At 63.5% G+C, this 54,714-nt stretch carries 44 protein-coding genes, 3 tRNA genes and 2 pseudogenes; 28 read left to right on the forward strand and 21 right to left on the reverse strand.

What is annotated here, in order from left to right; translation table 11 throughout:
• On the forward strand, positions 1 to 613 hold a 613-nt coding region (locus tag ACYPXD_RS33755), incomplete at its 5' end, for a hypothetical protein (protein ID WP_459722849.1).
• A gap of 738 nt (positions 614 to 1,351) precedes the next feature.
• On the opposite strand, the gene ACYPXD_RS33760 is transcribed toward ACYPXD_RS33755, so the two are convergent.
• The 4 genes from ACYPXD_RS33760 to ACYPXD_RS33775 form a co-directional block, all read right to left on the reverse strand.
• Positions 1,352 to 1,426: transfer RNA gene (locus ACYPXD_RS33760), tRNA-Val, on the reverse strand.
• A gap of 48 nt (positions 1,427 to 1,474) precedes the next feature.
• Positions 1,475 to 2,236: a DNA polymerase III subunit epsilon gene (gene dnaQ / locus ACYPXD_RS33765; protein WP_459722852.1), complete on the reverse strand. Its 762-nt coding sequence runs from the start codon at positions 2,234 to 2,236 to the stop codon at positions 1,475 to 1,477.
• Positions 2,237 to 2,268: 32 nt separating this feature from the next.
• Positions 2,269 to 2,715, reverse strand: a complete 447-nt coding sequence (rnhA, locus tag ACYPXD_RS33770; RefSeq protein ID WP_459722855.1) for a ribonuclease HI — start codon at positions 2,713 to 2,715, stop codon at positions 2,269 to 2,271.
• Positions 2,705 to 3,523, reverse strand: coding sequence for a class I SAM-dependent methyltransferase (locus tag ACYPXD_RS33775; RefSeq protein ID WP_459722857.1), 819 nt, complete (start codon positions 3,521 to 3,523; stop codon positions 2,705 to 2,707). Before ACYPXD_RS33775 ends, rnhA begins: the two co-directional genes overlap by 11 nt.
• Before the next feature lie 18 nt (positions 3,524 to 3,541).
• Between ACYPXD_RS33775 and gloB the strand changes: the two genes are divergently transcribed.
• The 7 genes from gloB (at position 3,542) to ACYPXD_RS33810 (ending at position 13,904) form a co-directional block, all read left to right on the forward strand.
• Positions 3,542 to 4,345, forward strand: coding sequence for a hydroxyacylglutathione hydrolase (gene gloB, locus ACYPXD_RS33780; RefSeq protein ID WP_459722860.1), 804 nt, complete (start codon positions 3,542 to 3,544; stop codon positions 4,343 to 4,345).
• 292 nt (positions 4,346 to 4,637) lie between these two features.
• Entirely contained in the window at positions 4,638 to 6,335 is a 1,698-nt protein-coding gene (locus ACYPXD_RS33785; RefSeq protein ID WP_459722863.1) for a transglycosylase SLT domain-containing protein, read from the forward strand.
• A 219-nt stretch (positions 6,336 to 6,554) separates the two neighbouring features.
• Entirely contained in the window at positions 6,555 to 7,796 is a 1,242-nt protein-coding gene (locus ACYPXD_RS33790; protein WP_459722866.1) for an MFS transporter, read from the forward strand.
• Positions 7,797 to 8,182: 386 nt separating this feature from the next.
• Positions 8,183 to 9,349: a glutamine-hydrolyzing carbamoyl-phosphate synthase small subunit gene (gene carA, locus ACYPXD_RS33795; protein ID WP_459722872.1), complete on the forward strand. Its 1,167-nt coding sequence runs from the start codon at positions 8,183 to 8,185 to the stop codon at positions 9,347 to 9,349.
• Between the two features lie 119 nt (positions 9,350 to 9,468).
• A complete protein-coding gene (carB, locus tag ACYPXD_RS33800; RefSeq protein WP_459722877.1) occupies positions 9,469 to 12,723 on the forward strand; it encodes a carbamoyl-phosphate synthase large subunit in 3,255 nt (1,084 codons plus the stop codon).
• A gap of 165 nt (positions 12,724 to 12,888) precedes the next feature.
• Positions 12,889 to 13,365: a transcription elongation factor GreA gene (gene greA, locus ACYPXD_RS33805; protein ID WP_459722881.1), complete on the forward strand. Its 477-nt coding sequence runs from the start codon at positions 12,889 to 12,891 to the stop codon at positions 13,363 to 13,365.
• 23 nt (positions 13,366 to 13,388) lie between these two features.
• Positions 13,389 to 13,904 (forward strand): DUF4149 domain-containing protein, encoded by a 516-nt coding sequence (locus ACYPXD_RS33810; protein WP_459722885.1) that lies wholly within the window; start codon positions 13,389 to 13,391, stop codon positions 13,902 to 13,904.
• 278 nt (positions 13,905 to 14,182) lie between these two features.
• On the opposite strand, the gene ACYPXD_RS33815 is transcribed toward ACYPXD_RS33810, so the two are convergent.
• Positions 14,183 to 14,719, reverse strand: a complete 537-nt coding sequence (locus ACYPXD_RS33815; protein ID WP_459722889.1) for a YhbY family RNA-binding protein — start codon at positions 14,717 to 14,719, stop codon at positions 14,183 to 14,185.
• Between the two features lie 258 nt (positions 14,720 to 14,977).
• On the opposite strand from ACYPXD_RS33815, the gene ACYPXD_RS33820 reads away from it, so the two are divergent.
• From ACYPXD_RS33820 to phoR, 11 genes are all read left to right on the forward strand, one after another.
• Positions 14,978 to 15,640 carry an RlmE family RNA methyltransferase gene (locus ACYPXD_RS33820; protein ID WP_459722892.1) on the forward strand — a complete coding sequence of 221 codons (663 nt, stop codon included), beginning with the start codon at positions 14,978 to 14,980 and terminating at the stop codon, positions 15,638 to 15,640.
• Between the two features lie 183 nt (positions 15,641 to 15,823).
• Positions 15,824 to 17,713: an ATP-dependent zinc metalloprotease FtsH gene (ftsH, locus tag ACYPXD_RS33825; RefSeq protein WP_459722896.1), complete on the forward strand. Its 1,890-nt coding sequence runs from the start codon at positions 15,824 to 15,826 to the stop codon at positions 17,711 to 17,713.
• Between the two features lie 273 nt (positions 17,714 to 17,986).
• Entirely contained in the window at positions 17,987 to 18,787 is an 801-nt protein-coding gene (folP, locus tag ACYPXD_RS33830) for a dihydropteroate synthase (protein WP_459723100.1), read from the forward strand.
• 25 nt (positions 18,788 to 18,812) lie between these two features.
• Positions 18,813 to 20,171 (forward strand): phosphoglucosamine mutase, encoded by a 1,359-nt coding sequence (glmM, locus tag ACYPXD_RS33835; protein ID WP_459722900.1) that lies wholly within the window; start codon positions 18,813 to 18,815, stop codon positions 20,169 to 20,171.
• A 378-nt stretch (positions 20,172 to 20,549) separates the two neighbouring features.
• Positions 20,550 to 21,587 carry a phosphate ABC transporter substrate-binding protein PstS gene (gene pstS, locus ACYPXD_RS33840; RefSeq protein WP_459722903.1) on the forward strand — a complete coding sequence of 346 codons (1,038 nt, stop codon included), beginning with the start codon at positions 20,550 to 20,552 and terminating at the stop codon, positions 21,585 to 21,587.
• 286 nt (positions 21,588 to 21,873) lie between these two features.
• A complete protein-coding gene (gene pstC / locus ACYPXD_RS33845) occupies positions 21,874 to 22,863 on the forward strand; it encodes a phosphate ABC transporter permease PstC (RefSeq protein WP_459722907.1) in 990 nt (329 codons plus the stop codon).
• Positions 22,860 to 23,753: a phosphate ABC transporter permease PstA gene (pstA, locus tag ACYPXD_RS33850; RefSeq protein WP_459722910.1), complete on the forward strand. Its 894-nt coding sequence runs from the start codon at positions 22,860 to 22,862 to the stop codon at positions 23,751 to 23,753. Before pstC ends, pstA begins: the two co-directional genes overlap by 4 nt.
• Before the next feature lie 15 nt (positions 23,754 to 23,768).
• A complete protein-coding gene (gene pstB, locus ACYPXD_RS33855; RefSeq protein WP_459722914.1) occupies positions 23,769 to 24,617 on the forward strand; it encodes a phosphate ABC transporter ATP-binding protein PstB in 849 nt (282 codons plus the stop codon).
• 31 nt (positions 24,618 to 24,648) lie between these two features.
• Positions 24,649 to 25,353 carry a phosphate signaling complex protein PhoU gene (gene phoU / locus ACYPXD_RS33860; protein WP_459722919.1) on the forward strand — a complete coding sequence of 235 codons (705 nt, stop codon included), beginning with the start codon at positions 24,649 to 24,651 and terminating at the stop codon, positions 25,351 to 25,353.
• Positions 25,354 to 25,446: 93 nt separating this feature from the next.
• Positions 25,447 to 26,148 carry a phosphate regulon transcriptional regulator PhoB gene (gene phoB / locus ACYPXD_RS33865; protein WP_075157696.1) on the forward strand — a complete coding sequence of 234 codons (702 nt, stop codon included), beginning with the start codon at positions 25,447 to 25,449 and terminating at the stop codon, positions 26,146 to 26,148.
• 93 nt (positions 26,149 to 26,241) lie between these two features.
• Complete coding sequence (phoR, locus tag ACYPXD_RS33870) at positions 26,242 to 27,555, forward strand: phosphate regulon sensor histidine kinase PhoR (RefSeq protein WP_459722922.1); 1,314 nt, start codon at positions 26,242 to 26,244, stop codon at positions 27,553 to 27,555.
• Positions 27,556 to 27,598: 43 nt separating this feature from the next.
• On the opposite strand, the gene ppk1 is transcribed toward phoR, so the two are convergent.
• Positions 27,599 to 29,662: a polyphosphate kinase 1 gene (gene ppk1 / locus ACYPXD_RS33875; protein WP_459722926.1), complete on the reverse strand. Its 2,064-nt coding sequence runs from the start codon at positions 29,660 to 29,662 to the stop codon at positions 27,599 to 27,601.
• Positions 29,663 to 29,892: 230 nt separating this feature from the next.
• Between ppk1 and ppx the strand changes: the two genes are divergently transcribed.
• On the forward strand, positions 29,893 to 31,443 hold the full coding sequence (gene ppx / locus ACYPXD_RS33880; RefSeq protein WP_459722929.1) for an exopolyphosphatase: 1,551 nt from the start codon (positions 29,893 to 29,895) through the stop codon (positions 31,441 to 31,443).
• A gap of 306 nt (positions 31,444 to 31,749) precedes the next feature.
• Here the strand turns inward: ppx and ACYPXD_RS33885 are convergent, their stop codons facing one another.
• The 5 genes from ACYPXD_RS33885 to ACYPXD_RS33905 all read right to left on the reverse strand — a co-directional run bounded on the left by ACYPXD_RS33885 (position 31,750) and on the right by ACYPXD_RS33905 (position 34,310).
• Positions 31,750 to 32,568 (reverse strand): GNAT family N-acetyltransferase, encoded by an 819-nt coding sequence (locus ACYPXD_RS33885; RefSeq protein ID WP_459722932.1) that lies wholly within the window; start codon positions 32,566 to 32,568, stop codon positions 31,750 to 31,752.
• A 171-nt stretch (positions 32,569 to 32,739) separates the two neighbouring features.
• Positions 32,740 to 33,198 (reverse strand): SixA phosphatase family protein, encoded by a 459-nt coding sequence (locus ACYPXD_RS33890; protein ID WP_459722936.1) that lies wholly within the window; start codon positions 33,196 to 33,198, stop codon positions 32,740 to 32,742.
• Between the two features lie 234 nt (positions 33,199 to 33,432).
• Positions 33,433 to 33,509 (reverse strand) — tRNA-Pro (locus tag ACYPXD_RS33895).
• Positions 33,510 to 33,650: 141 nt separating this feature from the next.
• Positions 33,651 to 33,809 carry a DUF3309 family protein gene (locus tag ACYPXD_RS33900; protein WP_075157690.1) on the reverse strand — a complete coding sequence of 53 codons (159 nt, stop codon included), beginning with the start codon at positions 33,807 to 33,809 and terminating at the stop codon, positions 33,651 to 33,653.
• A 327-nt stretch (positions 33,810 to 34,136) separates the two neighbouring features.
• Positions 34,137 to 34,310: a hypothetical protein gene (locus tag ACYPXD_RS33905; RefSeq protein WP_459722939.1), complete on the reverse strand. Its 174-nt coding sequence runs from the start codon at positions 34,308 to 34,310 to the stop codon at positions 34,137 to 34,139.
• Between the two features lie 202 nt (positions 34,311 to 34,512).
• Between ACYPXD_RS33905 and ACYPXD_RS33910 the strand changes: the two genes are divergently transcribed.
• Positions 34,513 to 34,683 (forward strand): hypothetical protein, encoded by a 171-nt coding sequence (locus ACYPXD_RS33910; protein WP_459722942.1) that lies wholly within the window; start codon positions 34,513 to 34,515, stop codon positions 34,681 to 34,683.
• 72 nt (positions 34,684 to 34,755) lie between these two features.
• On the opposite strand, the gene ACYPXD_RS33915 is transcribed toward ACYPXD_RS33910, so the two are convergent.
• From ACYPXD_RS33915 to ACYPXD_RS33935, 5 genes are all read right to left on the reverse strand, one after another.
• Positions 34,756 to 36,123 carry an MATE family efflux transporter gene (locus tag ACYPXD_RS33915; protein WP_459722945.1) on the reverse strand — a complete coding sequence of 456 codons (1,368 nt, stop codon included), beginning with the start codon at positions 36,121 to 36,123 and terminating at the stop codon, positions 34,756 to 34,758.
• A gap of 26 nt (positions 36,124 to 36,149) precedes the next feature.
• Positions 36,150 to 36,470, reverse strand: coding sequence for a DUF2288 domain-containing protein (locus ACYPXD_RS33920; protein ID WP_459722948.1), 321 nt, complete (start codon positions 36,468 to 36,470; stop codon positions 36,150 to 36,152).
• Positions 36,471 to 37,155: 685 nt separating this feature from the next.
• The gene (locus ACYPXD_RS33925) at positions 37,156 to 37,479 is read right to left on the reverse strand and encodes a hypothetical protein (protein ID WP_459722951.1); all 324 of its coding nucleotides are present in this window, start codon (positions 37,477 to 37,479) and stop codon (positions 37,156 to 37,158) included.
• Positions 37,480 to 37,690: 211 nt separating this feature from the next.
• The gene (locus ACYPXD_RS33930; RefSeq protein WP_459722955.1) at positions 37,691 to 38,419 is read right to left on the reverse strand and encodes a peptidoglycan DD-metalloendopeptidase family protein; all 729 of its coding nucleotides are present in this window, start codon (positions 38,417 to 38,419) and stop codon (positions 37,691 to 37,693) included.
• A gap of 254 nt (positions 38,420 to 38,673) precedes the next feature.
• A complete protein-coding gene (locus tag ACYPXD_RS33935; RefSeq protein ID WP_459722958.1) occupies positions 38,674 to 39,582 on the reverse strand; it encodes an aldose epimerase family protein in 909 nt (302 codons plus the stop codon).
• Positions 39,583 to 40,298: 716 nt separating this feature from the next.
• Here ACYPXD_RS33935 and ACYPXD_RS33940 point away from each other — a divergent pair.
• Both ACYPXD_RS33940 and ACYPXD_RS33945 read left to right on the forward strand, forming a co-directional pair.
• Positions 40,299 to 41,132, forward strand: a complete 834-nt coding sequence (locus ACYPXD_RS33940; protein ID WP_459722962.1) for an undecaprenyl-diphosphate phosphatase — start codon at positions 40,299 to 40,301, stop codon at positions 41,130 to 41,132.
• A gap of 197 nt (positions 41,133 to 41,329) precedes the next feature.
• Positions 41,330 to 41,406 (forward strand) — tRNA-Arg (locus ACYPXD_RS33945).
• 20 nt (positions 41,407 to 41,426) lie between these two features.
• Here ACYPXD_RS33945 and ACYPXD_RS33950 read toward each other — a convergent pair.
• Both ACYPXD_RS33950 and ACYPXD_RS33955 read right to left on the reverse strand, forming a co-directional pair.
• Complete coding sequence (locus tag ACYPXD_RS33950; protein WP_459722965.1) at positions 41,427 to 42,194, reverse strand: hydroxypyruvate isomerase family protein; 768 nt, start codon at positions 42,192 to 42,194, stop codon at positions 41,427 to 41,429.
• 93 nt (positions 42,195 to 42,287) lie between these two features.
• A pseudogene (locus ACYPXD_RS33955) lies at positions 42,288 to 42,713 on the reverse strand (alpha/beta fold hydrolase); the annotation flags it as partial.
• Positions 42,714 to 42,903: 190 nt separating this feature from the next.
• Between ACYPXD_RS33955 and ACYPXD_RS33960 the strand changes: the two are divergent.
• Both ACYPXD_RS33960 and ACYPXD_RS33965 read left to right on the forward strand, forming a co-directional pair.
• The gene (locus tag ACYPXD_RS33960; RefSeq protein WP_459722970.1) at positions 42,904 to 43,323 is read left to right on the forward strand and encodes a hypothetical protein; all 420 of its coding nucleotides are present in this window, start codon (positions 42,904 to 42,906) and stop codon (positions 43,321 to 43,323) included.
• Positions 43,320 to 43,769 (forward strand): NUDIX hydrolase, encoded by a 450-nt coding sequence (locus ACYPXD_RS33965; RefSeq protein ID WP_459722976.1) that lies wholly within the window; start codon positions 43,320 to 43,322, stop codon positions 43,767 to 43,769. The genes ACYPXD_RS33960 and ACYPXD_RS33965 overlap by 4 nt, the downstream gene beginning before the upstream one ends.
• Before the next feature lie 112 nt (positions 43,770 to 43,881).
• Here the strand turns inward: ACYPXD_RS33965 and ACYPXD_RS33970 are convergent, their stop codons facing one another.
• Both ACYPXD_RS33970 and ACYPXD_RS33975 read right to left on the reverse strand, forming a co-directional pair.
• Positions 43,882 to 44,898: a transporter substrate-binding domain-containing protein gene (locus ACYPXD_RS33970; protein ID WP_459722981.1), complete on the reverse strand. Its 1,017-nt coding sequence runs from the start codon at positions 44,896 to 44,898 to the stop codon at positions 43,882 to 43,884.
• 99 nt (positions 44,899 to 44,997) lie between these two features.
• Complete coding sequence (locus ACYPXD_RS33975; RefSeq protein ID WP_459722986.1) at positions 44,998 to 46,731, reverse strand: glutamine--tRNA ligase/YqeY domain fusion protein; 1,734 nt, start codon at positions 46,729 to 46,731, stop codon at positions 44,998 to 45,000.
• A 713-nt stretch (positions 46,732 to 47,444) separates the two neighbouring features.
• On the opposite strand from ACYPXD_RS33975, the gene ACYPXD_RS33980 reads away from it, so the two are divergent.
• Together ACYPXD_RS33980 and ACYPXD_RS33985 are read left to right on the forward strand one after the other, a co-directional pair.
• Entirely contained in the window at positions 47,445 to 49,751 is a 2,307-nt protein-coding gene (locus ACYPXD_RS33980; protein WP_459722988.1) for a gamma-glutamyltransferase family protein, read from the forward strand.
• Between the two features lie 65 nt (positions 49,752 to 49,816).
• Positions 49,817 to 50,381: pseudogene (locus ACYPXD_RS33985) on the forward strand (RBBP9/YdeN family alpha/beta hydrolase).
• 46 nt (positions 50,382 to 50,427) lie between these two features.
• On the opposite strand, the gene ACYPXD_RS33990 reads toward ACYPXD_RS33985, so the two are convergent.
• Positions 50,428 to 51,648, reverse strand: a complete 1,221-nt coding sequence (locus tag ACYPXD_RS33990; protein WP_459722991.1) for a CaiB/BaiF CoA transferase family protein — start codon at positions 51,646 to 51,648, stop codon at positions 50,428 to 50,430.
• 388 nt (positions 51,649 to 52,036) lie between these two features.
• Here ACYPXD_RS33990 and alaS point away from each other — a divergent pair, with 388 nt between their 5' ends.
• Positions 52,037 to 54,661 carry an alanine--tRNA ligase gene (gene alaS, locus ACYPXD_RS33995; RefSeq protein WP_459722995.1) on the forward strand — a complete coding sequence of 875 codons (2,625 nt, stop codon included), beginning with the start codon at positions 52,037 to 52,039 and terminating at the stop codon, positions 54,659 to 54,661.
• Positions 54,662 to 54,714 lie beyond the last annotated feature (53 nt).

Genomic DNA, 54,714 nt, shown 5'->3' on the forward strand with positions numbered 1-54,714 from the left:
AGCGCAAAGCCGCTCGGACCTCGTCGCCTATGTGTTGCGGATGGGTGGCGGCGCGGCCGTTGCGCCGGCGCTGAACGCGGCGCGCGGCGCACAGCCTGGCTTCTGGAAGAACCTCGGCTTGATGGGGTATGCCGCGCATCTGCGCCACAACGACCGGGTGCGCAGCAAGTATTTCTTTATGCGTCCGTTGCTGACGGCGGCGGTTGTGATCGCGACGATCATCGTCGTGTTCGTCGTCTTGCTCGGTTTCGCGGATCATGCTTTGCACGATCCTTCGATTGCCGCGACGGCGGGCTGCGTGCTGATGTATTTCATGAGCGAGGCGCGCCTCGTGACCGCGTACTGGTTCGGGGCGACGCACGAGTCGAGAGATGCCAATGCGCTTGCGCGGCTGCTCGAGACGCGCGAGCGCCGTGAGCAGCTCGAGCGTATTGAAGGCATCGAAGGCGCGGAGGGTCTCGAGGGTCGTGAAGCGGTGGCGCGCGAAGTCGAAGCGTTTGTCGACGAGCGCGATGTCGAAGAAAAGCTGATCGAGCGTTCCGCGCGTGGCGAGTTGCCGCGTGCGGAGCGGACGGCGGCTGAGCTTTTTGAATGGAGGACGCCGCGGGTTTGAGTGGGTCGGAGTGCGCGCAAAACGACGCACCAGCGATACGCGTGCGTGGGACAAAAGCGGCGCAGCGCGGTACAAAAGCAAAAGGCCCTCGGCAATTGCCTGAGGGCCTTTTCACGCGGTTTCCCGCGAATTCAAAAGTTCGACTGGGAAAGGGCCTTATAAAAATCACAATAGTCCTGACGCGAGACTCACGCTCAGGACGATGAGTCACGCGCCCATTAAGGCATCGATGGGTCGCTGAAGCGCTCGGTAAATGCATTGCGCCCTGAATGAAGAGAAGGAACCCGGCGCGGGCGCGTGAGTATGCGTATGCGGCGGATTCAAGTCGCAAGCGTCGGGACGCACGCATCAAATCTGATGTACACATACGCGAATTGACGCTTTCGTTGCGATCCGATGGAACATAAAAGTGCCAACGCGCTCGCGCTTCGCCGCGCTGCCGACGTGCACGCGGGGAGACTTCGTTGGCGTGGGGTTTCAGGCGATCGCCGAAGGTGTTGCGCTCACCTTCAATGCGGTCGACGAAGGTGCCTCGATCGATTTTCGGATTCGACTTCGCGGGCCCATGCCTCAGCGTCCGCCCTGGTGTCGAACGTGCGGGACTGCGCTAATTTGCGCCAAAAGGGCAAGGCCGATGAGGTACGCTCGGTCGCCAGAAAACGAAAGGGAAAAAGAAAAAGGCCCTCGGCTTTCGCCTGAGGGCCTTTGTTCTTCGGGCTTCCAACGTACCCATGATTCTGGTGGGTAGTACTGGGATCGAACCAGTGACCCCTGCCGTGTGAAGGCAGTGCTCTACCGCTGAGCTAACCACCCGAAGAGCTGAGCATTATGTCAGAGCTTCACGACCCCGTAAAGGGTTTTTTAAGCGCTCTGCGCGTCCGCATTCGCCGCGACAGCCGCGTCCACGGGCGGTGCCGGTTCGATGCGCCATACGCTCACGCCCTTGAGCGCCTTGTCGAGATCGTTCAGTAGCGCTTCGTGCGCGGCGAGTTCGTCGTCGGTGGCCGCGAGCACGGGCAACTCGAGCGCCTCGAGCACGACACCGGGCGTGTGCGCAGCACCTGCCGCCGCCGTATCGCCGAGCATGTCGATGACGAGGCTCTCCTGGCCGCGCGTCATCGCGAGATAGACCTCGGCGAGCAACTCCGAGTCGAGCAGTGCGCCGTGCAGCGTGCGGTGCGCGTTGCTGATGCCGAAGCGATCGCATAGCGCGTCGAGCGAATTGCGCTTGCCGGGGAACATCGACTTCGCTTGCACGAGCGTATCGATGATGCCGTTGCCGCAATGCTCGCAGAAGCCCGGCAGCCCGAGCAGCGAAAACTCCGCGTCGAGAAACGCGATATCGAACGGCGCGTTGTGAATGATGAGCTCGGCGCCCTTGACGAAGTCGATGATCGCATCGGCCACTTCCGCGAACTTCGGCTTGTCGCTCAAAAACTCGGTCGTGAGCCCGTGCACCGCGAGCGCGCCCGGATCGCTATCGCGCCCGGGATTGACGTAGAAGTGCAGATTGTTGCCGGTGAGCCGCCGGTTCAGCAGCTCGACGCAGCCGATTTCGATGATGCGGTCGCCGCTCTTCGCATTGAGGCCGGTCGTTTCGGTATCGAGGATGATCTGACGCATGTCGGGGCAGGTGTTCTTCAGGCAGTTGTTCTTTACAGGTCGGCAAGCGCGGCGACGCCGCGATTCGCAAGCGCGTCGGCGCGCTCGTTTTCCGGATGCCCCGCGTGGCCCTTCACCCAGCGCCATTCGAGCTGATGCTGCGCGACGAGCGCATCGAGCCGTTGCCAGAGATCCGCGTTTTTCACCGGCGTTCTGGCGGCCGTCATCCAGTTCTTCTTCTTCCAGCCGTGAATCCACTCGCTGATGCCTTTCTGCACGTATTGCGAGTCGGTGTGCACGATCGCCTTGCACGGGCGCTTCAATGCTTCGAGCGCGGCGATCACCGCCATCAGTTCCATCCGGTTGTTCGTCGTGTTCGCTTCACCGCCGAACAGTTCTTTTTCATGTTCCCCGAAGCGCAGGATGGCGCCCCAGCCGCCGGGGCCCGGGTTGCCCTTGCAGGCGCCGTCGGTGAAGATTTCGATCAGATCAGATGTCATTGCTGTTGCGTGTATTGGGTGTGGCAGCGGGCGCGAGGCCTGCGGCGAGCACGGGTTTCTTGACCTTGACCGGGCCGACGAGGCGCATGGCGCGCACGCGCTTGATCGCCGTCACCATGTACGCGGCGCCGAAAATCGGCCACCAGCGGTCGCCCGCGGCTTCCATGAACGCGTAGCGGTTGAGCCACACGTCGCTGACGAGGGGCGGACGATAGCAGCCGAAGCGCCCGCGATCAAGATCGAAGCCTAACAGCTTGATCCAGTCCTTAAGGCGCGTGAAGGCAATGAGGTCGTGCGCGGCGGGCACGAAAGGGCGCCCCGTCATCTTGCCGACCGATTGCCGCGCGCCCCACAGCGACAACGAATTGAAGCCGAGGATGATCAACCGCCCTTCGGGCATCAGCACGCGTTCGGCTTCGCGCAACAGCCGGTGCGGATCGCTGGTGAATTCGAGCGTATGCGGCATCACGATCAGATCGACGCTTTGCGCCTCGAACGGCAGATCGAGCAGGTCGCACCACACGGTGCTGCGCGCGGTCGGCGAGTGGCGGCCGGGCAGGCCGCCCGCGTGGCCGTCGGGCAACACATACGGTGCGCTCGACCCGCTCGCCGCGTCGAGTACGAGACCGCGGCCCGGCATGCGGTTTTCACGCAACGCATCGAGTTGCGGCAGGCCGAGCTGCAGCGCATGAAAGCCGAACACGTCCGACACGACCCGGTCGAGCTGCGCCTGCTCCCACTGCAGCACGTAGCGGCCGGGCGGCGAATCCGTCCAGGCGGGCCAGTCTATAATCGATCGCTCAGACATGTTAAAGATGCGTCGCCTATGAATTCGCTTGAATACGTACCCGTCCCGGCCTTCGAAGACAATTACATCTGGCTCGTATCCGACGGCCGCAATGCGGTGGCGGTCGACCCGGGTGAGGCTGCCCCGGTGCAGGCTTATCTCGCGAAGCGGGGCTGGCGGTTGAGCGCTATTTTACTCACGCACCATCATCCCGACCACGTCGGCGGGGTGGCCGATCTGCTGAAAGGCCAGGATATACCCGTGTACGGTCCGGCGGGCGAAGCGATCGAGCATCTGACCTGCAGACTATCCGGCGGCGACCGGGTCAGCATCGCCGAACCCGCGCTCGAACTCGACGTGCTCGATGTGCCCGGCCACACCAGCGGCCATATCGCGTATTTCCAGGCGGCGGACCCCGGGCTGGGCTCGGAAGGCACGCCGCACGTCTTTTGCGGCGATACGCTGTTCGCCTGCGGCTGCGGGCGGCTCTTCGAAGGCACCCCCGCGCAAATGCTCGATTCGCTCGATTCGCTCGCGGCGCTGCCCGGTGCGACCGAAGTGCATTGCGCGCACGAGTACACGCTGTCCAACATCCGTTTCGCGCTCGCGTGCGAGCCCGGCAATGCCGAACTGCAAGCCTGGCGCGACGAAGCGGCCGGGCGCCGCGCGCGCAACGTGCCCACCTTGCCGACCACGATCGCCCATGAACGCGCGGTCAATCCGTTCCTGCGCGCGGGCGAGCCGGCGGTTCAGGCAACCCTTGCCGACGAGCTTCACGAAGCGGTGCCGGACCGTCTTACCGCGTTCACGCTAATGCGGGAATGGAAGAACAGATTCCGATAAACCGCTTTAAAAAGTTCCCTTGACCCACGCACGTCTAAGGTAATCTTCATCTGAATCATCAAAAAGCCCGCCAAGCCTCAGATTTGGCGGGCTTTTTCACACATTTTCGATTGACGGAAACCGCGCTCTTTCGTACTATCGGCTGCAAATTCCAACCGCATTTCACTCTGCGGTTCAATCCGCCGTCTTAACTCGCGTTCAGTGGGTCGATTCAGTCGGTGGTGTTTTTCCAGCCATTCCAGCCAGCCGTTTCAGGTTGCAGTTCCAGCCTTTTCGGGAAGCCGAGACGTCCATGAGATTTATCTTTAGCGCGTTGTTGGTTCTGATGCTCGCCGCGTGCGCGAGCCAGGGGCCAACGACCGTCAGTTCCAACACCGCCTCCAATCCCGCCACCCAGCAAGCCGTAGCCGATACCCTTCGCAAGACCGCTTCCGCCAAAGAAACCATCAACGTCGACCAGGGTTCGGTCGATCAGCTGACGAGCGCCGACTCCGATCTCTGGGGCCGCATTCGCCGTGGCTTCCAGATGCCGGATCTGCAAAGCGATCTGGTCGACATGCAGGTCAACTGGTACGCGCAGCGTCCGGACTACGTCCAGCGCATGACCGAACGCTCGCAGAAGTACCTCTATCACATCGTCGAGGAACTCGAAGCGCGGCATATGCCCACCGAGCTCGCGCTGCTGCCGTTCATCGAGTCCGCGTATAACCCGCAGGCGCTGTCGGTCGCGAAGGCGGCCGGCATGTGGCAGTTCGTGCCGGGCACGGGCCGCACGTACAACCTCAAGCAGAACATGTGGCAGGACGAGCGGCGCGACGTGCTCGCGTCGACGAGCGCCGCGCTCGACTATCTGTCGAAGCTGCACGACATGTTCGGCGACTGGTATCTCGCGCTCGCCGCGTACAACTGGGGCGAGGGCAATGTGCAGCGCGCGATCGCGCGCAACGAGGCGGCGGGCTTGCCGACCGACTATCAAAGCCTGCGCATGCCGATGGAAACGCGCAACTACGTGCCGAAGCTGCAGGCCGTGAAGAACATCATCGAGAACCCGCAGGTGTATGGGCTCACGCTGCCGGAAATTCCTAACCACCCGTACTTCGTCACGGTGACGACGTCGCACGATATCGACGTCGATGTCGCCGCGAAACTCGCGAACATGACGCCGGAAGAGTTCCGTTCGCTGAATCCGTCGTTCAAGAAGCCCGTTATTCTCGGCGCCACGCAACCGCAGATTCTGTTGCCGTTCGACAACGCCAGCGCCTTCGAGCGCAACCTCAAGGGGTATAGCGGATCGCTGTCTTCGTGGACCACCTATACGGTCACCGAGCGCTCGCGCCCGGCGGCGATCGCGCAGAAAATCGGCGTCGACGCGGACACGCTGATGGAGGTCAACAAGATTCCGTCGGGCATGCGTCTGAAACCGGGCTCGACGATCGTCGTGCCGCGCGGCGACGACGTTGACGAAGACATCAGCGCCGATGTCGCCGAAGGCGCGGTGCTCGCGATGGAGCCGGACGTCCCCGATACGCGCAAGATGCTGATTCGCGTGCGCCGTTCGCAGTCGATGTCGTCGCTGGCGAGCCGCTATGGCGTCTCGGTCGGTCAGCTGAAGGGCTGGAACCGCACGCATCGCAACGACGTGCGGGCCGGCCAGGTGATCGTGCTGCACGTGCCGGTCGGCAAGCGTGTGCCGACTGAGCCGGGTCCGGAGCGGCTCGCGACGGACGTGCGTGGCGGCGGCGTGCAGAAGATCAGCGCGCGCGTCGGCGGCGACAGCGCCGACGACGATGACAAGTCATCGAAGAGCGAGAAAAGCAGCCAGAAGGCCCGCGGCAAGTCGGGCGTCGTGAAGGCCTCCGGACATGCGGGTAAGACGGGCGGCGTGAAAAAGGTTTCGACGGCGGCCGACTCGTCCGCCGCAAAGTCGCCGAAAGCCGCGGCGCCTAGCCGCCAGAAGACCGCGGCCAACGCGAAGAAGGGCAAGAAGTAACCACAACAGGCGGTATGCCGAGGATGTCGAAACATGCGCTGCGGGGGCAGCGCATGCAGTGCGCTCCGATACGCCTCGTTTGTTCAGCGCCGCCACCTCTGTGGCGGCGTTTTCATTTAAGCGGGCTTTTCACAAATCATTTAATGTTCTGGCTCTGGCCGCTTCCCCGTTAGCCGCGTTCAGGCCGCTTTTGTCCACTGTCTGTCCAGTCCAGCACTCATGTTGTCGACCCCACTTCGCGTATTCCTGCTGTTTTCCGCCGGCTACTTCGTCTCGTACGTGTTTCGTGGCGTCAACCTTGGGTTCGCGCCGCTCATTACGCGGGAGATGGGGCTATCGGCCACCGATCTCGGCCTGCTGACGAGCCTCTATTTCCTCGGCTTCGCGGGCGCACAGATCCCGGCCGGCGTGCTGCTCGACCACTATGGCTCGCGCCGCACGACCGCGGGCATGCTGCTGTTTGCGGCGGCGGGCATCTGGGTGTTCGGCGCCGCGCACGGCATCGGCGTGATGATGATCGGGCGCCTGCTGATCGGCATCGGCGTATCGGTGTGCCTCGGCGCCGCGTTCAAGGCGCTCGCGCAGCAGTTCCCGGCGGCGCGTCTGCCGCTCGTCAATGGGCTCACGATGGCGGTCGGCGGTCTCGGCGGCGTCGTGGTCGGTTCGCCGCTCACCTGGGTGCTCACGCTGACGACCTGGCGCACGGTCTGTGTCGGCCTCGGCGTGATGACGGTGGCCGTGGCCGTGATTTTGTGGACGTGCGCGCCCGACACGCAGGGCGCGCCGCGCCATACGACGCTAATGGGCCAGTTCAAGGGCACGCTGGATATTTTGCGCAGCGCGGCATTCTGGAAAATCGCGTCGTTCCCCGTGATTACGCAAGGCGTGTTCTACGCGATGCAGTCGCTTTGGGTCGGTGCGTGGCTGCGCGATGTCAGCGGTTTCCAGCCGGGGCCGGCCGCGGCGCTCGTCTCGGTGCTCGGCTTCGCGATGATGGCGGGCTGTGTCGGCTTCGGCGCGGCGGCGCGCAGTCTCGAGCGGCGCGGTGTGTCGCTGTACGCGTTTTGCGGAATCGGCGGTTTGCTGTTCGTCGTCACGCAAGTGCTGATCATGCTGGACGCGCCGCTGCCGGCCGGGCTGCTGTGGGCGGCGTACGGCTTCTTCGGCGGCACGGGCATCCTCAGTTACGCGCTGTTGCCGCGCTATTTCGCGCCGCACATGATCGGCCGCGCGAACACGACAATGAATCTGGTGATCTTTATGCTGATCTTCGGCTTTCAGGTGGGCGTGGGCGCGGTGCTGTCGCACTGGCCGGCGGTCGCGGGCCACTATCCGGCGACCGCGCACCTGACCACGTGGGCGATCCTGCTCGGCCTGCAGATCGCCGGAGCGATCTGGTACGTATTGCCAAGCCAGGTGCTGCCGAATGCCGCGCAAATGCTGGCGAAGCACCAGCCGTAGGCCTGCGCCGTCCGCTCCGGAACCGGTTCGCGGGCGGGCGGAGCTATCTCGGATTTGAAGGGAAGGGCGCTTTCAGGCTATAATTCCAAGGTTTGAGCTTATCAACCCGCACCCTAGCGCCTACCTCTTCTAAACCGTTCATCCGCCGCCGCGCCCGCAGTTTCGTTTCAGGCTTTTGCTTCAGGCTTTGTTCTCCACGCGCCGCCTTATCCGCCTTCGCCGCGGACCAGCCGGGCAAGTGCGAACCTGAATCCCGTGCGAAACCGGGCTGCGCCACGCGAGCGGGCTCACGCCTGCATCGGCCGACACGCTGTCGCACAATGCGCACGCACCGGCTCGAGCGGATGGACAGGTCGGCAACAGGGTGTTCCGCCAAGGAGTCCCCCGTGTTGCCGTCATTTTCTCCCGCTCTGCTCGCGCTTGCCGACGGCACGGTCTTTCGTGGTTACTCGATCGGCGCCGCCGGTCATACGATCGGTGAAGTCGTGTTCAACACGGCCATCACCGGCTATCAGGAAATCCTGACCGACCCGAGCTACGCGCAACAGATCGTCACGCTGACGTATCCGCACATCGGCAATGTCGGCGTCAATGCAGAAGACGTAGAAGCCACGAAAGTCCATGCCGCCGGCCTGATCATCCGCGATCTGCCGGTCCTCGCGTCGAATTTCCGCATGGAGCGCACGCTGTCCGACTATCTGCGCGACGAAGGCGTCGTCGCGATCGCCGGCCTCGATACGCGCAAGCTCACGCGCATTCTGCGCGACAAGGGCGCACAGAACGGCGCCATTCTCGCCGGCTCCGATGACGAAACGAAGGCAATCGAACTCGCGCGTTCGTTCCCGGGCCTCGCGGGCATGGACCTCGCGAAGGTCGTATCGACGAAAAGCCAGTACGAGTGGAAGCAGACCGAATGGCGCCTCGGCAGCGGCTTCGGCCTGCAGAACACGCCGACGTATCGCGTGGTCGCGTTCGACTACGGCGTCAAGCACAACATCCTGCGCATGCTCGCGGAGCGCGGCTGCCAGGTCACCGTGCTGCCCGCCGAGGCCACCGCGGCCGACGCGTTCGCGCTCAATCCGGACGGCGTGTTTCTGTCGAATGGCCCCGGCGACCCGGAGCCGTGCGACTACGCGATCGAAGCAACACGCGAATTTATCGCGCGCGGCATTCCGACCTTCGGCATCTGTCTCGGCCATCAGATCATGGGCCTCGCGGTCGGCGCGAAGACCATGAAGATGAAAACCGGCCACCACGGCGCGAACCATCCGGTGAAGGATCTCGGAGACGGCCGCGTCGTGATCACGTCGCAGAACCATGGCTTCGCAGTCGATGCGGCCACGCTGCCCGCGAACGCGAAGGTCACGCACGTGTCGCTGTTCGACGGCACGCTGCAGGGCTTCGCGCTGACCGACAAGCCCGCGTTCTGCTTCCAGGGCCACCCGGAAGCGTCGCCCGGTCCGCACGACATCGGCTATCTGTTCGACCGCTTCACCGCGCTGATGGATGCCCGCAAGCACAGCAGCGCCAACAGCCACACTGCGGCGGCGTAAGCGTCTCGCGTACGCGAACAGAACTCTGGCGCGCGTAGCGGAGCGGGGCGGCAAAGCCGGCCCCGCGATTTCAGCGCGCCACCGGAAAGAACACAGCAATAGAGATTAGCGAGAGCGTTATGCCCAAGCGGACAGACATTAAAAGCATCCTCATCATCGGCGCGGGTCCGATCATCATCGGTCAGGCGTGCGAGTTCGATTACTCGGGCGCGCAGGCCTGCAAGGCGCTGCGTGAAGAGGGCTACAAGGTCATTCTCGTCAACAGCAATCCGGCGACGATCATGACCGACCCGAACACGGCCGACGTCACGTATATCGAGCCGATCACGTGGGAAGTGGTCGAGCGCATCATCGCGAAGGAGCGCCCCGACGCGGTGCTGCCGACGATGGGCGGTCAGACCGCGCTCAACTGCGCGCTCGATCTGCATCACCACGGCGTGCTCGGCAAGTACGACGTCGAGCTGATCGGCGCATCGCCGGAAGCGATCGACAAGGCCGAAGACCGCCAGAAGTTCAAGGACGCGATGACGAAGATCGGCCTCGGGTCGGCAAAGTCGGGCACCGCGCATTCGATGGAAGAGGCGCTCAAGGTGCACGCGCAGATCTCGGCGGAAACGGGCGGCATCGGCTACCCGGTCGTGATCCGTCCGTCGTTCACGCTCGGCGGTTCGGGTGGCGGCATCGCGTATAACCGCGAGGAGTTCGAAGAGATCTGCAAGCGCGGCCTCGATCTTTCGCCGACGCGCGAACTGCTGATCGAAGAGTCGCTGCTGGGCTGGAAAGAGTACGAGATGGAAGTGGTCCGCGACCGCGCGGATAACTGCATCATCGTCTGCTCGATCGAGAACCTCGATCCGATGGGCATCCACACCGGCGATTCGATCACCGTCGCGCCGGCGCAAACGCTCACCGACAAGGAATATCAGATCCTGCGTAACGCGTCGCTTGCGGTGCTGCGCGAGATCGGCGTCGATACGGGCGGCTCGAACGTGCAGTTCGCGATCAACCCGAAAGACGGCCGCATGATCGTCATCGAGATGAACCCGCGCGTGTCGCGTTCGTCGGCGCTCGCCTCGAAGGCGACGGGCTTCCCGATTGCGAAGGTCGCGGCGAAGCTCGCGGTCGGCTATACGCTCGACGAACTGAAGAACGAGATCACCGGCGGTCAGACGCCGGCGTCGTTCGAACCGACCATCGACTATGTCGTCACGAAGATTCCGCGCTTTGCGTTCGAGAAGTTCCGCGAAGCCGATCCGCGCCTGACCACGCAGATGAAGTCGGTCGGCGAAGTGATGGCGATCGGCCGTACGTTCCAGGAGTCGTTCCAGAAGGCGCTGCGCGGTCTCGAAGTCGGCGTCGACGGGCTCGACGAAAAGACCGTGAGCCGCGACGAAGTGATTCGCGAGATCGGCGAGGCCGGCCCGGATCGCATCTGGTATGTCGGCGATGCGTTCCGTCTCGGTCTCTCGCCGCAGGAAGTGTTCGAGGAAACCGCGATCGACCCCTGGTTCCTCGCGCAGATCGAGCAGATCGTGCTGAAGGAAAAGGCGCTCGAAGGCCGCACGCTCGCGAGCGTGTCCGCGCAGGAATTGCGTTATCTGAAGCAAAGCGGATTCTCGGACCGGCGCCTCGCGAAGCTGCTGAAGGCGAAGCCCGCCGACGTGCGCGCGCGTCGTATCGAACTGAACGTGCGCCCGGTCTACAAGCGCGTCGACACGTGCGCGGCCGAGTTCGCGACGAAAACGGCCTACATGTACTCGACGTACGAGGAAGAGTGCGAAGCGAACCCGACCAACAACAAGAAGATCATGGTGCTCGGCGGCGGTCCGAACCGCATCGGCCAGGGCATCGAGTTCGACTATTGCTGCGTGCACGCGGCGCTCGCGATGCGCGAAGACGGCTATGAAACGATCATGGTCAACTGCAACCCCGAGACCGTTTCGACCGACTACGACACCTCCGACCGCCTGTACTTCGAACCGTTGACGCTCGAAGACGTGCTCGAAATCGTCGACAAGGAAAAGCCGCTTGGCGTGATCGTGCAATACGGCGGTCAGACGCCGCTGAAGCTCGCGCTCGATCTCGAGGCGAACGGCGTGCCGATCGTCGGCACGTCGCCGGACATGATCGATGCGGCGGAAGACCGCGAGCGTTTCCAGAAGCTGTTGCAGCAACTGCAACTGCGCCAGCCGCCGAATCGCACCGCGCGTAACGAAGACGAAGCGCTGAAACTCGCCGACGAAATCGGCTATCCGCTCGTCGTGCGTCCGTCGTATGTGCTCGGCGGCCGGGCGATGGAGATCGTGCACGAGCCGCGCGACCTCGAGCGCTATATGCGCGAAGCGGTGAAGGTCAGCCACGATTCGCCGGTGCTGCTCGACCGCTTCCTCAACGACGCGATCGAATGCGACGTCGATTGCATCTCCGATGGCGATGCCGTGTTTATCGGCGGCGTGATGGAGCACATCGAGCAGGCAGGCGTGCACTCGGGCGACTCGGCCTGCTCGCTGCCGCCGTATTCGCTGTCGAACGAAACGGTCGCCGAGCTGAAGCGCCAGACCGCCGCGATGGCGAAGGCGTTGAACGTGGTCGGCCTGATGAACGTGCAATTCGCGATCCAGCAGGTGCCGCGGGAAGACGGCTCGAAGCGTGATGTGATTTATGTGCTCGAGGTGAATCCGCGTGCGTCGCGTACGGTACCGTACGTGTCGAAGGCCACGAGCCTGCCGCTCGCGAAGATCGCCGCGCGCGCGATGGTCGGTCAGAAGCTCGCGCAACAAGGCGTGACGAAGGAAGTCGAGCCGCCGTACTTCAGCGTCAAGGAAGCCGTGTTCCCGTTTATCAAGTTCCCGACCGTCGACCCGGTGCTCGGACCGGAAATGCGTTCGACCGGCGAAGTGATGGGCGTGGGCCGCACGTTCGGCGAGGCGCTCTTCAAGTCGCAGCTCGCCGCGGGTTCGCGCCTCCCCGAGTCGGGCACGGTGCTGCTCACGGTCATGGACGCCGACAAGCCGAAGGCCGTCGAAGTCGCACGCATGCTGCATGAGTTGGGCTACCCGCTCGTCGCGACCAAGGGCACGGCCGCGGCGATCGAGGCGGCCGGCGTGCCGGTGCGCGTCGTCAATAAGGTGAAAGACGGTCGCCCGCATATCGTCGACATGATCAAGAACGGCGAGATCGCACTTGTGTTCACGACCGTCGACGAAACCCGCGCGGCGATCGCCGATTCGCGTTCGATCCGCATGAGCGCGCAGGCGAACAAGGTCACGTACTACACGACGATGTCGGGCGCGCGGGCGGCGGTCGAGGGGCTGCGGTATCTGAAGGATCTCGAGGTCTATGATTTACAAGGGCTTCATGCTCGCCTAAACTAAGGCTTCGAATCTCTGTCGAAGCTGTATGTGCCGCGGTTAAGCGGCGTCCCTGAAGGTACCGGATCGGGCTCTGATGCGAGCGTCCCGGCATCGGGTACCTCTTTGGGGATGCACTTAACCGCGGTTGATTTTTTTTAAGGCCGTTTTTTTGCCAAAGAGTTGTTTATGAGCACTATTCCATTGACGAAACGCGGCGCTGACCAGTTGCGCGATGAATTGCAGCGCCTGAAATCGGTAGAACGTCCCGCGGTCATCAATTCGATCGCGGAAGCGCGTGCCCAGGGCGATCTGTCGGAAAACGCCGAATACGATGCAGCAAAAGAGAAGCAGGGCTTCATCGAGGGGCGTATCGCCGACATCGAATCGAAGCTGGCCGCCGCGCAGATCATCGACCCCGCCGCACTCGATGCGGATGGGCGCGTCGTGTTTGCGGCCACGGTCGAGCTCGAAGATCTCAACAGTGGCGACACCGTGACGTACCAGATCGTCGGCGACGACGAAGCGGATCTCGCGCACGGTCTGATCTCGGTCAGCTCGCCGATCGCGCGCGCGCTGATCGGTAAGTCCGAAGGCGACGTCGCATCGGTGCAAGCGCCTAGCGGGGTGCGCGAATACGAGATCATCTCGGTTCGCTACGTCTGATCGACACACGCCAGGTGACCTTGATGCCGCATCGAATCTTCCGCCTGCTGACGGTTGTGTGGGTGGGCACTCTGTTGACGATCGGCTATGTGGTCGCACCAGTGCTGTTCGCTTCGCTCGATCGCATCACGGCGGGTTCCGTTGCCGCGCAGCTGTTTCGTATCGAAGGTGTGATCGGCGTCGTATGCGGCGTGTTGCTGCTTGCGCTGTGCAATGTGCTGATTCGCCGCGACGAAGTCGCCTATAAACGGTTGCGCTGGCTCGTGGCCGGCATGCTCGTTTGCGTGCTGGTCGGGTACTTCGCGCTGCAGCCGTTTATGAATGCGCTACGCATTGCCGCACAGGAAGCGGGCACCGACGTCGGCCATTCGGTCTATGCCAGCCGCTTCGGTATGTTGCACGGCGTGTCGAGTCTGTTCTACCTGATCGAGAGCCTGCTGGCGCTGGCGCTCGTGTGGAAACTGCCGACTGCTGCGACGGCGGCAGTGTCAGGGACGCGCGCGGATTCGACCGCGGGTCGCACGAAAGCGGCCGGCTGAGCGGTCGATTTTCAAGCTGCGCGTTGCGCGGCTTCTTCCGTTAAAGACAAATCCGCAGCTGAATGCGAATGGCGTGTTCAGGCTGGTTGAATCGCTGCCTGCGGCTTCATGTCGCACGTGGCGCGCAAGTGCGTAAAGTCTCGGTTTACCGGTTTGCCACAGTGTTGCTTCGGGCGGCCTTGCTTTGCGCCGCCTTTTCGTCGGAACCCATGGCCATCAACCATGGCCGTAACCCGTCGCCGTGACGTTTCGCCGCATGCGGCGAAACGTGTTACCGGTTACTTCGTCGATTGACGTTGACGTTTCGCGCTGGTCTGCCGTTTCTTTGCGCGCTTGATGTTGCCGCCGGCGGTCACGCGTTCGTTGCCGCGTACCACCACTTTTTGCGGCTTCGGACGGCGCATCGGGTTATCGGGGGAAAGCTTGACGACCTTGACGACGCGCGGTGCGCGGCCTTGCGTCGACGCTTTTTCGGCGGCGGCCGCTTCGCCTGCGCTCGGCAACGCGTTGCGGCGCGGCGATCGGGCGGCAGGGCGCGCGGCTTCAGGCTTCCAGATCACGAGCAGCTTGCCGATATGCTGGATCGGCGCGGCGTTGAGGCGATCGCAGATCTCGTCGTAGATCGCGACACGTTCGTCGCGCTCATCGCCGAATACACGGATCTTGATCAGTTCATGAGCGACGAGGTGGACGTCTATTTCGGCCAGCACGGCATCGGTCAAGCCTTCGGCGCCGACGAGCACGACAGGTTTGAGTGCATGAGCCTGTGAGCGCAGGGCGGCGCGTTGTTCGGAGGAGACTTTGAGGGCTGGCATGGAAAGGTGAGGGACTCGACTAGAATGGCACCGCTGCGGCCGCGGTCTGTCGTGCGGCGGCATGGGTATGGATCTGCATCTGCTACGACCGCGGCGGCGCGAACACAGAGCCAGGCACAGCGGCTCGCCGACGCCAGCTATAAGGTGAGCTAAAGCGCGGGCCGAAAACGACCAGAAACGGTGCGCTCGCAGCCGCACAGATTAAACGCGTATTATCCGCTAAAAGTGCGGCATCACGCAGCAAAAGTTCAACGATTAATGGCAAAAAACCGCTTTAACCAGTCGTGGCTGCACGACCACATCAACGATCCGTACGTGAAAATGGCGCAACGGGAGGGCTATCGCGCCCGTGCGGCCTACAAGCTCAAGGAGATCGACGAGCAGGACAAGCTGATCCGCCCAGGGCAGGTCATCGTCGACCTCGGCGCGGCACCGGGCAGCTGGAGCCAGTACGCGCGCAACAAGCTCGCGCAGAGTCCGCGGCGCGACTCGGCGCGCGAAGGCGGCATCGACGGCACGATCATCGCGCTCGACCTGTTGCCCATGGAGCCGATCGCGGACGTGCACTTCATCCAGGGCGACTTCCGCGAGGAGCGCGTGCTCGAACAACTGGAAGAAGTGGTCGGCGAGCGCCTCGTCGACCTTGTAATTTCGGATATGGCGCCCAACCTGTCAGGCGTGGCGGTGGCGGATGCCGCGCGAATCGAGCATGTTTGCGACCTCGCGCTGGAATTTTCGCAAAACCACCTGAAGCCGGATGGTGCCCTTTTAGTCAAATGTTTTCACGGCAGCGGTTACAGTCAGATTGTCGAAAAGTTCAAGCAGCAGTTTAAGACGGTGGCAGCCCGCAAACCCAAAGCATCGCGGGACAAATCGTCTGAGACGTTTATTTTGGGCAAGCATTTGAAGCGTCCCCGTTGAAAAACGCGATTCAAATGCCAGTTTGTTATTTTCAATGTGCCGGAAAACGGCGCCGGCGTGGTGCGGCTCGCTATATATGCCGTAGCGAATGCTTATGGCAGGGGTCTGCGGTCTGGATTAGAATGCCTGAGTGGTGCCGCAAGGCAAATGTAGGCGCTTGTCTATGAGTGAAGGAGTGGTGCTTTGAACAACAACATGTTTTCGAAAGCGGCAGTGTGGCTGGTTATCGCACTGGTGCTGTTTACGGTGTTCAAGCAGTTCGACAAGCCCCGTGTCCAGGAAGGCGTTTCCTATTCGCAGTTCATGGACGATGCGAAAAGCGGCAAGGTCAAGAGCGTCATCGTCCAGGGCCGCAATCTGACGGTGACTCCGGCGGATGGCCAGAAATACCAGATCGTGTCGCCGGGCGACATCTGGATGGTCGGCGACCTGATGAAATATGGCGTTCAGGTCAGCGGCAAGGCTGACGACGAACCGAACGCACTCGTTTCCGCGTTGTACTACCTCGGCCCAACGATCCTCATCATCGGCTTCTGGTTTTACATGATGAGGCAGATGCAGGGGGGCGGCAAAGGCGGGGCCTTCTCGTTCGGCAAATCCCGGGCGCGGCTGATCGACGAGAACAACAACGCCATCAATTTCTCCGACGTCGCCGGTTGCGACGAAGCCAAGGAAGAAGTGTCCGAACTGGTCGACTTCCTGCGTGATCCACAAAAGTTCCAGAAGCTGGGCGGACGCATTCCGCGCGGCGTGCTGCTCGTCGGTCCACCGGGAACCGGTAAGACGCTGCTTGCCCGCGCGATTGCGGGCGAAGCAAAGGTGCCGTTCTTCAGCATCTCGGGTTCCGACTTCGTCGAAATGTTCGTCGGTGTCGGCGCCGCGCGTGTGCGCGACATGTTCGAGCAGGCGAAGAAGCACGCACCGTGCATCGTGTTTATCGATGAAATCGACGCGGTCGGCCGTCATCGTGGCGCCGGCATGGGCGGCGGCAACGACGAACGCGAGCAGACGCTGAACCAGATGCTCGTCGAAATGGACGGCTTCGAAGCGAATTCCGGTGTGATCGTGATCGCCGCGACGAACCGTTCGGACGTGCTCGACAAGGCGCTGCTGCGCCCGGGTCGTTTCGACCGCCAGGTGTATGTCGGCCTGCCGGACATCCGCGGCCGTGAGCACATCATGAAGGTGCATTTGCGCAAGGTGCCGATTGCGAACGATGTCGACGCGGCGGTGATCGCGCGTGGCACGCCGGGCTTCTCGGGCGCCGATCTCGCGAACCTCGTGAACGAAGCCGCGCTGTTTGCCGCACGCCGCGGTAAGCGCATCGTCGAGATGCAGGACTTCGAGGACGCGAAGGACAAGATTTTCATGGGTCCGGAGCGCAAGTCGGCGGTGATCCGCGAAGACGCGAAGCGGGCAACGGCGTACCACGAGTCCGGTCACGCGGTCATTGCGAAGCTGTTGCCGAAGGCGGACCCGGTGCACAAGGTCACGATCATTCCGCGCGGCCGTGCACTCGGCGTCACGTGGCAGCTGCCCGAGCACGACAACGAGACGTACTCGAAGGAGTACCTGCTCGATCGTCTCGCGATCCTGTTCGGCGGCCGTGTTGCCGAGGAGCTGTTCCTGAATCTGATCAGCACCGGCGCCTCGGACGATTTCAACAAGGCGACGTCGACGGCCCGTGCGATGGTGGCGCGCTTCGGCATGACTGACGCCTTGGGACCGATGGTCTACGTCGACGACGAAAACGATGCGTCGCCGTTCGGCCGCGGCTTCACGCGCACCATTTCGGAAGCGACGCAGCAGAAGGTCGACGCGGAAATCCGCGCCGTGCTGGATCAGCAGTACAACCTCGCGAAGCGTTTGCTCAACGAGAACCGCGACAAGGTGGAAGCGATGACGGCGGCGCTGATGGAGTGGGAAACGATCGACGCCGATCAGATCAACGACATCATGGCTGGCCGTCCGCCGCGTTCGCCGAAGAGCACCCCGTCGCCGGGCGACGCGCCTTCGGGCGGCAGCAGCCCGGGCGCTGAAGTCAAGCCGGGCAGCGCTACCGCGCCGGCCTGATCGAGGCCATCTCAGTACACGGGCCGGTGTTAATCGCACCGGCCCGTTTTGTATTTTGGGCTTACGCAATCGGGCCAGCCCCGAGCAGGTTCTAACAAGCGGGGGCTTGTCCAGAACGAATTCGCGTCACCGGCCCCATCAAGCCGGTTGCCAAAAACCGGGTTCACTCAACTTCACGCGCTTTCATCCGTGTCCACTGACGCACCTTCCACACAACACGCCGGGCCGCTGCAATGCGGCCGTTTCACGCTGTCGTTCGAGCGCCCGCTCGTCATGGGCATTCTCAACGTCACGCCTGATTCGTTTTCGGACGGCGGCAACTACATTAAACAGGGCGACGCGCTGCGCCAGGCGGAGCGGATGCTGCTCGACGGTGCGGACCTGATCGACATCGGCGGCGAGTCGACACGGCCCGGTGCGCCGCCCGTCGCACTCGAAGACGAGCTCGCGCGCGTAATTCCGCTGATCGAGCAGTTGCGCGGTGCGAACGTACCGTTGTCAATCGACACATACAAGCCCGAAGTCATGCGCGCTGCGCTTGCTGCCGGCGCCGACATGATTAACGATATCTGGGCCTTCCGGATGCCCGGCGCGATGGATGCGGTACGCGACAGCGCGTGTGCTTTGTGCGCGATGCATATGCTCGGCGAGCCCCGCACGATGCAGGTGGGCGAGCCCGTTTATCGCGACGTCGTCGCGGATGTTCGGACGTTCCTTGTCGAGCGAACGGAAGCGCTGCTACAAGCGGGGGTCGCGCGGCAGCGTCTCGTCGTCGATCCGGGATTTGGCTTCGGCAAGACGGTCGAGCACAATTACACTTTGCTTGCGCATCTGCCCGAGACGGTGCCGGGCGGCGCCTCGCCGCTACCCATTCTCGCGGGCATATCCCGCAAGTCGATGCTCGGTGCGGTAACGGGCCGCACTGTGGCAAGCGAGCGGGTAGCAGCAAGCATTGCAGCCGCGGTGTGTGCGGCTGAACGCGGCGCGTCGATCATTCGTGTACACGATGTCGCGCAAACGGTGGATGCACTGAAGATATGGTCGGCAACGCGTGCCGCGGCGCGCCGCAGCTGACTCCACAAAGAGGAAAACCCATCAAATGACACGGCGCTACTTCGGTACAGATGGCATTCGCGGCAAGGTCGGCGACGCGCCGATCACGCCGGATTTCGTATTGCGGCTCGGCTATGCGGCGGGCAAGGTGCTCGCCGGCGCGGACCGCTGGGCGAAGAGCAGCACGCGCCCGACGGTCCTGATCGGCAAAGACACGCGCGTGTCGGGCTATATGCTCGAAGCCGCGCTCGAGTCGGGCTTTTCGGCGGCGGGCGTCGATGTGATGCTCGCCGGCCCGATGCCGACGCCCGGCGTCGCGTATCTGACGCGCGCGCTGCGGCTCGCGGCCGGCGTCGTGATCAGCGCGTCGCACAACCCGTACTACGACAACGGCATCAAGTTCTTCTCCGCGGACGGCAACAAGTTGCCGGACGAAGTCGAAGCGCAGATCGAGCAGCAGCTCGAACAGCCGCTCGATTGCGCGCCATCCGAGCAACTGGGCAAGGCGAGGCGTCTTGACGACGCGGCCGGCCGCTACATCGAGTTCTGCAAGAGCACGTTCCCGGCGAACTACGACCTGCACGGCATGAAGCTCGTTGTCGATTGTGCGCACGGCGCCGCGTACGACGTCGCGCCGCATGTGTTCCACGAACTGGGCGCGGATGTCGTGCCGATCGGCGTCGCGCCGAACGGTTTCAATATCAACGACGGCGTCGGTGCGACCGCGCCCGATGCGCTGATGCGCGCGGTGCGGGCCAACAACGCGGACCTCGGCATCGCGCTCGACGGCGATGCGGACCGGCTCCAGGTCGTCGATTCGACCGGCCGGCTCTTCAACGGCGACGAACTGCTGTATGTGCTCGTCAAGGATCGCATCTCGACTGACGGCAAGGTCGAAGGCGCAGTCGGCACGCTGATGACCAATATGGCCGTCGAAGTCGCGCTGCAGCGCGAGGGCGTGGAATTCGTGCGCGCGGCGGTCGGCGACCGCTATGTGCTCGAGAAATTGCGCGAGCGCGGCTGGCAACTGGGCGCCGAGGGTTCGGGACACATCCTGTCGCTCGATCGCCATTCAACCGGCGACGGCATCGTATCCGCACTGCTGGTGCTCGCGGCCATGCAGCGCAGCGGCAAGTCGCTCGCGCAGCTGCTCGAAGGCGTGACGCTATTTCCGCAAAAGCTGATCAACGTGCGCATGCAGCCGGGCTCCGACTGGAAGGGCAGCGATGCGATCCGGCGCGCGATCAGCACGGCGCAGGGCGCGCTTAACGGTAGCGGACGCGTACTGATTCGCGCGTCGGGCACCGAGCCCGTGTTGCGCGTCATGGTCGAGGCCGCGCGCGAGCAGGATGCGCTCGAGCACGCGGAAGCAATCGCGGAAGTCGTGCGCCGGGCGACGGCCTGAGCATTTCACCCCGCGCCGCCGCGTCGATCATCGTCGCGCACCTCTCGACCGTCACGGTTTTCGTCAGATAATTTTCACGCTGCGGCCGCCTGTCACAGGCGGCCGTTTGCTTTGTGACGGCATGCCCCATTTTGATGCCGGCTGAAGTTGTCAGCTTCGTCGCAAGCCGCACGAAACCGAACCTTCGACCGGTCAGTCGCGCGTGTTCAGTCTAAACGCTTAGCGAAACCGCACGCTTACGCATACGATCGGTTCGTCTGCGCCTTTCGATTGCGTAATGCGTTTGTCACGTGACTTTCACGGACAGTCACATTACTGTCACAGGGAGACCCTATTCTTCGCGGTGTCGTGTCATCCGCTCACACCACTGGAGGTCTCATGAAATTGATGCAAACCGCGTTCGCTGGCATCGCTGGCGCGCTCTTCGCGATCGCAGCGCATGCAGCAACGGATATTACCGGCGCGGGCAGCACCTTTGCAGCACCGATTTACACGAAATGGGCAGACGCCTATCAGAAGAACGGCGGCGGCAAGGTCAACTACCAAGGCATCGGCTCCTCCGGCGGTATCAAGCAGATCATTGCAAAGACGGTCGATTTTGCCGGTTCGGACGCTCCGCTGAAGGATGACGAACTCGCGAAAGACGGTCTTTTCCAGTTTCCGACGGTCGTCGGCGGCGTGGTGCCCGTCGTCAACCTGCCCGGCGTGAAGGCCGGCGAAATCGTGCTGTCGGGCGAAGTGCTCGGCGACATCTATCTCGGCAAGATCAAGAAGTGGAACGACCCGGCGATCGCCGCGCTGAACCCGAAGGCAAAGCTGCCGGATACGGACATCGCGGTGGTGCGCCGCGCTGACGGTTCGGGCACGAGTTTCATCTGGACGAATTACCTGTCGAAGGTCAACGGCGAGTGGAAGTCGAAGGTCGGCGAAGGCACGACCGTCAACTGGCCGACCGGCACGGGCGGTAAGGGCAACGACGGCGTGGCGGCATTCGTGCAGCGTCTGCCGGGCGCGATCGGCTACGTCGAGTGGGCGTACGCGAAGCAGAACCACATGACGTACACGGCGATGAAGAACACGTCGGGCGCGGTGGTCGAACCAAAGACGGAAACCTTCAAGGCAGCGGCGGCTGGCGCTGACTGGTCGAAGACGTTCTACCAGATCCTGACGGACGAGCCGGGCAAGGACGCATGGCCGGTCGTCGGCGCGACGTTCGTGCTGCTGCACTTGACGCAGGACAAGCCGGCCGAAGGCACGGAAACGCTGAAGTTCTTCGACTGGGCGTTCAAGAACGGCGGCCAGGCTGCAACGGATCTGGACTACATTTCGCTGCCGGCATCGGTGGTCGAGCAGATCAAGTCGCAGTGGAAGACGAAGGTGAAGGACGCTTCGGGCAAGGCGCTCGCAGCGGAGTAATCTGAAACAGAGCGAGGCCGGGATGCGAATGCGCCCCGGCCGAGCCAGACACCGCGGGGTTATCCTCACGGTTGACTGCGCGGCTCCCGGCGCGGTCGCGTAGTTTCGCGTAAGTTGGCAAGTCAGGTCGATAACCCGATTGGCAAAATAATCGGTCGAGGCGGTGGTTGGCCGTCAGCCCGTAAGCAACCCGCATTGCATCGAGGTGCGGGCATGCGGTAACCCGCAGTACCCGCTGTCCGGCATCCCGCCGCGCGGCATCCGGAAACAGTTTCGACAGGCTCCCATGTCCGACATTCCAATTGTGTCGAACCCGCCAGGCAGCGCAGCGCAGCAGAAAGCGCCCAGCCGCTCCGGCGACGTTATCTTCGGCGGCCTTGCGCGGCTTGCCGCTATCGTTACCTTATTGTTGCTCGGTGGCATTATTGTGTCGCTGATCATCGCGTCGCTGCCGACCATCGAGAAGTTCGGCCTGAGCTTCCTGTGGACCGCCGACTGGGATCCACCCTCCGAGCAGTTCGGCGCGCTGGTGCCGATTTACGGCACGATCGCGACGTCGATCATTGCGCTCATTATCGCGGTGCCGGTCAGCTTCGGCATTGCGCTGTTTCTTACCGAATTGTCTCCCGCGTGGCTGCGCCGGCCGCTCGGCATCGCGATCGAACTGCTCGCCGCGATTCCATCGATCGTCTACGGTATGTGGGGTCTGCTCGTCTTCGCGCCGATCTTCGCGACGTGGTTCGAAAAGCCGCTCGGCACGCTGCTCTCGGGCGTGCCGATCATCGGTGCGCTGTTCAAGGGCGCGCCGATCGGTATCGGCATTCTGTGCGCCGGGGTGATTCTCGCGATCATGATCATCCCGTACATCGCCTCGGTGATGCGCGACGTGTTCGAAGTCACGCCCGTCCTGCTGAAGGAATCGGCATACGGCATCGGCTGCACGACGTGGGAAGTGATGTGGAAAATCGTGCTGCCGTTCACGAAGAACGGCGTGATCGGCGGCATCATGCTGGGCCTTGGGCGCGCGCTCGGTGAGACGATGGCGGTGACGTTCGTGATCGGCAATACGAACCTGCTCGACAACGTGTCGCTGTTCTCGCCGGGCAACAGCATCACGTCGGCGCTCGCCAACGAGTTCGCCGAAGCGGGGCCGGGCCTGCATACCGCGGCGCTGATGGAACTCGGTCTGATCCTGTTCGTCATCACGTTCATCGTGCTCGCGATTTCCAAACTGATGCTGCTGCGTCTCGAGAAAGGGGAGGGCACGAAGCGATGAGCCAACCTCTGAACATGCCGGGCATGGCCGATCCGGCCACGCTCGAGCGGACCCGCAACAAGCTGCAGAAGCGCCGTCGGGTCACCAACGCGGTGGCGCTCACGATGTCGCTGGCGGCAATGGCGTTCGGCCTGCTGTGGCTGATCTGGATTCTCTACACGACGCTGCGCCTCGGTGTCGGCGGCCTCTCGATCGATCTGTTCACGCAGTCGACGCCGCCGCCGAACACCGATGGCGGCGGTCTCGCGAACGCGATCGTCGGCAGCCTGCTGATGTGCGTGCTGGCCACGGTGATCGGCACGCCGATCGGCATCATGGCCGGCGTCTATCTCGCCGAATACGGCCAGAAGGGTGCGCTTGCGAGCATCACGCGCTTTATCAACGACATCCTGCTGTCGGCGCCGTCGATCGTCGTCGGGCTGTTCGTGTATGCGCTCGTGGTTGCGAAGATGGGGCATTTCAGCGGCTGGGCCGGTGTCGTCTCGCTCGGTCTGCTGCAAATTCCGATCGTGATCCGCACGACCGAGAACATGCTGAAGCTCGTGCCGAACGCGCTGCGTGAAGCGGCCTTCGCGCTCGGCACGCCGAAGTGGAAGATGGTGCTGTCGATCACGCTGAAGGCGTCGCTCGCGGGCATCGTGACCGGCGTGCTGCTCGCGGTCGCGCGTATCGCGGGCGAAACCGCGCCGCTGCTCTTCACGGCGCTGTCCAATCAGTTCTTCACGTGGGACATGAACCAGCCGATGGCGAACCTGCCCGTCACGATCTTCAAGTTCGCGATGAGCCCGTTTGCGCAATGGCAGTCGCTCGCATGGGCGGGCGTGTTCCTCATTACGCTCGGCGTGCTTGGGTTGAATATCCTCGCGCGTACGATCTTCTCGAATAAGTAAGGGCGGAGCGATCCGATGAACATGGCAGAAAGTCACCTGAATCCCATCGAACGCCCGGCCGCGCCGGCCGGTTTCGATCCCGCCCAGCACGGCCAGGCGCATGCGCCTTCGCGGCCCAAGATCGAAGTCAACAATCTGAACTTCTTCTACGGCAAGTATCACGCGCTGAAGAACATCAACCTGCATATTCCCGAAGGCAAGGTGACCGCGTTCATCGGCCCGTCGGGTTGCGGCAAGTCGACACTGCTGCGCACGTTCAACAAGATGTACGCGCTCTATCCGGAGCAGCGCGCCGAAGGCGAGATCCTGATGGACGGCGAAAACCTGCTCACGACGAAGCGCGACATTTCGCTGCTGCGCGCGCGCATCGGCATGGTGTTCCAGAAGCCGACGCCGTTCCCGATGTCGATCTACGACAACATCGCGTTCGGCGTGAAGATGTTCGAGACGCTCACGCGCTCGGAAATGGACGACCGCGTCGAATGGGCGCTCACGAAAGCGGCGCTGTGGAACGAAGTGAAAGACAAACTGGGCCAGAGCGGTTACGGCCTGTCGGGCGGTCAGCAGCAGCGTCTGTGCATTGCGCGCGGCATTGCGATCCGTCCGGAAGTGCTGCTGCTCGACGAGCCGTGCTCGGCGCTCGATCCGATTTCGACGGGCCGTATCGAAGAGCTGATCGCCGAGCTCAAGAGCGATTACACGGTGGTCATCGTGACGCACAACATGCAGCAGGCCGCACGTTGTTCGGACTACACTGCTTACATGTACCTCGGCGAATTGATCGAGTTCGGCGACACCGAAAAGATCTTTATCAAGCCGGTACGTAAGGAAACCGAAGACTACATCACCGGCCGTTTCGGTTGATGGCCACGAGCCAAGCGCAAGGGAGTACGTCATGTCCGATAAACACCTGTCCAGCCAGTTCGACGCCGACCTGAACCTGCTTTCGTCGAAGGTGCTCGAAATGGGCGGCCTCGTCGAAGCGCAGATCGTCGACGCAATGAACGCGCTCAACCACTTCGACCTCGAGATCGCCGAAAAGGTGATCGCGGCTGAAGACCGTCTGAACGTGATGGAAGTCGAAATCGACGAAGAGTGCAGCAATATCATCGCGCGCCGCCAGCCGGCCGCACGCGACCTGCGCCTGCTGCTCGCCATTTCGAAGACCATCACGAATCTCGAGCGCGCCGGCGACGAAGCCGAGAAGATCGCGAAGCGCACGAAGCGCCTGATGGAAGACGGCGCATCGCGCACGATCAATATCGCCGAGATCAAGCTGTCGGGCGAAATGGCCGTATCGATCCTGCGCCGCGCACTCGATGCGTTCGCGCGTCTCGATACGGTGGCGGCCGCGCAGATCGTGCGCGACGACAAGGCGATCGACGAGGAATTCCGCGCCTTCGTGCGCAAGCTGATCTCGTACATGACTGAAGATCCGCGTTCGATTTCGGTGGGCCTCGATTTCCTGTTCATCGCGAAAGCGATCGAGCGGATCGGCGACCACGCAAAGAACATTGCGGAATTCATCATTTACATCGTGAAGGGCACGGATGTGCGGCACAAGTCGCGCGACGCGCTCGAGCGAGAGGCGCTCAGCTGACACGCTAGCCATTCATTGTGCTTAGCCGATGTGCTCAGCGATGTGTCAACTGAGGCCCCTGATCGATTTCTGTTAAGAGCTCACGAGGCACCGATGCCCAGCAGTATTCTTATCATCGAAGACGAACCCGCGATTTCCGAACTGATCTCGGTCAATCTTCAACACGCAGGACACTGCCCGATCCGCGCCTACAACGCGGAACAGGCGCAAAACCTGATTAGCGATGTGTTGCCCGATCTCGTCCTGCTCGACTGGATGCTGCCGGGCAAATCGGGCATTGCCTTCGCCCGCGACCTGCGCAACAACGAACGCACGAAGCATATTCCGATCATCATGCTGACCGCGCGCGGCGACGAGCAGGACAAGGTGCTCGGCCTCGAAATCGGCGCCGACGATTATGTGACGAAGCCGTTTTCGCCGAAGGAACTGATGGCGCGTATCAAGGCGGTGTTGCGCCGCCGTGCGCCGCAGCTAACCGAAGATGTCGTCGCGATCAACGGCCTGAAGCTCGATCCGTCCACGCATCGCGTCGCCGCGCATGCGCAGGGCAGCGAGATCAAGCTCGATCTCGGGCCGACCGAATTCCGTCTGCTGCACTTCTTCATGACGCATCCGGAGCGCGTGCACAGCCGCACGCAACTGCTCGACCAGGTGTGGGGCGACCACGTCTTCGTCGAAGAACGGACGGTCGACGTGCATATCAAGCGTCTGCGCGCCGCGCTCAAACCGGCCGGTTGCGATGCTATGATTGAAACCGTTCGCGGCAGCGGTTATCGGCTCGCGAAAAGCGCTTAAGCGTTTCCCCTCTCCCACGGCGAAAGACGTACAGAACGCGCAGGCTGCGCGCGCCTTAAGCGCAGCTCCCGGTTACTTCTTCGATCGCTGAACATGAACACCATCTGGGCGCGCTCCCTTGTTTCGCTCGTGTTGCTCGCTGTTCTGTGCACAGCGGTCGGCGCGATCGCGGGCGTCAAGGCGGCGCTGATTTTCGCGATCGTCGTGCTGCTCGCGCAGGGTATTTTCAGTACGTTTCACAAGCAGCAGCTATGGCGTCTGCTCGATGCGCCCGTGTACGGCGAAGTGCCGAGCGCGCCTGGCATCTGGGGCGAAATCTACTACCGGCTGCATAAGCTCGCGAAGCGCTGGCATGCGCAGGTGCGGCAGGTCGAGCAGCAGCACTCGCGTTTTATTCAGGCCATCCAGGCATCGCCGAACGGCGTCGCGATGCTTGACGATCATGACCAGATCGAATGGTGCAACGCGATTTCCGAGGTGCATTTCGGGCTGGATGCGAAGCGCGATTTGCGCCAGCACATCACGCATCTCGTACGTCAGCCCGACTTCGTCCGCTATCTGAACTCGCACCGGTACGAAGAGATGCTGATCATGCGCGGCATGGGCGAGCGGCGGCAGAACGTGCTGTCGGTGCAGGTGTTCCCCTACGGCGAAAATCGCAAGCTCGTGCTGTCGCAGGATATTACCGAGCTCGAGCGCACGGACTCGATGCGTCGCGATTTCGTCGCGAACGTATCGCACGAGTTGAAGACGCCGCTCACAGTGCTCTCCGGCTTTCTCGAAACGATGCGCGAGCTGCCGCTCAACGACGCCGAACGCGCGCGCTATCTCGAACTGATGGAGCAGCAGGCGTCGCGCATGCAGCACATCGTGCGCGACCTGCTCGTGCTCGCGACGCTCGAAGGCGACGGCAAGCCGCCGAGCGAGCAGATGGTCGATATGCGCGCGGTGCTGCGGCATCTGAAGGACGACGCGGAATCGCTATCGGCGGGCCGTCATCGCATTTCGTTCGACATCGATGAAGGCTTAACGGTGACCGGTGTCGAGACCGAGATTCTGAGCGCGCTCGGCAATCTGGTGACGAACGCAATCCGTTATACGCCCGATGGCGGATCGATTCACGTGAACTGGCACGTGCATGGCGCGCAGGCAACGTTCACGGTGATCGATAGCGGTCTCGGCATTCCCGCGGCCGATATCCCACGCCTGACGGAGCGCTTCTATCGCGTCGACCGCAGCCGTTCGCGCGACACGGGCGGCACGGGCCTCGGGCTCGCCATCGTCAAGCACGTGCTGCAGCGGCACGATGCGCAACTCGAAGTGAAGAGCGAAGAAGGGCGCGGCAGCACGTTCACTGCGCGCTTTCCTGCATTCAGGACGGCGCGCCGGCAGCCGGCGCCGGCCTGAGCGAGCCGGCGCCCAGCCGGCTACCGGCTGTGGACTGCGAATACTACGAACAGAACTTCGTCAACAGACTCATCTGCGCGTTGCGCGACGACTTGCCCGGCCGGCGCCGGCGATAGTGCCCGTCGGTTTGCATGAGCCATGCGGACTGGTTGTCGCCGAGGAAGGCCGACAGCCCTTCCGCAATCACGCGCCGCTTCAGACGGCGGTTATTGATCGGGAACGCAACCTCGACGCGGCGGAAGAAATTGCGGTCCATCCAGTCGGCGCTCGACAGATAGACCTGTTCCTTGCCGCCGTCGTAGAAGTAGAAGATGCGATGGTGCTCGAGAAAGCGCCCGACGATCGAGCGCACCGTGATGTTCTCCGACAGCCCGGGCACGCCCGGCTGCAACGCACACACGCCGCGCACGATCAGGTCGATCTTCACGCCCGCCTGCGACGCTTCATACAACTCGGTGATCACGGTCGGCTCGAGCAGCGCGTTCATTTTCGCGACGATGCGCGCGCGCTTGCCGGCCCGCGCGTGCTCGGCCTCGTTGCGAATCGCTTCGACGAGACGCGGATGCAGCGTGAACGGCGACTGCCACAGTTCGTGCAACGAGAGCTCGCCGCCGATGCCGGTCAGTTGCTGGAACACGTGATGCACGTCTTCGCAGATCTTCTGATCGGCCGTCATCAACCCGAAGTCGGTATAAAGACGCGCGGTGCGCGGATGGTAATTGCCGGTGCCGAGGTGCACATAGCGTTTGAGCGTCGACTTGCCGGCCTCGGACACGCGCCGCACGATCAGCATCATTTTCGCATGGCACTTGTGGCCGACCACGCCATACACGACATGCGCGCCGACCGCTTCGAGCTGCGACGCCCAGTTGATGTTCGTTTCCTCGTCGAAGCGCGCGAGCAGTTCGACGACCACGGTCACTTCCTTGCCGTTGCGCGCCGCCTGCATCAGCGCGTCCATCAGCGGCGAATCGGTGCCGGTGCGATAGATGGTCTGCTTGATCGCGACCACGTTCGGGTCTTTCGCGGCCTGCAGCAGCAGTTCGAGCACTGGCTGGAAGCTTTCGTACGGGTGATGGAGCAGCACGTCGCCCTGATCGATCACGTCGAACAGGTTCGCGCTCGTGGCGATTTGCAGCGGTGTCGCCGGAATGTGCGGGACAAACTTGAGGTCCGGACGATCGACCATCTCGGGCAACTGCATGAGCCGCACGAGATTGACCGGGCCATCGACGCGGTAGCAGTCTTTCGCCGACAGCCCGCTTTCGTCGAGCAGGCGCTGCACCAGGTGCTCGGGCGTATCGGCCGATACCTCGAGCCGCACCGCGTTGCCGAGATGCCGTGCCGGCAGTTCGCCCTGCAGCGCGACGCGCAGGTTCGTGATTTCGTCCTCGTCGACGAAAAGCTCGCTGTTGCGCGTGATCCGGAACTGGTTGCAGCTGCGCACCATGAGATTCGGGAACAGCTCGTTGACGAAACGCTGCATCAGCGAGCTCAGCAGCACGAAGCCGTGCGGATAGCCGGACAGCTCCTGCGGCATGCGCACGAGCCGCGGCAGCGCGCGCGGCGCCTGCACGATGCCCATCACCGCCTGGCGGCCGAATGCATCCTTGCCCTCGAGCTCGACGACGAAGTTCAGGCTCTTGTTCAGCACGCGCGGAAATGGATGTGCGGGATCGAGGCCGATCGGCGTGAGCACCGGCAGCAATTCGTCGACGAAATAGCTGCGCGCCCATTCGGTTTGCGCATCGCTCCACGCTTCGGTGCTGTGAAAATAGATGCCTTCCTCTTCGAGCGCGGGCAGGACCGTTTCGTGCAGCATGGTGTACTGGCGGTGCACGAGTTTTTGCGCGCGTTCCGCCACGAGATCGTACACATGCTGCAGCGACATGCCGTCCGGAGACAGCGCGCCGGGATTGTCGCGCATCTGTTCCTGCAATCCGGCCATGCGGATTTCAAAGAACTCGTCGAGGTTGCTGCTGGTGATGCAGATAAAGCGTAGACGTTCGAGCAACGGAACGGCCGGATCGGCGGCCTGCGCGAGTACGCGCTCGTTGAAACCCAGAATGCCCAGCTCGCGATTCAGAAGAGGGTAGCGGATGGACATCGGCAGCGGCGATGATGCGCAATAGGATTCGAAAGGACGCTCGGAAATTCTCACAGAATGATGGTATTTTTGTGACGTTTACACATCTATCAAATTTTATCGCTAACTGACCCACGTGTCGCAAATATGACGCAGGTATTTGCGAACATGTCCCGGACGACCGTCCGCGAGGTGACATGATGGGAACCAGTATGCTTAAAATGGCGCCTTTCAACAGGGCGGACGTAGCGATGAACGTGTCGTCCGCGCGCATGGAGTCCTCACAATCGATGGCCAATAATCCGCCATTGCTCGCATCGGTCGATCTCGGTTCGAACAGCTTTCGCCTGATCGTGGGGCGTGTCGAGGAGACCGAGGCGGGCAGCCAGATCTACCAGGTCGACGCCTTGCGCGAACCGGTGCGGCTCGCTGCCGGCCTCTCGCGCGACAAGATGCTCGATCGCGCGTCGCAGGTGCGCGGCTGGGACGCGCTGCGGCGGTTCGGCGAACGGTTGCGCGATTTTCATCCCGATCATGTGCGGGCTGTCGCCACCAATACGCTGCGCGTCGCGAAAAACGCGGGCGAATTTCTTGCGGAAGCGGAGGCGGCGCTCGGTTTTCCGATCGAAGTGATCGCGGGACGCGAGGAAGCGCGGCTCATCTACGCGGGTGCCGCACACTCGGTGCCGGCGAGCGCGGGCAAGCGGCTCGTCGTCGATATCGGCGGCGGTTCGACGGAATTCATCATCGGCTCGCATTACACGCCGATCAAGATGGAAAGTCTCTATATCGGCTGCGTGAGCCATAGCCGTGCATTCTTTCCGGCCGGCAACGTCGACGAATACACGATGCGCCAGGCGGAGCTTGCCGCGTCGCGCGAAATCCAGATCATCTCCTCGGACTATAAAAAGACCGGCTGGGAGCAGGCCATCGGCTCGTCGGGCACCGCGCGTGCGCTTGCGGAACTGGTCGAGGGTAATGGCTTCAACGATGCGGGCGTCACGCATGGCATTTCGCGGGTCGGCCTCGAGCGTCTGAAGCGGGCGCTGATCAAGGCGGAAAACGTCAACCGGCTGAAGCTGATTGCGCTCAAGCCCGATCGCATTCCGGTGCTCGCGGGCGGCCTGTCGATCATGCTGGCCGTGTTCGAAGAGCTCGACATCGAGTATGTGGACACGACCGACGGCGCGCTGCGCCTTGGCGTGTTGTACGACCTGCTCGGGCGCTCGCAGCACCAGGACATGCGCACGATTACGGTCGAAGGCTTTATGCGGCGCTACGGCGTCGATCGCGCGCAGGCCGGCCGTATCGGCGAACTGGCTGTACGCTTCTACGATCAGCTCGACGAGCCGGACCCGGAACGCCGCGAAGAAAACCGCATGTTCCTCGGCTGGGCGGCGGCGCTGCACGAAATCGGGCTATCGATCTCGCATAGCGCCTATCACAAGCATTCCGCTTATATCGCGAGCAATGCGGATATGCCGGGTTTCTCGCGCACCGATCAGGCGCGCGTCGCGGCGCTCGTGCTCGGCCATGCGGGTAAGCTCGGCAAGCTCGCGCAGACGCGCGATGTGGAATGGCCGCTGCTGTTCTGTTTGCGTCTTGCGGCGTTGCTGTGCCGGCGCCGCGCCGATGTCGGGCTGCCCGAGATCATGGTCGCGCAGGCGAATGGCGGTTACGAAGTGCGTCTGCCGAATGCGTGGGTGGCGAACAATCCGTTGACCGACTACAGCCTGAGTCAGGAAGCGGCGGAGTGGGAGAAGATCCGCACGCCGTACCGGGTGGTTTATACGGATGACTAAAGAGCCGGGAAGCGAGACGGACAAGCGCCTGAGAAGCGAGCCTGAGAAGTGAGCCTGAGAAACAACAAGCCTGAGAAACAACAAGCCTGATAAGCGGACGAACCAGCACAAGAGCGGGCGATAGCCGCTCGCAGTGATCAGGTCAGATAGCGAAATGGCCCGGCAAAAGTCAATTGCCGGGCCATTTTTGTTTCGCGCACGCATGTGCGCTTTTATGCGCGCGTTTATCTGTGCTCGCGTGCGCGATGTTAGCGCTTGCTTGCCGCGAATGCGCGACCAGCCGCGGCACTTTGCTCAATCAGCGCATTAGCGCGGCGCTGCGTCGCTGAGGAAGTGGCGTGCGTAGCGCGCATTGATTTCCGACAGACGGAAGAGCGTCAGGAAGTCGGCCGCGTTGAAGTCAGGATCCCAGGCCGGCGCGCCGCAAATCTTCGCGCCAAGACGCAGGTAACCCTTGATCAGCGGCGGCGGCGCGACCTTTGCGCCCGTTTGCAGATCGTCATACGGCAGCGGCGTATGCGGAAACGCGCGGTATTCCGGCGCGGTCAGCTCCGAGTCGCGCAGCGACTTGTACAGGTTTGCCGCGTAGTGGCCGCCGTCGCCCATCGGTACGCTCGCGCAGCCGAGCATGGTCTCGTAGCCGTTGTGCTGCATGTACGAGGCGAGGCCGGCCCACAGCGACATGATCACCGAGCCGCTGCGGTAGTCGGCATGCACGCACGAACGGCCGACTTCGACCATTTTCGAGCGCAGATGGGTGAGGCGCGAGACATCGAATTCGCCTTCCGCGTAGAGGCGGCCGATACGCGCCGCCTGGTGCGGCGGCAGCACGCGGTAGGTGCCGACCACTTGCAGCGTGTCGAGGTCGCGGACCGTCAGATGATCGCAATACGCATCGAATGCGTCGACGTCGAGGCCGGCCGGGCCCGACAGGCGCGCGCCCATTTCGTCGGCGAACACGCGGTAACGCAGACGCTGCGCTTCGCGAAGTTCCTCGTCGGAGCGGACCCACGACACTTGCAGACGGTGTTGCGGGGTGACCGTTTCCTCGGTGCGTGGGAGACGGCGGCGCGGCTCAAGCGGGATCGAAGCGAAGGGCAGAGTGGGCGTCGGCAGTTCTCGCATTGTGGCGTTCCTGATCGAAAAGGTGAGCATTCCTCTTTGCTCGCCAATGTAGTAATGAGCAGTGACGTTTGCGTGGCGATGCTGTGACGATTCGATGACTTCGCGTAAGGTTGACACACTGCTGTTCGTATGGTTTCAGAATGGGCGGTGGTCTGAAGAAATGCCGTCTGATCAGATCAGATCGGGGCTGATCGCGGCGCGTAGCACGGCTTCGAGATCGCCGTTGCGTTCGCGGCTCTCTATCCACCAGATGCCGCCTTTCCTGATCGCCCAGCTGTCGCCGTTCTTCGCGACGAGGCGCGCGGCGACATGGCCGAGCGTCGGCTGATGCCCGACCACGACGACGGTCGGTGCGACGCCGTCCGGCCAGCCGGCCGCGCCGAGCACGTCGGACGCGCTCGCGTCGGGGGCGATCTCGCGGACGACGCGATATTGATCGGTCAGTGCTTCGACGGTCTGAATGGTGCGCGTGGCGGGGCTGACGATAATCACCGCGTCGTCATCGATGCGCGCGCGCAGCCATTTCGCGCCGGCCTGTGCCTGCTTGCGGCCGCGCGCCGTCAGTTGGCGGGCGAGATCGCTCGATGCGGTGTCTTCTGCTTCGGCGTGACGCCAGAGAATCAGGTTCATTGCATGTCTCCATCAGCTTGAATGTGCTTCACAGGGCGAGCTTCAAAGCGGCCGGTCGAAAGGCAATGTCGCATGCGCGATGCCGGACAGGCAAGGAGGGGGAGGGGTGTTGCGGGAGGCCGACGCGGGGAAAATCGGTCTGCAAAGTACTTCGCGCCGTGCCGCGCGACAGACCTGGAAGGGTGGCGATGGAAAAGAAAAAGGGTTTGGCGTGAGCCAAACCCTTGATTCCTTTGGTCGGAGCGAAAGGATTCGAACCTTCGACCCTCTGATCCCAAATCAGATGCGCTACCAGGCTGCGCTACGCTCCGACGAGCCGAGCATTCTATCCGGCTTTCGTGTCGACCGTCAAATCCGGGATCGTATTCGCGCCGGGCGTACGCGAAACGGCGGTGCGCATCGCCCGGCGACAAGGAAAAACTTCAGGACAAAACTTCTGCCGCGTGGTCCCGCTATATCGTCCCCATCAGCAGCAGCACGATCACGACAACCAGCACGACGCCGATGATGCCGGTCGGCTGGTAGCCCCAGCCGCGGCTGTACGGCCAGCTGGGAAAGGCGCCGATCAGCAGCAGGATCAGCACGATCAGCAGGATGGTTCCGAGCGTCATGTTGTTTCTCCCTTGATGTCTTATGACCTGCCCACGCGATGTTTCGGCGAACCGTCGCGCCCGGCCGCATTGAAGCGGCGCGCGGACACGCAGTCGGTATATGGATCGAACGGCACGGTGGTGGGCGATGCCGCGCTGTCCAATGACGATGGATCAGCAAGGCGTGTGCCCACCGGATGGTGCGGTGCGGGAAGTGAGCGGCGTGCCGCATCGGAATCGCAGCGGAAACAGAGTAAGGGCGAGGCGGCGGCGCGAGCGCGCGGCACGCGCGAACAAAAACGCGCGCCGCGCGAACAGAAAGTAGCAGAAGCGAAAGCGGCGATTCGCCTAATGCTTGCGATGCATCCAGTCGAGCATGTGATGCTCGGCGAGCCAGTGATGCATCATGCCTTCCCCGTTGTGCTCGCGCCGATAGCTTCTCGATTCGAAAACCGACAGCGCGACGAGCACCAGCAAGCCGACGCCAAGACCCACCAGGCCGGCAATTGATTCGGCATCCATGGCAGCCTCCTCGGGCCATCGTGGCCCTGACTAGCTATGCCTACATAGTAGGTCAGACGCGGCGAACTACCGAATGCGCGTGCCGGTGTTCGAGGCGTCGGCCGAAAGCGGCCACCGTTGTTCAGCGACCGTCGCGTGACGGCCTTTGCGGGTAGACTCTAACCCCACATTGAAATGTTTCGAGTCGAGCCTACGAATATCCATGAAGCGCACTTTTCTGCTTGCCCTGACACTCTCGGCCCTCGCGGGCTGCACCGATGACGTGACGTTGCATCATCACAGACCGCCGCAAGACCCGGCCGACTATCACGGCGTGCCGACCGACGACCGGCCGCCGCAAATCATCAACGCACCGGACGCGGCGCCCCAATAAACGCGAACATCGCGCACGGAGCGGCTCCGCGATGTTGCGCAAGAGGCATGTGGAAGAAACACATTACAGCGCTTACGCCGTCTCTGGTCCGATACCGCGCTCGACACGCGGCACATAGCGCGCAAGCGTGACCCCGCGTGCCGCCATGAAAACCAGCAAGGCGGCCCACAATCCGTGATTGCCGCCCGGGCCGGCGAACGCCCACGACGCGGCGACAAACACGGCAAGCGATACGACCATCGACATCATCAGTTCGCGTGTGCGCGTCGCGCCGATAAAGACGCCGTCGAGCAGAAAACCCCACACCGAAACAATCGGCGACAAAGCGGCCCAGCCGAGGTACGTTTTCGCGGACTCGCGCACGGCCGGCTGATCGGTCAACTGCGCGATGACCCATCCGCCCCCGATCCAGTAAGCGAACGAAAACGCGAGCGCGCCGATCGCCGACCATAACAGCGTGACCTGCACGGCGCGGCGAAACGCGTGGCGATCGCGCGCGCCGAGCGCCGCGCCGACGAGCGCTTCGGCCGCGTGCGCGAAGCCGTCGAGTCCGTACGACATGAAGGTCTGAAAGTTGAGCAGCAGTGCGTTCGCGGCAAGCGTCGCATCGCCCTGTCGCGCGCCCAGATGCGTGAACCACGCATACGACGACAGCAGGCACAGCGTGCGCACGAAGATGTCGCGATTGATCGCAATGAGCCGTTTGAGCGCAGCGCCATCGAACAGTTCGCTGCGCGCAATCGCGGGCAGGCCGTGCGGCCGCATGCGCCACAACAGCCACGCGCCGAATGCGAAGCCGAGTGCGTCGGCGGTCGCCGTCGCCGCGCCGATGCCCGCCACGCCCCAATCGAAGCGATACACGTAGAGCAGCACGGCCGCAATGTTGACCGTATTGATCAACACCTGCGTGATGAGCGCGAGCCGTACGCGTTGCGTACCGAGCAGCCAGCCGAGCACGACATAGTTCGCCAACGCGAACGGCGCGGCCCAGATGCGCGCGTGACAGTACGCTCGCGCATGCTGCTGCACGGCGGCGCTGCCGCCAAGCGCGCGAATGGCGTATTCGATCAGCGGTGATTGCATGGCGAGCACAGCCGCGCCGATCGCGAATGCAAGCAGCAGCGCTCGCACGACGTTGCTTCGCACACCCGCGCGGTCGTCCGCGCCGAACGCCTGCGCGACGAGCCCGGTCGTGCCCATGCGCAGAAAGCCGAAGCCCCAGAACACGAAGTTGAAGAAGAGTCCGCCGAGCGCGACGCCGCCGAGATACGAGGCGTTCGCCAGATGGCCGGCGACGGCGGTGTCGACTGCGCCGAGAATCGGTTGCGTCAGATTCGCGAGGACAATGGGAAACGCGAGCGCGAGTACGCGCCGATGCCAACGCACCGGCAACGCAGGCGCGCCGGATGACGCTGGCGTGTCATGTGAAGCGGCGTTCAACGGTCAACCGGGTTCGACGCGCGCATTCAACCGCGCTCCTGCACGCACACCCACGGCGACACGACGACCGCCCACAGCTCCGGATCGCGCGCGGCGAAATCGGCGGCCGTGTTCGCCTGCACGCGTTCGACGAGTCCGGACGCGAGCCACTGGCTCACTTGCGCGGTGTCGTCGTTTGCGATCGCTTCGGCAACGCTCACGAGGTCGAGATCGCGCGCCACGCGCAACAGCATGCCGCGCGCGAAAAAGCGCTCGAGCTCCGACCAGCCGATCTTCGCGGTTTCGCCGAGCAGCTTGGCGTACAGCGGACTTTGCGGCGGGCCTTGCGGTGTATCGGGACTGGACATCGGATTGCGCGGGAAGCGTGTGCAGTGTGGGAATCGGTCGACGACTTTCGGGCGTTACTATAAACCATCGTGGCCGGCTCGATCGTCGAACCCGCGGTCACACGTACCGATACACGTGCCGATACGCGCATCGCGTCGCTCGATGCAGCGAGCCGATACGCATCGAATGCTCAGTCGAAACAAAAGCAACGGCTGGGTGCGCTCGCGTACCAAATCGAGCATGTCGGTTTAATGACGGATGTTGCGTACGACGCATGCCGGCGCGGGCCGCATCGAACAGCGATCGAACCACGCATACGAATCGAGATGCCCATTTCATGCGGGTCTTCAAGCAATCGGCATTCCGATGAACAAATACGCGGCCATGCAATGTGAGTTGATTCGGTTTCCAAAGCGAGCGCGATGCCGCCTATCCTGATTTCGATCCGTGCGCCGACTCACATTTCTCGATCAATTAATCGATTGCACGCATATAGGGCCGTTGCTAGATTTCGTTTCGGCGCATGGTAAACCGGTCCTTTGCCGATATGCGCCGAACCCCCGTTAGCCCGGCCTCGTGCCGGGCCTTTTTTTGGTTGCGCGCGCATGCATCTTTTCGAAAAACGGGCTTTTTGAAGGGCTCCGAGCATGACCGCGAGGTCGTAAGAAGGGTGCGCGCCTCCGCTCACGCACCCGGCTCGCGACGTCACTGCTTGCAGCGAACCACCATCGAACGATTCTTGACGTTTGCGCCCAAGATGCCGCCGAGCGACCCGCCCGAGGTCGCGCCGTTGTCGACGTCCTTCGAGATCACCTCATAGCCGTAAGCGCCGCACACTTCGCCCGCGCGCTGATAGCATTCGCCCCAGTTCGAGCTCGCATCGCTGCCGCTGCAGTTGATCGCGAAGCCGGTATCGCCGTTCGGCAGATAAGTCATGGTCGTCGAACTCGCGCAGCCGGCAAGCGCCGCCACGGCGGAGATCGAAAGGCCCGCTGCCATCGCGCGCGCCGCTGCCAATACGGTATTCATTCCACGTTCCTCGCTGTTATCCAATAGTCGACACGGCCTCGCGCCGTATCTGCGTTTTCCTTTCCCATGGAGCCCGCCGCGGGGCACCGGGTTCCCGCCGGCGGGTTCCGACGGCGGAATAAGGCGCCGCGCAAGCGCGGCTCGTGTGTCCCTCTCGCGCGAACGTTTGCGCGCCGCCTTCAAGCCCGACGCGCGATGCCCATTGGCGCTGTCAGCGCGGCGGCAGGGAACGCGACGGGTCGATCGAGCGGCCGTCGTAACGGAGCTCGAAATGCAGCATCACGCGGTCGTTGTCGGTGTCGCCCATTTCCGCGATCTTCTGACCTTGCTGCACGCTCTGTCCTTCCTTTACGAGCAGCGCGCGATTGTGCGCGTACGCGGTCAGGTAGTCGGCGTTGTGCTTGATGATCAGCAGATTGCCGTAGCCGCGCAGACCGTTGCCCGCATACACGACGGTGCCCGACGCGGCCGCGACGACCGGCGTACCGGCTGTGTCGGCGATGTCGATGCCCTTCGAGTTCTTGCCGTCGAAGCGGTGGATCACGGTGCCGGCCGCAGGCCACACGAGCGAGATCGGCGGCGCGTTCGCGACATTCACCGGCGCGTCGGCTGCCGCGCCGTTTGGCGTGGCGGCGCTGCTTCGGCTGCGCGTGCTCGCGGTCGACGTGGCGCCCGACGTGGTAGCCGCCGCTGTGCCGGCGGGCGGTGCGACGCGCAGCACCTGGCCTACTTCGATCGAATCCGGATTCGACAGATTGTTCCAGCGCACGATGCTCGACACCGGCTGCCGGTTATCGCGCGCGATCTTCGTCAGCGTGTCACCCCGTTCGACACGGTAAAACCCCGGCCCCACCGGAGCGGAGCCGCATGCGGCCAGCACTGCGACTACCGTTGCGACCAGGGGGGCGCAGACGAGCCGTCTCATTCTTGTTGTCAACATTGGACCTCGCAAAACCGTCGCCGCGCGATGGCCGGCAATTTCCGCTTACTGATGACCGGAACTGTCGGCGCGCTAATGTCGTACCAACACGCGGCCAAAAAGAAAACGCCTGATTCTAACGGTTTTGCACTGCAGCACAGAAAAATCGGCGCCATGCGCGGAGGTCTCATCGCCCGCGCATGCGCGCAACTCGTTTCAATGCGCCCGATATGCGCAATGCGGTTAGCGGTGAATACTGCAGACGATTCGCCGCCTTACGGCAACGAGCCAACCGAGATGCGCAGCGCCGCCGTTTCCGCTTCACCGGGTTCGAGCCAACGCAAGCCTTCTTCGTTGTGAATGGCGTCGGGCAGGCCGAGCCACGGCTCGACGCAGTAGAAGTCCGACTCCGGCTTCTCGGTCCATGTGGTGACGGCGAACCACGGCACCGAACCGGGCCGCTGCAGATCGATCGTGATGCTGCGATTGAGGCCCAGCTGAACCAGCCGGACCGGATGCGCGGCCGCGCCCTTCAGGCAGTGAAAGCGATCGATGATCCGGTCTTCGTCGAGCCGGTAGCTCGGCTCGCCGGGTTCGGGCGCCGCCAGCGTGCCGTCCGGCAACTGATAGCGCGTTTCGGTGCACGGCAGTTCGAGCACCGTCTCGTTGCGCTGCGTATGCGGTAGCGCGAAGTAGAAGTGATGGCCGGCGTAGTACGGCAGGGCGGTGTCGCCGGTGTTCGAGGTGGTCAGCTCGACGTCGAGCGTGTGCGTATCGACGAGCCGATAGGTCGCTTCGAAGCGGAAGCCGAACGGGTAGCCGGTGCGCGTCGCTGCGCTATCGGCGAGCGTCATGCGCACGGTTGCGCGGGCGTCGTCGAGCGTCGCGTCGAAGGCGAGATCCCGCGCGAAGCCATGCATCGGCAATGCGCGCACCGTGCCTTGCCGGTCGCGCCATTCGCCGATGCGCCCATCGACGAAATGACGGCCGAGAAACGGAAACAGCAACGGGTTGCCACCGCGAATTTTCGCGGGGTGCGTCCAGTCCGCATGGTCGGGCCAGAAAATGACGGGGCTGCCGTCTATTTCCCAAGACAGCAGCCGGCCGCCGGCTTGTGGCGCAAAGCGCAGCCGCGACGGGCCTTGTGCGATCTCGAGGATGTCCTGTTGCTGGAATTGAGACATGGTCGGTGCGATGTTAAAGCGGGTTGATCGAACTTGAAGCGCAAACGTAAAACACAAACATGAGCACGAACATGAGCGCGAACACGAAGCGCGAACGTCAAGCGTAGCTCAGCAAACGGCGCTGCGTGCGACTCACGCGCTCCGTGCGATGCCGCCGCCGGGTTGCCGCTGATTGTGCGCCGCTTTGCGCTACGGGGAAACCCTTTGTCGGGAAATTGCGAGTGTCGTCGAAGCGTCGCACGCGTCGATAATCTGCCTGAAGGCCCGATTAACTCGATCTGGATATCGGGCTCATCGTTTCCGGAGGCGTTATGGATCTCGCAATGGCAATGGGCGTGGCACTGCTCGGGATGTTCGCGGGCAGTACGATTTATTTTTTCCATAAAGTGACACGCTAAAACGGGGCGTCGAGATCCGCGAAGCCGGACGCGCGTTGCGTATCCGGTCAACGTCCTCTCTGTGCAGGCCCGCCTTGAACGGCGGGCCTTTTTGCTTTCAGTGTCGAAAGATTCGCGCGCGGCGGGAGGCGGGGCCAAGGCGCGCGATTAAAAAACTGCGTGAAACTGCGCCGCAGTGCGGAAAAAAATTGATGAAAAAATCGCCGGGCGCTTGGCGGGTACGCATCGCCCAGGCATAATCGACGCGCTCCCAGATCGCCGGGAAAGCTACGCCCGGCGCGCTGTCTCCCAATCTCTTTCTTCCGTGAGGGCCGTCGCGTGAGCCTGTCGTTTCTGATTTTCCTGAGCGTGCTGCAGGGCGTCACCGAACTCTTTCCGGTCAGCAGCCTCGGCCATACGCTGCTCGTGCCCGCGTTGTTCGGCATGCATATCGACAAGCACGCGCCGCAATTGCTGCCGTTCCTCGTCGCGCTGCATCTGGGCACCGCGCTTGCGTTGCTCTGGTATTTCCGCGTGCGCTGGATCGCGCTGATCGGCGGCTTTTTCGCATCGCTCGGCGGGCGACGCAACGAAGACGGTCACATGATGTGGGCGCTGATCATCGGCACGATTCCGGCGGGCATCGTCGGCCTTTTGCTCGAGAAACGTCTGGAGCGCGTGTTTCATGACCTGCGTATCGTGGCGATCGCGTTGATCGTCAACGGCGTTCTGCTGTGGGTGGGCGACCGTCTGCAGCGCTCGCGCGCGCATCGTCCGCCGGAGAAGCTCACGTTCAGGCAGGCGTTTTTCGTCGGCCTCGCCCAGGTGGGCGCGCTGATTCCCGGCTTCTCGCGTAGCGGCCTCACGATGATCGCGGGCAATGCAGCGGGACTGACCGCGGAGAAGGCCGCGGAATTCGCGTTCTTGCTCGGTACGCCGATTATTTTCGCCGCGGGCCTGCTCGAAGTGCCGAAGCTCTTTCATGCGCCGGAGCAGCTTGGCGATGCGGTGCTCGGCGGTGTGCTGACGGCAATTGCCGCTTATCTGAGCGTGCGCTTTCTGATGCGCTATTTCGAAGGGCGCGGGCGGCTCGCGTCGTTTGGCGTCTATTGCGTGATCGCGGGTCTCGTCTGTCTCGGCTGGTTTATCACGCATCCGCAGCCGGTGGTGTGACGATCAGGCGGGCACTGTCATCAGCCGCGCGTACCGCGACGGCTTCGCGCTCGGGTAGAATGCCGGCTCGCCCGCAATGGGCGAGCGTCGAAGCGGCTTGATTCGGTGAACGGGTGGATTCGTGGAGAATTCCTCCCGCCGCGTTCGGTCACAGGTGAAATGAGCGGTGCATTGGTGTAGCATCACCGCTCTTTCGTGCGGCAGTAGCTCAGCTGGATAGAGCATCGGCCTTCTAAGCCGAGGGGCGGGGGTTCGAGTCCCTCCTGCCGCGCCAATTGTTTTTTATCCGGCTTTTCATCGCATCCATCCAAGCCCCGCTTCCGTCCCATCGGCCGGAAAGTACTCGGCGCCGATCCATCCGGCCCAGCCGGCAGTCTGCAGCGCCTCGAACACCTTCGGAAAGTTGATCTCGCCGGTACCGGGCTCATGGCGCCCGGGCACATCCGCGATCTGCACGTGCGCCGCATACGGCAGGCTCGTCAACATCCGCTCGATCAGATTTCCCTCGCCGCGCTGCAGGTGAAACAGATCGAGCATGATCTTCAGGTTCGGACGTTTCAACGTCTCGATCAGCGCGATCGCCTGCTGCTGTGCAGTCAGAAGATAGGTGGGGCGATCGACGGCATTGAGCGGCTCGATCATCACCGTCAGCGCATATTGCGCGGCGATGCCGCACGCTTCGTCGATATTCGCCCGATACGTATCCCATGCGGCTTCGTGCGGCACCGATGCGTCGACCATGCCCGCCATCACGTGAACATTCGGACACCCGATCACCTGCGCGTATTCGAACGCTTCGTGCAGCGACTCGATAAACGCGCTGCGCCGGCGCGGATCGGCGGCGAGACCCCAGTCGCCTGCCTTCACATCGCCGGGCGCGGTGTTGATGCCGATCATCGGCAGGCCGTGCTCGCTTAGCGTGTCGCGCAACTGGGCAGGCGGGACGTCATACGGGAACCACATTTCGACGGCGCCAAAGCCGGTTGCGCGCGCGGCGGCGATACGTTCGGCAAGCGGACGGTCCTGGAACAGCGTCGAGAGATTGGCGGAGAACTTGAACATGTGTGGAGTGGGCGTGTTGCGGTGACGGGTGGTAACTGAGTACGGGAAATGGGTGTGGTGAATGAGCGTGCTAAATGAGCGCAGTAATTGGGCTCAGGCATTCAGAAACTTGAGGATTTCGGACGCGACGGCCCGCGGCGCCTCGCGCTGCGGAAAATGACCGACGCCGTCGAGCACAACGCGTTCGTAGCGGCCGGTGAAGAACCGCTCGCGGCCGGCTGACGATGCGGGATCATTGCACAGATCGGCGCCGCCGTGCGGCACCAGGGCCGGGAGGCCGAGCGCCGGCGCGCGCTTCAGTTGCGCATCGTGCGCGGCATATGCGGGGTCGCCTTCCGCAAAAGCCCAGCGATGGCGGTACGAATGCACGACCACTCGTGCCCAGTCTGGACCGTCGAACGCGCGCCACGCTTTCTCGAAGGCGTCTTCGGTGTAGCGGCCGGCGGTCGACCACGTGTCCCACATCGGCCGCGCGAACGCGCGCCGGTCGCGCTCGACCGTATCCAGCCCGCGCGGCGTACGCGCCGGACGGCGATAAGGCCGATGGTGCGCGGCGGGGTGAGCGGCTGATGCGCGAGCGCGAAGGGCGCGTCCTACAATCGTTGATGGTGAGATCGGGCCGCATCGTGCGTGCTATTCTTTTGAGGTCCAGATCGAAGACGCGCCGATCATCGGCCCGCCCCCGACCATCCACGGAGATCCAAGCAAAATGCCGATCCTAAACCGGACTTCGCGTCAACTGCGTCACTCCCGTTACCTGAGCCAATGGGCGATCGGCGTCGTGCTCGTTGCGGGCTCGCTTGCCGCGCACGCGGCGAACCTCGGCTTCCTGAACGACACGCCGATCAGCTACATGAAGCAGCGCGACATCGATTCGCTGCGCGCGGCCGCGTTCCAGGCGCTCGACAACAAGCAGGACAACGAATCCGTCACGTGGAACAACGAGGGCACCGGCAACGGCGTGAAGATCGACGCGCAACTGACCCCCGTCGATACCGCGAAGGACGGCGCCAACACCTGCCGCACGGTGCGTGTGGTGCTCAATGCGAAGGGGCAGTCGGTGAATCTGGGGCCGCGCTTTTGCCGTCAGGGCAACAGCGGCCGCTGGATCCTGCAGAAGAAGCGTTGAGCCAACGTATCGTTTCATGCGGCGTCGTACTGCTCACGCCCGACGGTCGCGTGTTGCTCGCACATGCGACCGGCACCAGTCATTGGGATATTCCGAAGGGGCACGGTGAAGCCGGCGAGGAGCCCGCGGTCACGGCATTGCGCGAACTGGTCGAGGAGACCAACATCACGCTCGGCGTCGAGCGGCTCAAGGATCTCGGCCGTTTCGTCTACCGGCGCGATAAGGACTTGCATCTGTTTGCCGTGCGGGCGCGTTCGAACGAACTCGATCTGAGCGCGTGCACGTGCACGTCGCTATTTCCGCGCCGCTCGGACGGTGTGATGATTCCCGAGATGGATGCGTACCGCTGGTGCCGGCCCGACGAAGTCGAGCGGTATGCAAGCCGCAGCCTTACGCGGTTATTTCAGACGACATTATCGCTGGCGGAACTGCATCAGTCGCTTTGAGCGATTGGGCGTCAAAGCGGCGAAATGTCGATAGGCGAAATGTCGATAGGCGATACGGCCATATGCGCCGCCGCAGGTTGCGCGCGGCGCGCGGCGCCGTCGAGCCCGCCGCTCAGTCCAGCGCCTTATCGTTCGGATGCGCGAACAACGCGCGCATTTCCTGCGACAGCGGGTAATTCAGGTTGATCCCGTGCGGCGGAATCGGCTGCGTGAACCACACGTTGTAGAGCCGCTCCGCTTCGCCCGACGTCTGCATCCGTGAAATCACACCGTTGACGAGGTCGCGAAACGGCTCGTCGCCCTTGCGGAACATGCAGGCGTAGCTCTCGTAGCCGAGCGGCGTGCCGGTCACGATAAAGTCGTCGGGGCGCGGGTCGGTTGCGCGAAAGCCATACAGAATCGGCTCGTCCATCACGAATGCCACCGCGCGGTCCGACTTGACCGCCGCGAATGCGTCCGAGTGGTCTTTCACGCTCGCAATGCGCATGTTCAACTGTTTCTCGCTGTTCAACTGCCGCACAAGCCGCTCGTCGGACGTGCCCGCGGTGGTCACGACCGGCTTGCCCGCGAGATCGGGGAAATCGGTAATGCCCGCGTTCTTGCGCGCGAGCATTCGCACGGCGTACTGAAAGAAACTGTTTGAAAACGCAGCGACGTTCTCGCGATCGCGTGTGTGCGTGGTCGAGCCGCACTCGAGGTCGATCTGATTGTTGACGAGCATCAGGAAGCGGTTGGCGGACGTGATCGACACTTCACGCACGCGCAGATTCGGCATGCCCAGCGTCTTGCGGATTTCGTCGACAATCGCGAGCGCGATCGTCTGCGAATAGCCGACCGTGCGGCTGCCATCGGAGTACGAAAATGGAATCGACGCTTCGCGCACGCCGAGCACGACCACGCCTTCGTCGCGAATCTTCTTGAGCGTGCCGGCGAGTTCTTCGGAACGTGCGGCCGACGCGGCCGATGCGCCAGCCCCGCTAGACGGCGTGGACGCATAGGCGGCCGTGCATGTCGCGATCAACGCGGTGAATGTCGCGAGTGTCCTGAATGTCGCGAACCGGGTGCATACGGCGGTAGGTCGCGCGATCGCGGCAAGTGCGATACGCCAGTCTCGAAGTGCAGCGTTCATCAATCGTTTCCCCCGGGCCGGCGTTTCTTCCGCCCGCCCTGTCACCCTCGAAGGACCGTTGTTATCGGTAACCTATCTGTGGCGAAACGCCTTTCCGCGTTACGCTGGCTTGCCCCAACTGTCGCGCAGACTGACGATGCGATTGAATACGGGTTTGCCCGGCTTCGTGTCGTAACGATCGGCGACGAAATAGCCGTGGCGTTCAAACTGATAGCGTTGCTCGGGCGACGCCTCGCGCGCGCCCGGTTCGACGTATGCCTGTGCGATCCGCTTCGACTCGGGATTCAGCGCCTCGAGGAAATCCCGGCCGCCCGCGTCGGGCTGCGCTTCCTTGAAGAGGCGGTCGTAGAGACGCACTTCCGCGGGACACGCGCCGGCCGCGCTGAGCCAGTGAATCGTGCCCTTCACCTTGTAGCTGTTCGCGCCTTCGGTGCCCGAGCGGCTGTCCGGAAAGTAGTTGCAGTGCACTGCGACGATATGGCCGTTTTCGTCCTTGTCGGCGCCCGTGCATTCGACGACATAGCCGTATTTCAGCCGCACCCTGTTGCCCGGAAACAACCGGAAGTAGCCCTTCGGCGGCGTCTCGTTGAAGTCCTCACGCTCGATCCACAGTTCGCGCGAGAACGGGAATGTGCGCGTGCCGCGTTCCGGATGATGCGGATGCACGGGCGCGCTGCATGCTTCGGTCGTGCCTTCGGGGTAGTTGTCGATGATGAGCTTCAGCGGATCGAGCACTGCGGTCGCGCGCGGCGCCTTCTCGTCGAGATCGTCGCGCAGTGCGCCTTCGAATACGCTCATGTCGATCCACGAGTCGACCTTCGTCACGCCGATGCGGTCGCACAGTAACTGGATCGATTCGGGCGTGAAGCCGCGCCGGCGCAAACCGACGATGGTCGGCATGCGCGGATCGTCCCAGCCGTCGACGTGGCCTTCGGTCACGAGTTGCAGCAGTTTGCGCTTGCTCGTGATCGCATAGGTGAGGTTCAACCGCGAGAACTCGATTTGCTGCGGCAGCGGCCGCGTGAAGACGCCGGCGGCGGCGAGTTCGTCGAGAATCCAGTCGTAGAGCGGCCGGTGGTCTTCGAATTCGAGCGTGCACAGCGAATGCGTGATGTTTTCGAGCGCATCCGAAATGCAGTGCGTGTAGTCGTACATCGGATACACGCACCAGGTGTCGCCGGTGCGGTAGTGATGCGCGAAGCGGATGCGGTACAGCACCGGGTCGCGCATGTTGAAGTTCGGCGACGCCATGTCGATCTTCGCGCGCAGCACATGCTCGCCTTCCTTGAACTCGCCGGCCTTCATGCGGCGGAACAGGTCGAGGTTCTCCTGGACCGGGCGCTCGCGATACGGCGACGGCGTGCCCGGCTCGGTGGCCGAGCCGCGATTCACGCGCATGGCTTCGGCCGACTGGCTATCCACATAGGCCTTGCCGCGCTCGATCAGCAGTTCGGCGAACGCGTAGAGCGTGTCGTAGTAGTCGCTCGCAAAGTACAGGTGCTCGTTTTCGTCTTTCTTCCATTCGAAGCCGAGCCATTTCACCGCGTCGATAATCGATTCGACGTACTCGAAGCTTTCCTTTTCCGGATTCGTATCGTCGAAGCGCAGGTGACACACGCCGCCGTAGCTGCGCGCGATGCCGAAGTTCAGACAGATGCTCTTGGCGTGGCCGATGTGCAGATAGCCGTTCGGCTCGGGCGGGAAGCGCGTTTCCACGCGTTGGCCCCACTTACCGGAGCGATTGTCGTCGTCGATGATGTTGCGGATGAAGTTGGCGGCGGGCGCGGCGGCGGATGCCTCGCCGTGCTCGCTGTGCTTGCGTTCTGTACTCATGCGAATGGGAAAAAGTGACGAGGGCGCGTGCTGCTCCCTCTAATCCGACAATTCTACCTGACGGCATTGTGAGGTACAGCGCTTTGACGCGGCCACGCATCGGCAGGAGCCGCGCAGGGCGCGCCGACGCACGAGGGTGGCGCTCGAGGGTGGCGCTCGAGCAGGCCCGGAGCCCGGCGTGAGGCGATCCGAAAGGCGCTGTAACAGGACGTAAATCGGTTTGAACCGCGGACGCCGGCGCCGGTAGCATGCCGCCATCGGCGAAGTGGGTCCGGGGTCCGAAGCCATCCGTCGGCTGAATGCGGGTGCAAGGTGGCGGATGCAGGCTGTCCGTCTTTTGCCGGGTTCGCCGGGTTTGCCGGTACTTCGCTGCACGGTCGTGGACGGTTCGCGCGACGCGCTATCTTCGCGGGTCGCAAAGTGGACAGTTGCGCGAACGAACTGCGCGGAGAGGGCGCGGACAAGCAGGGCAAAGCGCGGGCGGAAGCACCGACGGAAGCACCGACGTAATACGCGAGCGGATTGGCCGACACACCGGCGAACGCATGCGCGGTCAGCTTCGCCGATCAAGCGTTCGGCCGCGTTGCGCATCAAGGTCCGCCGGCTCATGCGCCATCGCGCCGATGAGCCGCCGGTCCCGCGTGCTGTGCAACACTTCCCCTGTTCGCTTTGCCGGCATCCAGCCGGCGCTCATTTTTTCCGGAGTTCCCTGAATGCCTCTTTCGACGCTCGATGCGCGCGTTGCGCGTCACGCCCTTTCAGGCAATAGGGCTGACATCCAGAGAGCGGGCGGCCAACCCGCTCGCAAGTTCCTGCATGCCGCCGCGCTCGCGGCGCTGCTGGGTGCGCTCGTCACCTGCGCGTTGCCGGCCGGCGCGAAGACGGCACCGGCAAGCACCGTGTTCGATGCATCGGCGGTCGCAACCCCCGATCGCTATAGCGCCGACACCGCGCAGCAGATCTTCGCGCAGGGCGGCAACGCGGTCGATGCCGCGGTCGCGATCGCGTTCACGCTCGCCGTTACGCGTCCCGATGCGGGCAACCTCGGCGGCGGCGGATTCATGACGCTGCAGATCGACGGCAAGCCGTACTTTCTCGACTACAGCGCGCAGGCGCCGCAGCGTGCGACGCGCGATATGTATGTCGACGACAAGGGCAATGTCGTCAAGAACATGAGCTCGATCGGCTTTCGCGCGGCGGGTGTGCCGGGCACGGTCGAAGGCCTGTGGCAAGCGCAGAAGCGCTTCGGCAAGCTCAAGTGGAAGCAGGTGCTTGCGCCGGCGATCCGCTACGCGACCGACGGCTTTGTCGTCGACGCGTCGCTGCAGAAGCGCCGCGATGATGCGGCCGCGAAGTTTGCGGGCAAGACGAACTTCAACGCATACTTCGCGGGCCTGAAGAGCGGCGCGACGTTTCGCCAGCCGGAACTCGCGCAGACGCTCGGGCGTATCGCCGACGACGGCGGCCGCGAGTTCTACGAAGGGCAGACCGCCGATCTGATCGCAAAGCAGATGTACGGCCACGGGATGATCTCGAAGACCGACCTCACCCAGTACAAGGCGGTCTGGCGCGACCCGCTCGCGGCGGACTGGAACGGCTACCGGATTGTGACGGCGCCGCCGCCGAGCTCGGGCGGCATTGCATTGATCCAGCTGCTGAAGATGAAAGCGGACCTGAAGCCGCAGTTCGCCGGGCTCGAGCTGAACTCGGCGCCGTACATCCAGCTGATCTCGCAGATGGAAGACCGCGTGTTCGCAGATCGCACGAAGTACGCGGCGGATCCGGACGCGGCGCAGGTGCCGGTCGGTAAGCTCACCGACGATGCGTATCTTGCGCAGCGCGCGGGCGAGGTGAAGGAGTGGTGGGCGCAGCAGAAGGCGGCGCAGGAGAAGGCGGCCCGGGAGAAGGAAGAGCAGGAGCGGGCTGCGCGCGAGAAAGCGGAACAGGAAAAGGCTGCGCAGGAAAAAGCGCAGCAGGAGAAGGCGCAGCAGGCGGCGCAACAGGCCAGCGGCGCGGCGGCGAGTGGGGCGCAGGCTGGTGCGGCAGGGCTGGCAGGTGCGAGTCAAGCGGGCACGGGCCAGGCCACCAGCGTGAGTCAGCCGACTTCGGGTCAGCCCGGCGTGGCGCAACCGAATACGGCGCAATCGAATACGGCGCAATCGAACGCAGCGCAACCGGATGCGGCGCAGTCCGGTGCCGGCCAGGCGAACGCGGCTCAGCCGAACACCGCGCCGTCGACGACGGGCCAGCAAAAGGCGAATCAACCGGGCGTTGGGCCGGCGAGTACAGCGCAGGGGAATGCGGCCGCGGCCAGTGCATCCAGCGCGCCGCAAGCAAACGCGCCGCAAGCGCAACCGGCTCAACCGCAGCCCGCCCAGTCGGCATCGGCGCCGTCCGCCGGCGCTGCAACGTCGACCCACTCTGCCTCCGGTGACGCGCCGCCGTCGGAAAAACCGCAGACCACGCATTTTTCGGTCGTCGACAAATGGGGCAACGCGGTATCGACCACGTACACGCTGAACGGCTCGTTCGGTGCCGGCGTCGTTGTCGACGGCGGCGGCTTCCTGCTCAACGATGCGATGGACGATTTCGTCGCGAAGGCCGGCGCGGGCATGGACGACGCGAATACGATCGCGCCGGGCCGCAGGCCGGTGTCGTCGATGACGCCGACGATCGTGCTGAAGGACAACAAGGTCGCGCTCGTCATCGGCACGCCGGGCGGCTCGCGCATCTTTACGACGATCTTCCAGGTGATGACCGACCTGTACGACTTCGGCTTGCCGCCAACGAACGCGCTGGCCGCGATGCGGTTCCATCATCAGGCCTTGCCGCCGAAGGCCATTTACTGGGAGCCGTACCACCCGATCGCCGGCGATCTCGCGCAGCAACTGCAAAAGCTTGGCTACACGCCGGAAGGGCAAGACTTTAACGGCGATGTGCAGATGATCAAAATCGATGGCACGACGCCGCAGCCGGCGGCGGACCCGCGCGGCGTGGGGGTTGCGCGCGTGTTTCCGTAGCAAATGCGCGTAGCGGCCTGAGGCGTCGATCGGATACCTTGAACACGAAAAACGGGGATGACGGGATGGCGTTGCAAAAAGAACCCAATGTGCTGGTGTTGCCGGGGTATCTGGACTCGGGCCCCGGGCATTGGCAAACCCGCTGGGAGGCCGCGCACGCGTCATTCTCGAGGGTGCGGCATGCCGGACTGGGCGCATCCGGTGCGCGACGACTGGTGCCGCGCGCTCGATGCAGCAGTGACCGCGGCGGCCTCGGACGGCGCACCGGTGGTGCTTGCCGCGCACAGCCTCGGCTGCCTGACCGTCGCCTGGTGGGCGAGCCGCTATGCGGCGCCCGCGCAGCGCGACAAGGTGGCCGGCGCGCTGCTCGTGGCCGTGCCGGACCCGGCGGCCCGCGCATTTCCCACGACAGCGAGCGGTTTTGCACCTGTTCCCGACGAGCGCCTGCCGTTTCAGACGATTGTCGTCGCCAGCACCGACGACCCCTACGGCGGCGTGCCGTTCTCGCACGCGTGCGCTGCCGCGTGGGGCAGCCGCTGGATCAGCATTGGCGCGCGCGGCCACATCAACGCGGACAGCGGCCTGGGCGACTGGCAGGACGGGTTCAGCTGGCTCAAGTCGTTTGTCTGAGCGCGACGCGGACGACCGGACGGGTTACCACGGCGGTCTCCGACGGTCACACTACCTGTTGCGCCCGCAATGCGGCGATCCGCGCGTCGTCGTAGCCGAGCACGCTGCGCAGCACGTCCTCGGTGTGCTCGCCCAATGTCGGCGGATGCGCGGACGCGAGCGGCGGTGTTTCCGTCATGTTGATCGGATTGCGCACGAGCTTCACGGTGCCGCCCGACGGATGCGGCAGATCGACCTGCATGCCGCGCGCGATCACCTGCTCGTTATCGAACACCTCGCGTAGATCGTTGATCGGCCCGCACGGCACCTGCGCTGCCTCGAGCGCGTCGATCCACGCGTGCTTGCTGCGCTTGCGCACCATCGCGGCAAGCAATGGCACCAGCGTTTCGCGGTTGCGCACGCGCGCCGGGTTGGTCGCAAAGCGCTCGTCATCGGCCAGCTCCGCGCGGCCTCCCGCTTCGACGAACTTACGGAACTGCCCGTCGTTGCCGACTGCGACGATGATCCAGCCGTCGCTCGTCTGGAACGTCTGATAGGGGACGATGTTCGGGTGCGCATTGCCCCAGCGCGCAGGCGGCGTGCCGCTTGCGAGGAAATTCGAGTTCATGTTGGCGAGCATCGCGACCTGTACGTCGAGCAAGGCCATGTCGATGTATTGCCCGGCGCCGGTGCGATCGCGATGCGCGAGCGCGGTGAGCACGGCCACCGTGGCGTACATGCCCGTCATCAGGTCGGCGATCGCGACGCCGGCTTTTTGCGGGCCGCCGCCCGGTTCGCCGTCGCGTTCGCCGGTGATGCTCATGAAACCGCCGAGGCCCTGCACGATAAAGTCGTAGCCCGCGCGCTGCGCATACGGGCCCGTCTGCCCGAAGCCCGTGACGGAGCAGTAGATCAGATCGGGCTTCACCGCGCGCAGCGATTCGTAGTCGAGCCCGTAGCGCTTGAGCTGCCCGACCTTGTAGTTTTCCAGCACGACGTCGCTCTTCGCGGCAAGCTCGCGCACGATACGCTGGCCTTCGGCGGTGGCGATATCGACCGTGACGGAACGCTTGTTGCGGTTTGCCGCGAGGTAGTACGCCGCCTCGCGCGTTTCGGCTCCGTCCGGTGTCTTCAGGTACGGCGGACCCCAGTGGCGCGTGTCGTCTCCGGCGCCCGGACGTTCGATCTTGATCACGTCGGCGCCGAAATCGGCGAGCGTTTGTGCGCACCACGGCCCGGCAAGCACGCGGCTGAGATCCAGCACGCGGATATGACTGAGAGCGCCCATGTTCGGTTGATGTCTCCTCGAGATGCGAAAGGCGCAGCGACGCGCCTCGCCGCGATGACAAGCGGATTCCAGCGACGTCACGCATCTTAAGCGATCGCGGCAGGCGAGCCTATTCGGCCAAACGGCATAGGCAAAACTCACCTGCGGCGCGCCGCGCCGCGCGAGACGCGGCTAAAGCGGGTACGGACGGATCCCTGGCCCGCGCCGGGCGGGCGTTCCGGTCGATTCCCCTGGCCGTTTGGCCAGCGCCGCTTGCAGCGGGCGATGCGCCGTCGCGCACGCGCGCCGATCCCGTATAATCGGCGGTTCAGGAAACCCCCGATTCACGACGCCGACAAACCTTGAACAAGGCGTCGGATCCATGCCCGGAACCCGTCCCCAGCACGTTATGAAAGCCGCCGAAATCCGCGAGAAATTCCTCAAGTTCTTCGAATCGAAGGGCCACACAATCGTTCGTTCGTCGAGCCTCGTGCCGGGCAACGACCCGACGCTGCTCTTCACGAACTCGGGCATGGTGCAGTTCAAGGACGTGTTCCTCGGCGCCGAAAAGCGACCGTATTCGCGCGCCACGACCGCGCAGCGCAGCGTGCGTGCCGGGGGCAAGCACAACGACCTCGAAAACGTCGGCTACACCGCGCGTCACCATACGTTCTTCGAGATGCTCGGCAACTTCTCGTTCGGCGACTATTTCAAGCGCGACGCGATCCACTATGCGTGGGAGCTGCTTACCACTGTCTACCGGCTGCCGAAGGACAAGCTGTGGGTGACCGTCTACCAGGAAGACGACGAAGCGTACGGCATCTGGGCGAACGACGTCGGCGTGCCGACCGAACGCATCATCCGCATCGGCGACAACAAGGGCGCGCGCTACGCATCGGACAACTTCTGGCAGATGGCCGACACCGGTCCGTGCGGCCCGTGCTCGGAAATCTTCTACGATCACGGCCCGGACGTGTGGGGCGGCCCGCCGGGGTCGCCTGAAGAAGACGGCGATCGCTACATCGAGATCTGGAACCTCGTGTTCATGCAGTTCAACCGCGACGCGCAGGGCAACATGACGCCGCTGCCGAAGCCCTGCGTGGACACCGGCATGGGCCTCGAGCGGATCGCGGCCGTGCTGCAGCACGTGCACAGCAACTACGAAATCGATCTGTTCCAGGCGCTGATCTCGGCCGCGGGGCGCGAAACCGGCGTTGCCGACCTGACGAACAACTCGTTGAAGGTCATCGCCGACCATATCCGCGCCTGCTCGTTCCTGATTGTCGATGGCGTGATTCCGGGCAACGAGGGCCGCGGCTATGTGCTGCGCCGGATCGTGCGCCGGGCGATTCGCCACGGCTACAAGCTCGGCCGCAAGGGCGCGTTCTTCCACAAGCTGGTGGCGGACCTCGTCGCGCAGATGGGCGGCGCGTATCCGGAGCTGAAGGAAGCCGAAACCCGCGTGACCGATGTGCTGCGTCAGGAAGAAGAACGCTTCTTCGAAACGATCGAGCACGGCATGTCGATTCTCGAAAGCGCGCTGGCCGATCTGGAAGCGAAGAAGAGCAAGACGCTCGACGGCGAACTCGCGTTCAAGCTGCACGACACGTACGGCTTCCCGCTCGATCTGACCGCGGACGTGTGCCGCGAACGCGGCGTGACCGTCGACGAACCGGCATTCGACGAAGCGATGGCGCGCCAGCGCGAGCAGGCGCGCGCGGCCGGCAAGTTCAAGATGGCGCAGGGCCTCGAATACTCGGGCGCGAAGACCACGTTCCACGGCTACGAAGAGATCGTCTTCGACGACGCCAGGGTCACCGCGCTGTATGTCGATGGCGCGCCGGTCAACGAAGTCTCGAAGGGGCAGCAGGCCGTCGTCGTGCTCGATCACACGCCGTTCTACGCCGAATCGGGCGGCCAGATCGGCGACCAGGGCCTGCTTGCGAACGCAAGCGTGCGCTTCGCCGTCACCGACACGCAGAAGGTGCAGGCGGACGTGATCGGCCACCACGGCGAGCTCGAACAGGGCACGCTCAAGGTGGGCGATGTCGTGAAGGCGGAGATCGACGCGATCCGGCGCGCGCGCACCGCGCGTAACCACTCGGCTACGCACCTGATGCACAAGGCCTTGCGCGAAGTACTCGGCGCCCACGTGCAGCAGAAGGGCTCGCTCGTCGATGCGGACAAGACCCGCTTCGACTTCGCGCACAACGCGCCGATGACGGACGAGCAAATCCGCCGCGTCGAAGCGATCGTCAATGCGGAAGTGCTCGCGAACGCGCCGGGCGTCATCCGCGTGATGCCGTTCGACGAAGCGGTGAAGGGCGGCGCAATGGCCCTCTTTGGCGAGAAGTACGGCGACGAAGTGCGGGTGCTCGATCTCGGCTTCTCGCGCGAGCTCTGCGGCGGCACCCACGTGCAGCGCACCGGCGACATCGGGTTCTTCAAGATCGTGGTGGAAGGCGGCGTCGCGGCGGGCATCCGCCGGGTCGAGGCGATTACCGGCGACAACGCCGTGCGCTACGTGCAGGAACTCGACGCACGCATCAACGCGGCCGCGGGAGCGCTGAAAGCACAGCCGTCGGAACTCACGCAACGCATCGCGCAGGTGCAGGACCAGGTGAAGTCGCTCGAAAAGGAATTGGGCGCGCTGAAGTCGAAGCTCGCATCGAGCCAGGGTGACGAACTGGCAGGCCAGGCGATCGAAGTGGCCGGCGTTCACGTGCTGGCAGCGACGCTCGAAGGCGCGGACGTGAAGACGCTGCGCGAAACCGTCGACAAGCTCAAGGACAAGCTGAAGAGCGCGGCGATCGTGCTCGCGTCGGTCGATGGCGGCAAGGTCAGTTTGATTGCGGGTGTGACGTCGGATGCGAGCAAGAAAGTGAAGGCCGGCGAGCTCGTCAACTTCGTCGCACAGCAGGTCGGCGGCAAGGGCGGCGGCCGCCCGGACATGGCTCAGGCCGGCGGTACCGAGCCGGCTAACTTGCCGGCGGCGCTTGCGGGTGTGAAGGGTTGGGTCGAGGCGCAGCTGTAATGCTTACCTTGAGCCGTGAGCTTTGAAGTGGCGACTTTACGCGCGTAAAGTCG

This window comes from Paraburkholderia sp. 2C, from assembly GCF_054589215.1.

Bases quoted from the DNA above. Each gene is read 5' to 3' on its own strand.
- dnaQ (WP_459722852.1), bottom strand. From the start codon at position 2,236: ATGCGTCAGATCATCCTCGATACCGAAACGACCGGCCTCAATGCGAAG.
- rnhA (WP_459722855.1), bottom strand. From the start codon at position 2,715: ATGACATCTGATCTGATCGAAATCTTCACCGACGGCGCCTGCAAGGGC.
- ACYPXD_RS33775 (WP_459722857.1), bottom strand. From the start codon at position 3,523: ATGTCTGAGCGATCGATTATAGACTGGCCCGCCTGGACGGATTCGCCG.
- gloB (WP_459722860.1), top strand. From the start codon at position 3,542: ATGAATTCGCTTGAATACGTACCCGTCCCGGCCTTCGAAGACAATTAC.
- ACYPXD_RS33785 (WP_459722863.1), top strand. From the start codon at position 4,638: ATGAGATTTATCTTTAGCGCGTTGTTGGTTCTGATGCTCGCCGCGTGC.
- ACYPXD_RS33790 (WP_459722866.1), top strand. From the start codon at position 6,555: ATGTTGTCGACCCCACTTCGCGTATTCCTGCTGTTTTCCGCCGGCTAC.
- carB (WP_459722877.1), top strand. From the start codon at position 9,469: ATGCCCAAGCGGACAGACATTAAAAGCATCCTCATCATCGGCGCGGGT.
- greA (WP_459722881.1), top strand. From the start codon at position 12,889: ATGAGCACTATTCCATTGACGAAACGCGGCGCTGACCAGTTGCGCGAT.
- ACYPXD_RS33810 (WP_459722885.1), top strand. From the start codon at position 13,389: ATGCCGCATCGAATCTTCCGCCTGCTGACGGTTGTGTGGGTGGGCACT.
- ACYPXD_RS33815 (WP_459722889.1), bottom strand. From the start codon at position 14,719: ATGCCAGCCCTCAAAGTCTCCTCCGAACAACGCGCCGCCCTGCGCTCA.
- ACYPXD_RS33820 (WP_459722892.1), top strand. From the start codon at position 14,978: ATGGCAAAAAACCGCTTTAACCAGTCGTGGCTGCACGACCACATCAAC.
- folP (WP_459723100.1), top strand. From the start codon at position 17,987: ATGGGCATTCTCAACGTCACGCCTGATTCGTTTTCGGACGGCGGCAAC.
- glmM (WP_459722900.1), top strand. From the start codon at position 18,813: ATGACACGGCGCTACTTCGGTACAGATGGCATTCGCGGCAAGGTCGGC.
- pstS (WP_459722903.1), top strand. From the start codon at position 20,550: ATGAAATTGATGCAAACCGCGTTCGCTGGCATCGCTGGCGCGCTCTTC.
- pstC (WP_459722907.1), top strand. From the start codon at position 21,874: ATGTCCGACATTCCAATTGTGTCGAACCCGCCAGGCAGCGCAGCGCAG.
- pstA (WP_459722910.1), top strand. From the start codon at position 22,860: ATGAGCCAACCTCTGAACATGCCGGGCATGGCCGATCCGGCCACGCTC.
- pstB (WP_459722914.1), top strand. From the start codon at position 23,769: ATGAACATGGCAGAAAGTCACCTGAATCCCATCGAACGCCCGGCCGCG.
- phoU (WP_459722919.1), top strand. From the start codon at position 24,649: ATGTCCGATAAACACCTGTCCAGCCAGTTCGACGCCGACCTGAACCTG.
- phoB (WP_075157696.1), top strand. From the start codon at position 25,447: ATGCCCAGCAGTATTCTTATCATCGAAGACGAACCCGCGATTTCCGAA.
- phoR (WP_459722922.1), top strand. From the start codon at position 26,242: ATGAACACCATCTGGGCGCGCTCCCTTGTTTCGCTCGTGTTGCTCGCT.
- ppk1 (WP_459722926.1), bottom strand. From the start codon at position 29,662: ATGTCCATCCGCTACCCTCTTCTGAATCGCGAGCTGGGCATTCTGGGT.
- ppx (WP_459722929.1), top strand. From the start codon at position 29,893: ATGAACGTGTCGTCCGCGCGCATGGAGTCCTCACAATCGATGGCCAAT.
- ACYPXD_RS33885 (WP_459722932.1), bottom strand. From the start codon at position 32,568: ATGCGAGAACTGCCGACGCCCACTCTGCCCTTCGCTTCGATCCCGCTT.
- ACYPXD_RS33890 (WP_459722936.1), bottom strand. From the start codon at position 33,198: ATGAACCTGATTCTCTGGCGTCACGCCGAAGCAGAAGACACCGCATCG.
- ACYPXD_RS33900 (WP_075157690.1), bottom strand. From the start codon at position 33,809: ATGACGCTCGGAACCATCCTGCTGATCGTGCTGATCCTGCTGCTGATC.
- ACYPXD_RS33905 (WP_459722939.1), bottom strand. From the start codon at position 34,310: ATGGATGCCGAATCAATTGCCGGCCTGGTGGGTCTTGGCGTCGGCTTG.
- ACYPXD_RS33910 (WP_459722942.1), top strand. From the start codon at position 34,513: ATGAAGCGCACTTTTCTGCTTGCCCTGACACTCTCGGCCCTCGCGGGC.
- ACYPXD_RS33920 (WP_459722948.1), bottom strand. From the start codon at position 36,470: ATGTCCAGTCCCGATACACCGCAAGGCCCGCCGCAAAGTCCGCTGTAC.
- ACYPXD_RS33925 (WP_459722951.1), bottom strand. From the start codon at position 37,479: ATGAATACCGTATTGGCAGCGGCGCGCGCGATGGCAGCGGGCCTTTCG.
- ACYPXD_RS33930 (WP_459722955.1), bottom strand. From the start codon at position 38,419: ATGTTGACAACAAGAATGAGACGGCTCGTCTGCGCCCCCCTGGTCGCA.
- ACYPXD_RS33935 (WP_459722958.1), bottom strand. From the start codon at position 39,582: ATGTCTCAATTCCAGCAACAGGACATCCTCGAGATCGCACAAGGCCCG.
- ACYPXD_RS33950 (WP_459722965.1), bottom strand. From the start codon at position 42,194: ATGTTCAAGTTCTCCGCCAATCTCTCGACGCTGTTCCAGGACCGTCCG.
- ACYPXD_RS33960 (WP_459722970.1), top strand. From the start codon at position 42,904: ATGCCGATCCTAAACCGGACTTCGCGTCAACTGCGTCACTCCCGTTAC.
- ACYPXD_RS33970 (WP_459722981.1), bottom strand. From the start codon at position 44,898: ATGAACGCTGCACTTCGAGACTGGCGTATCGCACTTGCCGCGATCGCG.
- ACYPXD_RS33975 (WP_459722986.1), bottom strand. From the start codon at position 46,731: ATGAGTACAGAACGCAAGCACAGCGAGCACGGCGAGGCATCCGCCGCC.
- ACYPXD_RS33980 (WP_459722988.1), top strand. From the start codon at position 47,445: ATGCCTCTTTCGACGCTCGATGCGCGCGTTGCGCGTCACGCCCTTTCA.
- ACYPXD_RS33990 (WP_459722991.1), bottom strand. From the start codon at position 51,648: ATGGGCGCTCTCAGTCATATCCGCGTGCTGGATCTCAGCCGCGTGCTT.
- alaS (WP_459722995.1), top strand. From the start codon at position 52,037: ATGAAAGCCGCCGAAATCCGCGAGAAATTCCTCAAGTTCTTCGAATCG.